The sequence below is a fragment of the Pseudomonas sp. XK-1 genome, from assembly GCF_038069885.1.
GTDB lineage: Bacteria > Pseudomonadota > Gammaproteobacteria > Pseudomonadales > Pseudomonadaceae > Aquipseudomonas.
The window spans coordinates 1-54,854 of record NZ_JBBPES010000006.1; the positions used below are offsets into that span (position 1 = coordinate 1).

Here is a 54,854-nt window from a genome sequence, read left to right on the forward strand (position 1 = left end):
CAAAGCCCGCCTGACGGCGGGGGTAATCAGGAAGGCGTGATGGTTTTCTTGTGGTTGTGGTGAGCAGCAGCACTGTCGAAACAGGCGAGTCCTGCAGCGGAATAAGGCCGATAACAATGATGATCTGTGTGATCGATTGATGATCTGTGTGATCGATTGAACGCTTGGCCCCCGCTGCGCGAACTACAGAATGGCCAGGGCGGTAGCGCCCACTACAGGCCGGATATACGAATGCAACCGCGCTGACGACAGATGCAAAAGCAAAGCTTTGCTCACTACTTGTGGGGAGAGTCCATATACGTCTTGTTAGCCGGCTTATACACCCTAGAAACCGCTAAACCAAGGAAGTGTAGCCCTACCTTTATGACCTTCATACTCCGCTTCCCTTCTAAGCTGATTCCGGGAATAAAGCCAGCTGATCATCGCTGGGATTAATAATAAACTGAGCAGTAGTTGACGTGCATCTGCCGACTTTAATGCGATGACTGCAAATAAGTTAGCTAATGACACGGCAATTATTATGAAATTGTACTTGATATGTTTTCGCTTGGTTAAGGCAAAGCTTTCCCAGTCATAAATCAGCCAGTCATGGGAGAAAGCCTCGCATTTAGGGCACTTATGTGTCGGAGGAAGGCTGTCTGCAATATAACCACAACTAGGGCATCTAACTTTCATGGCTCTATCCTGATGCTATCGCTGTAGGCTAACGATTAAGCTAAGGGGCGGGCTTTAGCCCGTCCCAGTGAGCGCAGCGAGCGGTTTGAATGCTGTAATGGACTCTCCCCGCGCCACATTTCTATACCAAGAGCGGTGGTGACTGAAATTGGGAGTGTCGTGATGAAGCGAATAGCAGTTGATCTGGCCAAATCCGTTTACCAAGTTGCCGAGAGTGTCCGTTCTGGCCATGTGGTGCAGCGCAAGCGGCTGAACCGAGAGGCGTTTAGGCGACATATACAGGAGCAGGCCGAGCCGGTCGAGTGGGTGATGGAGGCCTGTTGGTCGGCGCGCCGACCTGATGTAACAGGGCCGGCAGCCGACGAGCACGGCAATCAGGCGCGCAGGGCGATTGGCGGAATCAGTAGCAGATGTTTCATCTCTATTTATGGACGCAGTACCAACTGGCTGCGGCTATTGGCTTTGATCGCCTCGGCATCCAGATGCATGGGCATATACGCGCCACGCATATAGCGTTCGGCCTGGTCCTTGTAGTGGTTGTCGAACAGCACACCGCTCTGGCCGACCGGGTTGATGCCCAGGGCTGTGCCGGCGTCGGCCAGGTCGATCAGGCGGCGAGTCGAGGGGCCGTAGACTACCGACCAGGGCGCGGGGCCGATCGGTTGCGACAGGTTGTTCGGCGTTTCGCGGCTGCCCGGCGCGGCGAAGGGGCCGACGTTGAACAGCTTATCCAGGGGCTTCTGCTGGCCCAGCGGGTGGCTGTGGGTGAGGGTGTGGGCGCTGCCCCAGGTCCATTGGGTCACGTCGTCACCCAGGGTGCTGCGCAGGTGGGCGAGGCTGGCTTGCCAGGCAGCCTTGACGGTATCGGCGCGGCTCTCCACGGCAGCGCTGCCGCGCTTGTCCCACCAGGGTGAGCTGGCATCGGCGGCCAGGCGCGGTAGGGCGCTGTCGAGTACGCGGGTTTGCAGCAGGTTGGCGAAGAAGGCCTCGCCAAGCTCGTCGGCCATGGCCTCAAAGGTCAGTTGATAGGCCAGCTGGTTGAACAGGGTGGCGGCCGTGGCGTCGAGGGTATGTTGGCCATCCCAGCTCAGCAGTTGCTCGATCAGGGCTTGCTCCTCTGGGTCAGCGCTTGCTGCGCGCAGGTCGGCGGCCAGCGGTGCAAGCAGGCGCTGCGGGTAGCCGGTGCCGGGCTCCAGTTGCAGCGCCTGGCTGTTGCTCAGATCCCATTTCACACTGTTGTCGCGCAGGCGCTGGTCCAGGCGCTGGCCGCGGTCGGCCAGGTTGTAGTAGCCGGGAATCGCCATGCCGGTCGGCGATACAGGCTGGTAGTTAGCCGAGACGATATAGCCGCGCGCCGGGTTTTCTTCTTGCGGGTTGGCACTGAAGGGGAAGTAGCCGTCCTTCTCCGCCTCGCCACTGGCACCGTCGAGGATAAAGCTCGGGTTGACCCCTGCCGGACGGCGCGGCAGTTTCGCCGCCGCCCACCAGCCGATATCGCCCGTGGCATTGGCCCACACCACGTTCAGCCCCGGTGCCTCGATATGCTCGGCGGCGGCGCGGGCCTGTTCCAGGCTGGCGGCGCGGTTGAGCTGGTAGAAGCCATCGAGGATCGGATTGTCGGTTTCCAGAAACGCCCACCACATGGCGATCGGCGTGCTGCCGACAGTCTCGCCCAAGGCGCTGTTGATGATCGGGCCATGGGGCGAGCTGCGAATGGTCAGGCTGACCGGTTCGGCATCCTTGACCCTGATCTGTTCTTCACGGCTTTGCAGCTCGACCCACTGGCCGCGGTACCAGACCTGGTTGGGGTTGGCCGGGTTGGTTGTCTCGGCGATCAGGTCCAGATCGTCGTTCTGGAACATGGTAATGCTCCAGGCGAACGCCTTGTTATGCCCCAGCGATGCCACCGGGTTGAGCGCCTGGTGATGGCCGTACAGGCTGAAACCGGGGTAGCTGAGGTTGGCTTCGTACCACACCGACGGCACGGCGAAGCGAATATGCGGGTCGCCGGCCAGCAGCGGTTTGCCGCTGGCGGTGCGGCTGCCAGCCACTGCCCAGGCGTTGCTGCCTTCGAACTGCGGCAGGCCGGCGTTGAGCAGCGCGGCGTGGCTCAACTCGGCGATGGTATTGAGGTCCTGCCAGTCGCCGGCGGCGAGGTGCTGGCCGACCACGCCCTGGGGGTGCCAGTCGAGGTCGAAGGCCTTGAGGTAGTCGGCCCCCAGCTGGTCGCGGATATGCGTCAGCACCGGCTCGGTACGAAACGCCGCGGCAAAGCTGTAAGCCATATAGCCGGCAATGCTGATGGTGTCGGCCGCGGTGAAGGGGCGCTTTTCGATACCCAGTACATCGAACTCCAGCGGTGCCGGGCGGCTGGCCTGGTACTGGTTGATGCCGTCCAGGTAGGCCTGCAGCGCCTGGCTCGCCGGAGTGGTCATGTCCATCTTCGCGGCGTAGCGATCGGCATGCTCGCGAAGGCCCAGGGTGCGGAACAGGCGGTCGGTGTCGACCAGCTTGCTGCCGAGAATCTCCGCCAGCTCGCCACGGGCCAGACGCCGCAGAATTTCCATCTGGAACAGCCGGTCCTGCGCGTGCACATAACCCAGCGCACGGTACATATCGGCTTCATTTTGCGCCTGAATATGCGGCACGCCGCGCTCGTCGTAATCCACCGTGACCGGCGCTTGCAGTGAACTCAGGCTCAGCTCGCCCGCCCGCTGCGGCTGCTTGCTGTCGAGGTACCAGTAAGCACCGGCGGCAGAGGCGGCAACTATTACGGCAAGGGCGGTCAGGGTGCGTTTCATGGGTGTTCCTTGTTATAGGTTTTAGCAGCGCGGCCATTGTGCGGACGGATTGCGGCGTCGGCATTGACCAGATACAGCAAGGATGAAAGTCTTTGGTCAATCAAAGAGGGCTGTATGAATAACGACCCGCATAACAGCATCGCCAGTGCGTTGACCCATTCCTCCACTCTGCGCCGCCTACTCTACGAGGCACTGGCAGAACTAGGGCTCGACCCGACGGACACCTATCGCCAGGCTTACCAAGGCGTGCTGCTGGCACCGCCGCTGCTCAATGCCCGCGAGGACCACGACAACGCCCCGCGCTTCTGGCAGGCGCTGGAAGGTATCAGTGGTGATGCTGATATTGGCTTGCACCTGGGCGAAACCATGCAGCCACGACCGATGGATGTGGTCGGTTACCTGCTGCTGGCCAGCCGTGATATGGGTCAGGCGTTGGAGTGCTTCGTGCGCTTTCAGCACATCCTGTCCGGCGGCTTTGCGGCGCGCCTGGAGCTGGAGGGCGAACAGGCACGGCTGATTTTCGACCTTAATTACCGCGGTGTCGGTTCGTTGCGTCAGCAGATGGAGTGCCTGGCGCTGCTGTTGCAGAAGATGCTCGCAAGCATCAACAACGACGGCCGCTTTCACCTGTCAGGGCTTGAGTTCCGTCATCCCGCACCGCGCCGGCTGAGTGAGCATCGGCGGCTGTTCGGCCTGCTGCCGCGCTTTTCCCAGGCGCATGACGCGCTGCTTTTCCCCCGCGCCTGGCTGACCCGGCCCTCACGCAGCGCCAACCCGCGGCTGTTCGCGGTGCTGTGGGCGCAGGCGGAAGTGGAGCTGGCGGAGCTGGAGGAAAACCAGCTGCTCAACCGCGTGCGCTACTGGCTGGAGGTCAACCTGGGCGTACAGCTGTGTGATCTGCCGCGTTGCGCCAAGGCCCTGGGTTATAGCGTCGGCAGCCTGCAACGGGCGCTGGCCGAGCAGCAGCAGAGCTTTCGTCAACTCCACGATGAAGTGCGCCGCCTGCGCGCTCAGACCCTGCTCGACAGCGGCCTTGCCATTCGCGAGGTGGCGCGGGCCTGCGGCTTTGCCGAGTTGTCACCGTTCTACCGCGCCTTCAAACGCTGGCAGGGGGCGACGCCACTCGGTTACCGCGCTAGTTGCTGACGCGGAAGCGCTGACTCAGGCGGCTCAACCGCTCGGCCAGCTTGCTGAGTTGCTGGCCTTCGCTGCTGAGTTCCTGGGCGTCGTTGAGGTTCTGCTCCGCCACTTGCTGCACGCTGATCAGGTGCTGGCTGACTTCTGCGCTGACCGCTGCCTGTTGGTGGGTGGCGGCGGCAATCAGCTCATTCATTTGGGTAATAGCGCTGATGTCCTGCGCCACGGCGCTGAGCAGGTCGGCAGTGGCCTGGCTGTCCTGCACGCAACTGCGCACGCTGTTGCGGCTTTCCTGCATGGCCGAGGCCGCTTGGCGGCTGCCCTGCTGCAAGCTGCTGATGATCTGCTGAATCTCGGCGGTGGACTTGGCGGTCTTCTGCGCCAGGTTACGCACCTCATCAGCTACCACGGCAAAGCCGCGGCCCTGATCACCTGCGCGGGCGGCTTCAATGGCGGCATTGAGTGCCAACAGGTTGGTTTGCTCGGCGATAGAGCGGATCACTTCCAACACCTTGCCGATTTGTTCGGATTGAGTGGCCAGTGCTTGCACTTCGCTGTCGGTTACATCGATCTGCGTGGCCAACTTGCCGATTTCGCTGCGCACATGGTTGACCGAGCGGCTGCCTTCGGCGGCTTGCTGGTTGGCGGTTTGTGCTGCACTGGCTGCACCGTCGGCGTGCCCGGCAACTTCATCGATGGCACTGCTCATCTGCTGCATGGCAGAGCTCATGTAGACGATTTCCCCTTGCTGCTTGTCTGCGCCGGTACGCAGTTGGCCGGTGGCGTGCATCAGGCTGTCACCCATGCGTTGAAGGCCTTGGGTGTCTTTGATGACTTCACTGACCAGCTCGTCGAGGGTGCCGAGAAAGTGGTTAAAGCCTTGGCTAACTTTGCCCTGCGCGCTGCTGCGATAACTGAGGTCAACCTCATTATCGTTTTCAGTGAGTTTTTCGGCGGCTTGCATCAGCGCGGCGCTTTCGACGGCTTCGGAATGGGTCTGAATGGCCAGGTAGATCAGAATCGCGCTTTCCACCACGACATACAGCGCATGCAGGAAGACAATCGGCCAGCTGCCGTTCTGCAGTACCGTCACGTCAACACCGCGCGCTTGCAGCGCATAGAAACCCAGGTGATGCACGGCAATCACCAAGGCGGCCACCACAATCGGCAGCCAGTCGCGGTAATACACCAGGAATGCCAGCAGCACGAAGATGCCAAAGTGCATCTCCAGCATGCCGCCAGCCTGGTTGATATGCAGCGCCGACATCACCATAAATGCAGCGCCTATCGCACAACGCAGCAAGCGCGTGCCGGCAATCATCTGCTGCAGCAGGCTCATTACTGCCACTGTACCGCCACCCACCAGAAACGCTTGGCCCCAGTTGCCTTGCCAGGCGGCTAGGCCAAGTGAGTAGAGGAACATCAGCCAGAGCACTCCCAGCATGATGCGGTCTGCTTTACGGTAATGCTGTTCGAGGGGGGCGTGACTGCTAGGCATGACGGGAGACCCGAAGAATGATGTGTTAGTCCTGGTTGAGTATGGCAGTCATCCTTGGCAGTGCTGGGTAATACATGATCTATAAGTTATACAATTATTAAGGCTTGTACAATTTATGTTTAATATTTTTGGGTGGTGGTGAGGCGTGAGCAGGCCTCAGCTCAGTGACAGTATTGAACTGAAACAGCCGTTTTGCGCGGAATTGCCTTGGTACCGATGCTGGCTTCAGCATCGGCACTGGCTACGGATCAGTTGTTCTGCCAGTCGCAGAAACAGCCAATCGCCAAGGTGTTGCTGGCGTTGACCGGGCGGCCCTCTACCAGGGCGTCGAGAATGGGCTCGATAAAGCTGTTGCTGGAGGTGCAGGTGGCACCTTCGCTGTAGGGGCCGAAATAGGCCAGCTGGCCATTGTGGTCCCAGATCGCCACCGCAGGGCTGGCCGGGATCTGCGTGCTACCTGGCAGTGCCGTAAGTGCCTGCAAGCCGCTCAGGGTGCTGGGCAGCTGTCCTGTACTGCCGGGCTTTTGTACCGCATGGAAGGTCACACCCTGCGGGGCGAAGCGTTTGATCACTTCGGCCAGGTGTTGCTGGTTGCCAACATTGCACGGGCAGGCGGGGTCCCAGAAATGCACCAGACGGATCGGCCCGGGGCCGGCCAGCTCGTCAGGCAGGCGCAGTTGTTCACCGTAAAACAGCGCGGTTTGTTCGCTGAAGCTGCGTACGTAGCGCGCCTCATACCACCAATAGGCGGCGAGCATGGCGGCGGCCCAGAGCAGAATCAGCAGGCTGGCGAGTAGGGTCTTGCGCGTGGGTCGAGTCATGGGCAGCCTTTGGTAAACAGGTGCGCAGCTTGCCACGGCTGGCGCGACAGCTGAATATCCGTATCTTGATTGCATCGGCCTGGATGGCCTGTGATCGCCCCGCATGATTGATGGAAACCCTATGTCAGAGCCCTTTCAGCCGGATAACCTGATCGCCAGTCTGCGACCCTTGGCCGCAGCGGCGTCGCTTACCCCGGCCGAGCAGAGTTACCGGCGCTTCTATGGTTTTGCCGGCAATGGCGCAGCACACAGCCGCCTGGGCACTATCCAGGTGGGCGCATACCGGATTGCCCTGCAGGCCTGGTGGCCCGAGCAGCCGCGCGCCACCCTGGTGCTGCTGCACGGCTATTACGACCACAGCGCGCTGTACCGCCATGTGATCGACTGGGCCCTGGCGATGGGCTTCGCCGTGCTGACCTTCGATCTGCCCGGGCATGGTCTGTCCAGTGGCGCGCGGGCCAGTATCGACGACTTTGCCGAGTATCAGCTGGTGTTGCAGGCGGTGTTGGCCGAAGCGGCCGCCCTGGCGCTGCCGCAACCCTGGCATCTCTGTGGGCAGAGCACCGGCGGGGCGATCCTGATCGATTACCTGCTCAGCGGTCAGCCCGGCCCCGAGGTGGGCCAGACCATTCTGCTTGCGCCGCTGATCCGGCCGCGGGCCTGGGGCTGGTCGCGGCTCAGCTATCGGATGATGAAGCACTTCGTGCGGGAGATTCCGCGGCGGTTCAGCGCCAACTCCAATGACGCCGACTTTATCGACTTTATCCATAACCAGGACCCGCTGCAGCCGCGTTGCCTGCCGACTGCCTGGGTCGGGGCGTTGAGCCAGTGGGTGCCGCGTATCGAGTCGGCCGCGCGCAGCAGCCACAGCCCGCTGATTATCCAGGGCGAGGCGGATATGACGGTGGCCTGGCAGCACAACCTCGAGGTGTTGCAGGACAAGTTCGCCACGCCACAGATTCTGCGCCTGGACCAGGCGCGCCATCATCTGGCCAATGAGCTACCTGCCTTGCGCCAGCGCTATTTCGACTTTCTCACCGAGCGCCTGACCTGACCTAGGTTGGCGCTGAGCGCAGTAAAGCCCAACAGGGCGTGAGTGGCACAGCGCTCGACGATTGGCCGCCGCGCCTTGGTGTTTGTCTGTTCAGATCCCCTGCGGTGCCGGGGTCAGGCTGGCGCTGCTCTGGCCAACCGCCAGACCGCTGCGGATCGCGGCCAGGGCGGCCTGGTAGTAGCGCTTGCCGGCCTCTGACTGGGCAAAGCCGACAAACTCTTCCAGCTCCGGGTCGCTCAGTTCGCGGTAGACGTGCAGCAGGGTGTTATCCAGATCCGCACCTATCTGTTCCATCAGGCGCTGGCGCTGGCCATTGAGCATGGCCTGGGCGCTGTCGCCTCCGAGCAGGCCGGGGAGCATCTGGCTGAGGCTGTCGGCGGCCACTCCGGCCAGGGCCAGGCTGACTTCCGCGCCGGCTTCCCGGGCTGGCAGCGCCTGGGCCAGATGACGGATCAGCAGGCGGCGGGTGGCGCTGGCTTCACTGCGCGGCAAGCCGTTGGCATAGCGCGCCAGTTGGTCACTGCGGGTGGCGAGCAGTTCGGCATCGATGATCTTGCGGCCCAGGGGCGACTGGAAGAACTGCAGCGCCGTTGCGGGCTCGCCGATGTTGTCGCGCAGGCCCTGCTGGGCGCGCTGGTCGATGGCCTGGGGGGCGAAGCGCTGGTTGCTGTTGTTGACCAGGGCCTGGTACACCGCCGGCGGCAGGCTGCTGCGATAACGTTCCTGGGCGGCCTGCAGGGCGTCGCTGAAATGCATGCGCTGCTGCGGCCAGCCAGCGGCCTGGTACAGCTGCAGGTAATCGTCGGCGAGGGCGGGCAGGCTGAGTAGCAGGGTCAACAGCAATGAGGTGACGCGCATAAGGACTCCGTTCGGGAAGGCGGCTATTTTCGGTGGGCGGTGGGCGCTTGTCGAGGCACTGTCGGCGGCCTGCTAGAATCGCCGGCCTGCATAGGTGCAGGTACTCATTTCCTGGGGCAATAATTGACAACCCTGTCTGGCGACAACCTGAGTGCGTGCCTGGCACGCATCATCGACGACCTGGCCGCGCACGGCTGGTCGCTGCAACCCCTGTTCACACCCCCTACTCTGACCCTCGATCTGGCCGAAGAGTGCCGTAGACGCGCGGCCGCCGGTGCGCTGGTGCCGGCCAGTGTCGGCCGCGGCACGCTGGTGGTGGTCAGTGAAGGGGTGCGCGGCGATCGTATCCAGTGGCTGGAGGCCGGCCAGGACGCGGCCTGCGACCAATATCTGGCGATCATGGATGGGCTGCGTCAGGCGCTGAATCAGGACCTGTACCTGGGGCTGGAGGATTTCGAAAGCCACTTTGCCCTGTATCCGCCAGGGGCGTTCTACCTCAAGCACCTGGATCGCTTTCGCGATAACGACCGCCGCACGGTGTCGGCGGTGCTCTACCTCAATCAGGACTGGCAGACCGAACAGGGCGGTGCCCTGCGCCTGTATCTGGCGGATGGCGAGACCCGTGACGTATTGCCCCAGGCGGGCACTCTGCTGGTGTTTCTCTCAGCCGACATGCCCCATGAGGTGTTGCCGGCAACCCGCGAACGCCTGTCGCTGACCGGCTGGTTTCGCCGGCGCGGGGATGGCCTGTTCTAGGACGGTTGGCGTGGGCGATCAATGGCCCCAGATGCGCAGCTGCCCCTGCAGGTTGCTGATGTCGCGGATTTCCACCCGGCCCAGGGTGCTGGAGCCGGGCGCGCCGGCATCGCCGACGCCGATGTCGGCGGCGATGCGCATGCGGATGGTCAGTGGCGTGGTGATCAGGCCGTCGGCCAGTAGCTGATCGCTGGTGGTTTTCAAGTCGGGCAGGGCCATTTGCAGCTTCTGCGTGCCGCCCTGGTCGACCACGTCGACCTTCAGGGTTGGGGCGTTGACCAGGGTGCTGTTGAAGTAAAGCTTGGCGGGGCCGTAGGCGACGCTGACCGGGCAGTCGCCAGGGGCGGCGCAGCCGTTGTCGATCTGCAGGTTGCGCAACTGCAGGCTGCCACCGTCGTCTTCCCAGCTGATTTTCGTCGCCTCGGTTTTCAGGTCCAGGGTCAGGGTGATGCCGGCCTGACCGGCAATGGCGCTCAGTGACGAGTTGTCCAGGGCCTGCATTTCCCCGTGGGCCTGGCCGAGTGGCAGCAGACAGGTCAGCAGGGCCGGCAGCAGGGGCCGAGAAGTGACGGTGGGCATGATGCGTATCCCTCGCTGGATCAGTGATGGCACGCAGTCTGGTCGCGCGCGAGCTATGGCACCATTGGCCGGCGCGGCTTCCCGCCTTAGGATAGGTCGGTGGCTGGTGTGGGCCTGGACTGCGGTGTGAACGGCTTGGCAGTTTGGCCGCAGCTCCGGCCCTTTGGTTGGCCGGTAATGGCGCGGCAAGGGGCTGGGTGTTACCTGGGGTGACCCTGTCAGGAGAAGGTGTGATGCAGAAAATACTGGTAAGCCGCTGTCTGCTGGGCCAGCGCGTGCGCTATGACGGCGGTGCCCATGGCCCGTTTACTGTGCTGGAGCGCTGGCAGCAGGAAGGGCGCATTGTGCCGCTGTGCCCGGAAGTCGCCGGTGGCCTGCCGACCCCGCGCGCCCCGGCGGAAATTGCCGGCGGCCAGGGTGCGCAGGTGCTCGATGGGCATTTGCCGGTGCTGACCGTGGAGGGCGAGGATGTCACGGCGGCTTTTGTTGACGGCGCACAGCAGGCGCTGGCCCTGGTGGCGCAGCACGGCATTCGCCTGGCACTGCTCAAGGCACGTAGCCCCTCGTGTGGTAACCGGGAAAACTACGATGGCAGTTTCAGCGGCACCAGGGTCGCCGGTGAAGGGGTGACGGCTGCGGCTTTGCGCCGCGCCGGGGTACAGGTGTTTAGCGAGGAGGAGCTGCCGGCTGCGCAAGCGGCGTTGTGTGAGCTAGAAGAGCGGCCGCTGGCGTAGGATGGGGCGGGCGCGCAGCGATACCCACGCTGTTGGCTTACGCGGCGCGGAAGATTCGCGTCGTCTTTAGATAACCGCCAGGTGCCGCTAGCCCAGTCTACGTGTTGAGCAGGCCATATAAAAAAGGGAGGCCGAGGCCTCCCTTTTGCGTTGTCGCTGTACTTAGAACAGTACGCGGCTACGGATGGTCCCACGTACGTGTTGCAGCTTCTCCAGTGCCAGATCGGAGTAATCGGCGTCGACGTCGATCACCACGTAGCCCACTTTTTCGTTGGTCTGCAGGAACTGGCCGGAGATGTTGATGCCGTTTTCGGCAAACACGTTGTTGATCTCGCTCATCACCCCCGGGATGTTCTCGTGGATGTGCAGCAGACGGTGCTTGCCCGGGTGCGCCGGCAGGGCCACTTCAGGGAAGTTGACCGAGGACACGGAGGTGCCGTTGTCGCTGTACTTGACCAGTTTCTCGGCCACTTCCAGGCCGATGTTGGCCTGGGCTTCGGCGGTCGAACCACCGATGTGCGGCGTCAGGATCACGCGATCCAGGCCACGCAGCGGGCTTTCGAACTCTTCGTCGTTGGATTTCGGCTCGACCGGGAACACGTCGATGGCCGCGCCGATCAGGTGCTCGTCCTTGATCGCCTGGGCCAGGTGGTCCAGCTCGACCACGGTGCCGCGTGCGGCGTTGATCAGGATGCCGCCCTTCTTCATGGCGCGGATTTCTTTCTCGCCGATCATCCACTGGGTGGATGGCAGCTCAGGCACGTGCAGCGACACGATGTCGCACATGCCCAGCAGGTCGTGCAGCTTGGCGACTTGGGTAGCGTTGCCCAGCGGCAGTTTGGTCACGGTGTCGTAGAAGAACACCTGCATGCCCATGGCTTCGGCGAGTACCGAGAGCTGAGTGCCGATCGAACCGTAGCCGACAATACCCAGCTTCTTACCCCGGATTTCGAAGGAGTTGGCCGCCGATTTGATCCAGCCACCACGGTGGCAGGAGGCGTTCTTCTCGGGGATGCCGCGCAGTAGCAGGATGGCCTGAGCCAGTACCAGTTCGGCCACCGAGCGGGTATTCGAATAGGGGGCGTTGAACACGGCGATACCGCGCTCGCGGGCGGCGTCGAGGTCAACCTGGTTGGTGCCGATGCAGAAGCAACCGACGGCGACCAGGCGCTTGGCGCAGTCGAAGACTTCGGCGGTCAGCTGGGTGCGCGAGCGGATACCGATAAAGTGCGCGTCGGCGATCTTTTCTTTCAGCTCGTCGTCGGAGAGTGCGCCCTTGAGGTACTCGATGTTGGTGTAACCGGCCGCCTTCAGGGTATCCACTGCATTCTGGTGGACGCCTTCAAGAAGAAGGAACTTGATCTTGCTCTTGTCGAGAGAGGTCTTGCTCATCGGAGTACCTGTTGTCCCACAAATAGTGTCAGGGAAGGGTCAGCGGCGAGGGCTGACTGCGCCCGCAGATCGGCGCGGGGGCACGATTCACGGGGGGCGTATGCTAGCATACGAGCCCCGCGAAGCACCTACCCTGGCAGATGAAGCGTGCTCAGGGTGACCATGAATCGTTTGAGAGTTCCGTAGATGACCAATCCTGCGCTGATCGAAGAGCTGAAGACCCTGGTTGAGCCCGGCAAGGTGCTGACCGATGCCGATTCCCTCAACGCCTATGGCAAGGACTGGACCAAGCATTTCGCCCCGGCCCCCCTGGCGATCGTCTTCCCCAAGAGCATCGAGCAGGTGCAGGCCATTGTTCGTTGGGCCAATCAGCACAAGGTCGCGCTGGTGCCCTCCGGTGGCCGTACCGGCCTGTCCGCCGGCGCGGTGGCGGCCAATGGCGAAGTGGTCGTGGCCTTCGACTATATGAACCAGATTCTCGAGTTCAACGAATTTGACCGCACCGCCCGGTGTCAGCCGGGCGTGGTGACCAAGCAGCTGCAGATGTTCGCCGAGGACAAGGGCCTGTACTACCCGGTGGACTTCGCCTCGGCCGGTTCCAGCCAGATTGGTGGCAATATCGGCACCAATGCCGGCGGCATCAAGGTGATTCGCTACGGCATGACCCGCAACTGGGTGGCCGGGCTGAAGGTTGTAACTGGCACCGGCGAGCTGCTGGATCTGAACAAGGACCTGATCAAGAACGCCACCGGTTATGACATGCGTCAGCTGTTTATCGGTGCCGAAGGCACCCTGGGCTTCGTCGTTGAGGCCACCATGCGCCTGGACCGTGCGCCGAAGAACCTCACCGCGATGGTGCTCGGCACCCCGGACTTCGACTCGATCATGCCGGTGCTGCACGCCTTCCAGAACAAGCTGGACCTGACCGCCTTCGAGTTCTTCTCCGACAAGGCCCTGGCCAAGATCATGGCCCGTGGCGACGTGCCGGCGGCCTTCGAAACCGACTGCCCGTTCTATGCGCTGCTGGAATTCGAAGCCACCACCGAGGAAGTCGCCGAAGCGGCACTGGCCACCTTTGAGCATTGCGTCGAGCAGGGCTGGGTGCTCGATGGCGTGATGAGCCAGAGCGAGCAGCAGCTGCAGAACCTGTGGAAGCTGCGCGAGTACATCTCGGAGACCATCAGCCACTGGACGCCGTACAAGAACGATATCTCGGTCACCGTCTCGAAAGTGCCGGCGTTTCTGCACGACATCGACCGCATCGTCGGCGAACACTACCCGGATTTCGAAATCGTCTGGTTCGGCCATATCGGCGACGGCAACCTGCACCTGAATATCTTGAAGCCCGAGAACCTGTCCAAGGACGAGTTCTTCGCCAAGTGCGCCACCGTCAACAAGTGGGTGTTCGAGACCGTGCAGAAGTACAACGGCTCGATCAGTGCCGAACACGGCGTGGGCATGACCAAACGCGATTATCTGACCTACAGCCGCTCGGAAGCCGAGATTGGCTATATGAAGGCGATCAAGGCGGTATTCGACCCGAACGGCATCATGAACCCGGGCAAGATCTTCCCGCTCTGATTGATACCGACCCGATGTAGCCCGGATAAGCCCTGGCGCAATCCGGGGCAGCGCTTACCCGGATTGCGCTGCGCTTATCCAGGCTACGAGATTGTGTCTTGTGCCCCTTTGGTCGCAACGACTGCCTGCGCTGAAGCAGGCATGATCGCAGGGCGGGTGCAACCCGCCAGCTGACACACCGCAGCCTCCCACAAAGAGCCGCGCATCGCATTCCCATAAGGAGTTGCCCATGAGTTACCAGCATCAGTATGTCGATGGCACCCATATCCACTTCCCCATGGGCAAGGTGGTGTGCATCGGCCGTAATTACGCCGAGCATGCCAAGGAACTGAACAACCCGGTGCCGACCGAGCCGTTGCTGTTTATCAAGGCGGGCAGCTGTGTGGTGCCGCTGGACGACGGCTTTACTCTGGTCGAGGGTAAGGGGGACGTGCATTACGAGGCGGAAATCGCCGTGTTGATCGGCAAGCCGCTGTCGCGCACGCCGAATGCCGAGGAAGTACGCGACGCCATCTCCGGCTTCGCTCCCGCCCTGGACCTGACCCTGCGTGACCTGCAGGCCACGCTTAAAGCCAAGGGTTATCCCTGGGAAACGGCTAAATCCTTCGACGGTGCCTGTGTGCTGGCACCGTTCGTGCCCGGCGATGCAGTCGAAGACCTCACCGATATCGGCATTCGCCTGAGCATCAACGGCGAGCTGCGTCAGGACGGCAACAGCCGCGACATGCTCAACCCGATTCTGCCGATGATCCAGCACATCTGCGGCCACTTCAGCCTGCAGCCTGGCGATGTGATCCTCACCGGTACGCCGGTCGGTGTCGGCCCACTGCACAAGGGCGATGAGCTGGTGCTGGAGCTGGTTGGCCACAGCCGCTTCGCCAGTCGCGCGCTCTAACCACGCGCCTGAGTCGCCAGCGGGGTAAAGGGCACCTGGAGGTGTCCGCTGGCTGGCGGCTTAACAGAACCATAAGCGTTGCGCTCTAGTCTGATCGTCATCGTTCTATAGAGTAGTGTGCGATGCCTGGCCGGTTTTCTTCCTTGATGCGTCCGCGCTGGTGGGCGCTGTTGTTGCTGTTGGCTGTGATCCTGTTGGTGGGTTACCGGCACTGGGATGATCGACTGCATTTCTGGTTCAAACAGCAGCAGTCGAGCTCTGCCGAACAGCAGGCGAGTATCTGGCTGCCTGGCTATCGCGCGGTGCTGCAGGGTAAGCCGGTGCAGGGCCTGGAGGATGATGAGCTGTCCGGCCTGACCTACAGTGCCGCCAGCAATACCCTGTTCAGCGTGACGGGCAAGAACCCGCAGTTGGTCGAGCTGACGCTGGATGGTCAGGTGATCCGGCGCATCCATCTGCTTGGGTTTTCCAATCCAGAAGGGGTGGAAATGCTCAGCGATGGTCGCCTGGCGGTTATCGATGAGCGCAAGCGTACGTTGACCACCTTCAAGCTGGACGCTTTGACCCGCAGCCTAGAGTTTGCCGATCTGGCGTCTTTCGACCTGGGCTTTGCCACGGCCGGCAACAAGGGCTTCGAGGGCATCGCCTGGGATTCGCGCAACGAGCGCGTGCTGCTGGGCAAGGAGCGCGGCCCACTGGGGCTGTTCAGCCTGCCTTTCCCCGGTGAGGATGGCGCTGCGGGGGCATTGCAGCCGCTGCCAACCGGGCATCTGTTCCTGCGCGATATTTCCTCCCTTAGCTATGACGCCCGTACCGGTCACGCGCTGGTGCTGTCGGACGAATCGCGCCTGCTGCTGGAGGTGGATGCCCGCGGCGAGCCGGTCAGTTTTATCAGCCTGAGCGGCGGCTTCAACGGCTTGCACCGCGGGATCAAGCAGGCGGAAGGGGTGACCATGGATGCGGAGGGCAATATCTATATCGTCAGCGAACCCAACCTGTTTTATGTGCTTAGCAAGCTGCCCCCGGCGGACCTCCCCAAGGATGATTGATTTAAGTTTGGCTTAAGCGGCGATTAAGTCTGGATTCAGCTGTGCCCTCTACTCTGGCCCCATCACCTAACTGATTAGAGGGTTACCCCATGAAACGTTTAACTTTGGCTCTGCTGCTTGCTCCGCTGTTCTCCACTGCCGCCCTGGCGGCCGGCTATACCGGCCCCGGCGCTACGGCTCAGGTCACCAGTGTGGCGGCGGCGTTGAAAGCCAGTGACGACACCCCGGTGGCTTTGCAGGGGCAGATCGTCAAGCGTCTGCAGGACGAGCTCTATGAATTCAAGGACGCCAGCGGCACCATCAATGTAGAGATCGACGATGAAGATTGGCCGGCCCAGGCGATCTCCGAGAACGTTACGGTCAAGCTGGCCGGCGAAGTCGATCACGACCTGACCAGCCGCGAGATCGATGTGGACTCCCTCGAACTGGTCAAATAAGCCACGGCCCTGGTTACCCACGCCAGCCCGAAGCCCTGCTTCGGGCTGGCGTCGTTGTGTCACCTGTTACTGTTTGAGAGTGAGTCACCATGCGAGACCATTTGACCCTGAAGCGCCTGTTGTTGAGCCTTGCCGGGCTGGCGTTGCTGCTGCTTGGCCTGCTGGGCCAGGAGTACCGCCTGTTCGAGCGGGCCTGGTTCAATGTGCAGCAGTGGCAACAGGCCGCTAAGGGTCAGCAGGTCGCCATGCTGTTGTCGAATTACCAGGTGGACATCGAAGCCAAGGTGATCGAGGGGCTGGATGATGATGTCTCGGCGCTGACCTACGACCCGGATCGCAACAGCCTGTTTACCGTGACCAACCAGAAACCGCAGTTGATCGAATTGTCGCTCGGTGGTGAGCTGCTGCGGCGTATCGACCTGCATGGCTTTGGCGATGCCGAAGCGGTCGAGTACATCAGCCAGGGCCTGTATGTGATCACCGATGAACGCCAGCAGCGCCTGATCAAGGTGCGGGTGGATGACACCACCACTGAACTGCATGCCGATCAGGCGCAGCAGTTCTCCCTGGGCATCGGCCTGAATGGCAACAAGGGCTTCGAGGGCCTGGCCTACGACTCGGCTGGCCAGCGCCTGTTTGTCGCCAAGGAACGCGACCCGATCCGCATCTATGAGATTCACGGCTTCCCTCAGCGTGATCCGCAGCGTCCTTTCGCCGTGCATGTGGTGGATGACCAGAAGCGTGACGCCGGATTGTTTGTGCGCGATCTTTCCAGCCTGCAGTTCGATGAGCGCAGCGGCCATCTGCTGGCGCTGTCCGACGAGTCGCGCCTGGTGCTGGAGCTGAATGTCGAGGGCAAGCCGATCAGTAGCCTGTCGCTGCTCCGCGGGCGCAACGGCCTGACCCGCAGCGTGCCCCAGGGCGAGGGCATCGCCATGGATAACCAGGGCGTGCTCTATCTGGTCAGCGAGCCCAACCTGTTCTATCGCTTCAAGAAACCTGAGGGCTAGGTTTTCGGCTGAGCGCGTTGACCCCCGGTTGCAGCAGGCGCGCGGTTTTCCATTCGAAACCCAGGGTCAGGCCGATGGCTGCGCAAGCCAGGCCGCCGGCTAATCCCCACCAAACGCCCTGGGCACCCCAGCCTAGGGGAAATGCCAGCAGCCAGGCCAGCGGCGCGCCCACCGCCCAGTAGCAGAACAGGCCGACCCAGAAGGTGGTCTTGGCGTCTTTGAGGCCGCGAATCGCGCCCATGGCGATGGTCTGGATGCCATCGAAGAACTCGAACCAGGCGGCAATTGCCAGCAGCGCCACGGCCAGGGCCACTACCTCGGCGTAGGCCGGGTCGCGGCGGTCGAGAAACAAGCCCACCACCCACTGCGGGGCCAGCCAGAACAGGCAGGCAAAACCCAGCATGCACAGCGCGCCCAGGCCGATGCCCAGGCGGCCGGCTTGACGCGCCTGGAGCAGGCGGCCGGCACCGAAGTGCTGACCGATACGGAAGGTCACCGCGTAGGAAATGCCCACCGGCACCATAAAGGCCACATACACCGACATGATCGCGATCTGGTGCGCCGCCAGCTGGCTGCTGCCCAGGGCCCCCATGCTTAGCGCGGCGAAGGCGAACAGTCCGGACTCCACCGCATAGGTGCCGCCAATCGGCAGGCCCAGGCGCAGCAGCTCTTTCAGCTCGTCCCACACCGGCCGCAGCAGCCCGCGCCACAGTGGGTAAGGGCTGTAGGCGCTGTGCTGCAGCACATGCCAGGCCAGCAGCAGAGCCATGACATTCATCACCACTGCGGTGACCAGGCCGATCCCGGCCAGGCCCAGGTGCGGCAAGCCGAACCAGCCCTTGATCAGGGCATAGTTGAGGACGAAGTTGGCCAGCGCCCCGCCAATGCTGATGGCCATCACCGGGCCAGGCCGGCCGATGGCGCTGGTAAAGCCGCGCAGGGCCATAAAACTCATATAGCCGGGCAGGGCAAACACCAGGGTTGAAAGAAACTGCATGCCGCCGCTGACGTTCTCCGGCTGCTGGCCGAAGTACAGCAGCGCCGGGCCCAGGTTCCACAATGCCAGGCCGGCCAGCAGCGCCAGGCCCCAGCCCAGCCACAGGCCGTTCTGGGTCAGCCGGGTCACTCCGGCGGCGTCCTGCGCGCCGTGGCGGATCGCCACCAGATTGCCGACCGAGGCAATCACCCCGACACAGAAGATCGAAACAAAAGAATAGCTGGCCGCGCCCAGGCCGCCGGCGGCCAGTTCTGCCGGGCCAAGCAGGCCCATCATCACCGTGTCGGTAAACACCATCAGCACATGGGCCAGTTGCGCGGCAATCAGCGGCCCGGCGAGTTTCAGGATGGCGCGCAGTTCGCCGCGGAGCGGATGCAGCATGATGAGTTCTACTCAGTCAGAAGGCTTGCCCGGGTGATCCGCGCAGGCAGAGAATGCGCCTATTCTCATGAGCCATCCGCAACAGCACAAAAGGATAATAGCGATGAAAGGCATGACTATTACTCATGGATTGCGGTCATGAGCCAACGCCTGCCGCCGCTCTATGCCCTGCGCGCCTTCGAGGCGGCGGCGCGGCACTGCTCCTTTACCCGTGCGGCCGAAGAACTGGCGATTACCCAGAGTGCGGTCAGCCGGCATGTGCGCACCCTGGAAGAGCACTTTGCCTGCCGCCTGTTCGAGCGCCGGGGCCGCAGCCTGCAGCTCACCGAGACGGCGCGCATGCTGCTGCCGGGGCTGCGCGATGGCTTTGAGGCGTTGGAGCGCGCCTGCAACACCTTGCGCGTCGACGACACGGTGCTGCGCCTGAAGGCCCCATCGACGCTGACCATGCGCTGGTTGCTGGCGCGCCTGTCGCGCTATCGCCTGCTCAGCGCCAGTGAGGTGCAGCTGACTAGCGCCTGGATGGATGTGGACAAGGTGGACTTCCTGCATGAGCCCTTCGACTGCGCCGTGCTGCTGAGCCAGGGCGACTTTCCGGATGAATGGGAGAGCACCGAGCTGTTCGCCGAGTGGCTGATTCCGGTGTGCGCGCCTGAGGCCTTGAATGAACAACCCTGGGATCTGCCGCGTTTGCAGACCGCCGAACTGCTGCACCCCACCCCGGATCGCCGTGACTGGCGGCAGTGGTTACAGGCCATGGGCCTGGCCGACCGGGTACCGCTCAAGGGTGGGCAGGTGTTCGATACCCTGGAGCTGGGCATGGTCGCTGCGGCGCGCGGCTATGGCGTATCGATCGGCGATCTGGTGATGGTTGCCGAGGATGTCGCCCAGGGGCGGCTGGGTCTGCCCTGGCCCTGCGCGGTGCCCAGTGGTTGCAGCTACTACCTGGTCTGGCCCAAGGCGCGCCGAGGCCAGGAGCGTTTTCGCCGTTTGCGTGATTATCTGGTGGCCGATGTGGCGGCGATGCAGTTGCCAGTGGTGGAGCGGGTGATGGAAAGCGTCCGTTAGGGCGTTTTTGCCCTGGGCGTAAAAAATATTGGACTGCCTCTTCTTGGCTTTATCAGGTAAATCTTTATAAAACAGCAGTTTATGGCATTTTTTAGAGTGGGTTGCCTGCTGCTCTCGGTCTGATTTCTTAACATGTCGCGCTTATTTGTTTGACATATTTTACGGCTTTGGCAGACTGGCCCCAGGGTTGGGACTGCCAGATGGGCGTTGTACGCGTATCTGTGGCCGCTTTGGCAGACACGACCAGCCGTAAACAGAAGGTGCGCGACAACCGTCAGCCCTTCTGCACAACAACGGCAGCCAATCCCGGCTGCCCCAAGGTGATGTATGTCCAACAACAATACGAAACAGCGCCCAGGCGCGCGTAAACCGGTTGTCCTGATGTCCATGGGCGCTCAAGAGCGCAAAGGGCATGCCTATCAAGTCATGACCCACAAATACATAACTCCCCTGGTCGAACTGTCTGGCTGCGTGCCGCTGCTGGCACCCAGCTGCTGCGGCACCGATGACATCGAGCAGTACCTGTCGATGGTCGACGGTGTCTACCTGACCGGTGCCGGCAGCAATATCGATCCGGCCCTCTACGGCCAGGAAAACCTGACCCCGAGCAAGGGCCAGGATCAGGAGCGTGACCTTTTCGATATCCCTCTGATTCGCGCAGCCCTGGCCCGTGGCCTGCCGCTGTTCGGTATCTGCCGCGGCATGCAGGAAATCAACGTGGCCCTGGGTGGCAGCATCCACCAGAAGGCTTATGAAGTGCCGGGCATCAGCGACCATCGCGAAGATCCGAGCACCTCGGTTGCCGAACAATATGCCGACCGCCACAGCGTGCGCGCGCTGCCGGGCAGCTGGTTTGCCGAGCTGATGGGGCATGCCGAGTTCCCGGTGAATTCTCTCCACGGTCAGGCCGTGGACCGCCTGGGTGCAGGCATCGAGGCCCTGGCCCATGCCGACGATGGCCTGATTGAAGCCATCCATGTGCCGGACGCGGCGCAGTTCACCCTGGCCGTGCAATGGCACCCGGAGTGGCAGGCCGCAGAGAACCCGCATTCGGTAAAGATCTTCCAGGCCTTTGGCGACGCCTGCCGTGAACAGGCCGCGCGACGCGACCAGTAAGCACGCAACCGAAATAAAGAAGCCCCGCCAATGCGGGGCTTCTTTATGGGCGCGATTCAGGCGTTGCTATTGCTGGGGCGATATTGCAGGGCTTCGGCCAGGTGAGTGCGGTTGATACTGGCTGCGCCATCCAGATCGGCCAGGGTGCGCGCCACCTTCATCACCCGGTGCGCGGCACGCAGGCTCAGGCCCAGGCGTTCGCAGGCGTTTTCCAGCCAGTGCCGGTCTTCGCTGTCGAGGCTGCAGTGTTGTTGCACGCCGGCGAGGTCCAGGTGGGCGTTGGCGCAGCCCTGGCGTACCAGTTGCTGCTGGCGCGCGCGCACCACCAGGGCGGCCAGTTCGGTGCTGCTGGGTCCGTGGTTGCTGCTGGTTTCCAGGCGGGTGGTTTCCCGCGGCACGCTCAGGTGCAGGTCGATGCGGTCGAGCAGCGGGCCGGAGAGTTTGCCGCGGTAGCGCTGGATCTGTTCGGCCGAGCAGCGGCAGCGCCCGGAAGGGTCGCCTAAATGCCCACAGGGGCAGGGATTCATCGCTGCCACCAGTTGGAAGCGCGCTGGGAAACGTACTTTGTCGCGAGCCCGGGCGATGACGATATGCCCGCTTTCCAGGGGTTCGCGTAAGACTTCCAAAACCTTGCGATCGAATTCGGGTAGCTCGTCTAAAAAAAGTACACCCTGGTGCGCCAAGGTAATTTCGCCAGGTTGCGGGCGACTGCCACCACCGACCAGTGCTGGTCCTGATGCACTGTGATGAGGTGTTCTAAAAGGTCTTTGTGGCCAGGCACTTAGCGGTGTATGGCTGGCCACGGAGTGAATGGCCGCCACTTCCAGTGCTTCCTGTTCGTCCAGCGGTGGCAGCAGGCCGGGCAAGCGGCTGGCCAGCAGGGTCTTGCCGGTGCCGGGCGGCCCGCTGAACAGTATTTCGTGCACCATTAGACCCAAAGCTTTAGAAGCGGCACAATGCCGAAAAGGGGGGACAGCTATGCCCAAGATATGGCCATACATTCGGTTCAGCAGTGAAGAGCAACGTAAAGGCGACAGCCTGCGGCGTCAGCAAGAATTAATAAACAGTTTTGCAGCTCGACCCGAAATCGTGGCGGAGGGGGCTGTAATTGATACCAGCCTAGACCTTAACGACTTGGGCGTGTCGGGGTATACCGGCAAAAACATATTGAAAGGACGATTTAAGGACTTCTTGGATGCCGTTGATAGGGGTGTAGTTAAGAGGGGGGATTACTTAGCAGTTGAGGCAATTAATCGCATTACCCGACTAGACCCAATGGAGAGCTTGCCGATTATTCTCGATTTGATGAATAAGGGCATAAAAATCGCCATTACTTCGAGTTCTCAAGTTTACAAGCAGGGTGAAGATATAACTCAGTTGTATCTAGCGTTGGGCGAGCTACAAAGAGGGTTCACTGAAAGCAAGGAAAAAGGTCGGCGAGTTCGAGAGGCTTGGAATAGTAAAAAGTTAAGAGCCTCCCAGACCGGGGAAGTAACAACGTCCCGGCTTCCTTTATGGCTTCGTGTCGTTAAGTCCACTGAGAATGGCTTTACTATCAGAACAATTGAGGAAATTCCTGAGCGGGTTGAGGTGGTTAGAGAGATATATAGGCTCTCCGATAATAATGTTGGTGCAATTGCAACAACTCGAATTCTAACAGAGAAAGGAATTCCGACATTTACCAGGGAGAATGCCAGGAAGAATCCGAACTATGGCGATTTTTGGCAGCCGTCTTACGTTAAGAAAATCCTAGAAAATAGGGCTGTTATGGGATTTTACCAGCCTATGACTTGGGAGAAACTGGAAGATAATCGTAGGCGACGTATAAACCACGGGCCAGAAATTGCTAACTACTTTCCTCAAATTATCAGCCCAGAACTCTTTCGGCGTGTCCAAGAGAAAAGGAAAGGAAGAGGTCAGGCAGGTCAGGGTAATAAGGGCAGAACATTTAGCAATCTCTTTACCAAGTTGGCCCATTGCTCAAAGTGTGGTGCTGCTGCAAACCACGTTAATAAAGGTCCTGACAAAAGGAAAGGCGGTAAATATTTGGTTTGTTATCGGGCTAAGCACGGGAGCTGTGATTATCGGTCTTGGCCTTATGAGCAAGCCGAGACAATGCTTCTAAAGTTTTTAGCTGAAGCAGATATTAAGGGTATTTTGAAAGAGCGGGATACCGTCAGTGACTTGGTTAACTCAAAGTATGAGGTCGATTCGGAAATTAGCGAGATACAAGAAATGCTCGATAATTTCAAGTCCGACTTTAAGCGGTTGCGTGGCAAGGTCAGCGACTTAGAACGGTCAATGGCTATTGAGAATGAGGGAAAGCTTGAGGAGTTAAATGAGAAGAAGAAAAAAACTGAATCGGCAATTTATCAGGCATTAGAGCAGCAGAAGGCAGACATAGATAAGGATATCGAGAGCTTGCGAGAGTTAAGTGCTACCGAAAGCGAGCAAATAGTTTTTGAGGTTCGCTCAAAGATCAATGAGCGTCTTCGGTTGATTATTGAGGATATTGTTCTAGATTTTCAAGATAGGACCGCTGAGATACACTTTAAAAATGGTGTTCGTCGGTTCCTCCACGAAGGAGGAATGTATGGGAATATCCCTCCCAAAGCCGAAGGCATTCAGAGAGAGAATGACCTTGCGGAGATATATGAATGGCAAAATCTTACAGATGAAGAGCGGGCAGAAAGGTATAAAAATGCGGGTCTTAATATAGTGCCCCTAGGTGTCGATATCTAAGGCTTTGGCCAGGGTTTGTGCTTGCGTTTGACCGTTATCGGCCTTCCTGCTTTCTTTTCCACTGAAGAAACGAGTGCCTCGATTAACTCGGCTGTCTCAGGAGAAATGCTCAATTCATTAAGATTCGTAATGGATTTGTCAATTCTATTGGCTTGCCTAGTTTCCTGCTCAATATCATTATCCTGCACTGCAAGCAGCCATTTTTGAATTTGGTTGTTGAGCATTGCTGTATATTTCCCTAGCAATTTTGCCCTTTCAATTTCCTCCTCCAATTTTTTAGTGGTATCTGTTGCTGCTTTAATCTGTCTTTGTGCCTCCTCTTGCTGTCTCTGCCAATTCTTCTGGCGTCTCCCCTGATTAGTATTTTCAGGATTGTAGTTGCCAACGTTGAGGTCGCAATATTTGAGTGTGGCACTAGTAAATGCCATTTTAAGTGTGTTTATTGTGCCTTTTTGGTCGAGGGGTCTTTGATACTTCCCATTAATTACTCGGGATACGACGAGATTTAAATGGGGATTGTTTTGCTCGTGTATATTCGCAAAGGCCTTACCCTTCAGGCTCTCGGGGGAAATACAAAGCTTTTGTGCTAGAGACAGTGCTACGTCTTTAAATATTAGCCTCCATTGCTCTACAGTAGGCTTCTTTACCGTTCCCGGAAGCACAAATGTGAAAGACTGTGCGTAGGAGTGTACAGGCCTGCCGCCTTTGGTCTTGCTGTTCTTAAGGTCAAGTTGAATGGCCTCGCTAGAACAGGCCTGAATTATTGCCTCCACATTGCCATAGAGGGGCTGTATCGTAGTCCTCCCTTTATGATTTGGGTGCTCGCTGGCAGTAAGGTATTTTAGGTAGCTAATTAGCCCGTTGTGCTTGTCCTTTACTCTCTCACTACGAACAAACCAATTTTTAATCCTGCTCACATATCCTCAAAGCGAGATAAATTTTTAAGTCTTTCTTGGAATGCTTCCCCAATACAGTGCGGGTAATTTACATGGCACTGTAAAAGGTATAAGACGTATTTTTGAAGCTTTAGGTCAAGGCAAACAAATCCAAAAACATCAACTTTCCTGTTGTTGTGAAATGCCAATAGAAACTCTCTTGTTCTAACGCCCTGATTGCTGTGGGTGTAGGCAACTTTCTCGAGGCCCAAAAAAGCCTCTATAAAGTAATCTTTGCTAAATTCTGTATTCATATATATTCTCCTTATTGTATGAATACAAATATCATGGATATTTTGTTTGTCAAGCTTGGTAAGTTATAAATTTGGAATCTTTTCAAGATAGCATAACTCTTCGAGTTATCGACTTCGTCTTGCTTCTTGGTCAGGACTTTGTCCCGACACCCTACTGATTTGACAATGAGTTTTTTTGTGGCAAATTTAATTATAGGAGGTTTAATCCGACAAGATTCGGAAACTCATAACCAAGGTGGGAAAAGTGTCGCGGGGGTTATGGGAGAGGTGCCGCTACCGTGGACTTACATAGGCGGCGAGATTTGGAGGTGGCTTTGGTTCTAATATGCTAGGGAGTATTAGATTGTTGTTCGGTGAGTGAAATCCGTAGCCTTAATACGTGTATTTGTGTCGTGGTGGCATAGATTAAAATGACAAACAAAGTTGTGGCGATATCTGTAAGGCTTTTTAAGAGGAAAACGCCAAAGTCCGAGGACTTAAATCTTGAGGACTGCCAATTGCAGGAGAGTTAAACTCTTTGAATTCCCAGATATGCATAGGCCCAACCTGAAAGCTAAACTCTCTAGCTTAAGGGAGAGTTTTGCCTTCAGGCAGGGGGTTACAAAGGGGTTAGTTGAAAATACGGGTGACTTTTTTGACGTAATAGCCCACAGAGTTAAAGTAATTTTTATAACGCCCAATGCCGTAGGTGAGAATAGCGATAAGCAAAATTAGTGCGTGTTTGGTTTTGATGCTGAAGTTGAATTCGCCGTAACATTCAACGTTGTATGGTGGAGTGCCCTCACAAAAAGGATATCCGCTATACAAATACATACTATTCGTCAAGCTCCAAAAGAATCCGCCGCGTGGGTCATAGCCACTCGATATCAATAGTAGAACGAATGTTAATGCTATGGAAATTGATATGTATATGGCTCCTTCGTGTTTATAGCTATTCTTCGTGTTCGGCTCAGGAGATTTAGATATTACTTCGGCGGTTTTCACTGTGGGGGTTGTTGTGGGGGGCGTTGAGTCAATTGCTATTATGCACTCAACCCCAGCCTGTTCCATTCTGGATTTGATTTTATTTGCAAGATTTAAATCTACAGCCCTTTTTATTGTGGCTTTGCTTCTAATTAGGCTTTCGATTTCGGTGGGCTGTTTATCAAGAAATATCGACGATAGGCTCTCAATAGTTTCCTCCATTGAGTCCCGTAAGATATTCCCGGATAGGGAGACAATATATTTTTGCTCCATTGGTTGCCTGCTCCCTGCCCGATTAATAATCTGAGTTGTAAATATCGTTATTCTCGTACGGTTGCATAGTGTCGGTGTTTAGGCCCCTAGTTCTATCTCTATCCAGAGCCTGGCCTCCACCAGGCGCAATGGATTGACCACCGCCGGGGGCAATTGACTGGCCACCACCTGGGCCTATAGATAGGCCGCCGCCAGGCCCAATGGATAATCCGCCGCCAGGTGCAATCGACTTTCCGCCACCAGGGGCAATCGAATCACAGCCACCGGGGCCAATCGAGTTAGGGACGCAGTCACGCCACGCTTCTGCATTGGCGACACCTGAACAAGCGAGCAGCGTTATTAGTAACCCTGAAAGTTTCATTTTGTTATCTCCGTCTTAGTGTTGAGACGCTACCCCTAACGACACGTCCTGTCCAACCGCCATACGCACGGATAGCAAGTCTCCGCACGTCTGACGGTTCCAACAGTAATGGGGTCTAATGGTTGACTAAAAGAAGTAGATTGTGCGAGCCGGCCGCGGCCACCAGCAGGGCGCGCTTGGCGGCGATCTGGCCCTGCACTTCGGCAAGGTCCGGGTAGGGCAGCACCTGGCGCAGCAGGCCCTGGGCCTGATAGGGCGCGATGGGCGTCTGGCCATTGAGATGGGCGGCGACTTCGAGCAGGTGCTCCACCGCGATCACGTCCAGCCCCGAGGCCAGGCTGGCTTCTTCGGCGTTGGCCTTGGGCACCATTAAGGTGCGGCCGGCGGCGCGGGCGGCCAGTGCGGCGGGCAGCACGCCCTGTACTGGGCGAATCGCCCCGGACAGCGCCAGCTCGCCAAGGCATTCGAGCTGCTCCAATGCGCTGGCCGGCACCTGGCCGCTGGCGGCGAGAATGCCCAAGGCAATCGCCAGGTCGAAACGCCCGCCGTCCTTGGGTAGATCCGCCGGGGCCAGATTGAGGGTGATGCGTCTGGGCGGGAACTCGAAGGCGCAGTTGAGGATGGCGCTGCGCACCCGGTCCTTGCTTTCCTTGACCGCTGTTTCCGGCAGGCCGACCAGGGCCAGGGAAGGCAGGCCGTTGGCCAGATGGGCCTCGACCGTCACTGCCGGAGCTTCGACGCCGACTTGGGCGCGGCTGTGGACTATGGCCAGGGACATCGATCACTCCTTGATCGGCTGAGGCATCCGCTGCGGGTGTTACTCGTGGGTGGCGGCGGCTTCTGGGCTGCGGGCTTCCATCTCGGCGACTTTGGCTTCTAGGGCTTCCAGGCGGGCACGGGTGCGGGCCAGTACGACCATCTGGCTGTCGAATTCGTCGCGGCTGACCAGGTCGAGCTTGCTGAAGCCGCTTTGCAGCAACAGCTTGAACTGGGCTTCCAGCTCGCTGCGTGGCAGCGGGCTGTCGCTGTTGAACAGGCGGGAGGCCTGATGGCTAAGGGCGTCGAGCAAGGCTTTGGGTGGCAGCATGGTGAGGTTCCGGTAACAGATGGTCGCCAGTGTAGCACGCAGTGCCGGACGGCTTGCCTGGGCGAGACTGGCGCACTGGGCGGGCGCGCTGCACGCTTTTCGCGCGTGGGGTGGCAGGGTGTCGCACCATTGTTGTGCGTTGATTGCGTCCAAATGTCCGCGATAAGCCCCTGTTTGGTGGCTAACTACATGAAATAAGTGGCTTTTACGGGAGTTGGCAGGCTTTCTGCTTTGTCTCTTGCGACGCATGCTCCGATGCAGTTCCGGTGCGTCAGGCGAAGCGGGGAAGTGCTTCGCCGGGATCTGTTGGTGAGCATCGGTGCCGCTGGGTCAGGGCCGCGATGCATTACAAAAGCCAGACACTGCGCTTAGACTTGAGTCGGGTTCGTAATTCCTGGGGCAAGTCCACCTTACACGGGAGAAAGTTACATGAAGCTAGTCACTGCCATCATCAAGCCGTTCAAGCTGGACGACGTCCGTGAGTCACTGTCGGAGATCGGCGTGCAGGGCATCACTGTCACTGAAGTCAAAGGCTTCGGTCGTCAGAAAGGCCATACCGAGTTGTACCGCGGTGCCGAATACGTGGTCGATTTTTTGCCGAAGGTGAAAATCGACGTGGCCATCGCTGACGATCAGCTCGATCGTGTGATCGAGGCCATTACCAAGGCCGCCAACACCGGCAAGATCGGTGACGGCAAGATTTTCGTTGTAAACCTGGAACAGGCGATCCGCATCCGTACCGGCGAAACCGATACCGACGCGATCTAAACGCCCTTCGAACCCCACACGCCCCAGGAGTTAAACCATGACTCTGCGAAAAATCGCAGGGCTAGGAGCCCTTTTGTCTCTCGTTCCTGGCTTTGCCATGGCCGAAGAGGCAAGCCTGAGCAGCGGCGACACAGCCTGGATGCTGGTGGCCACTGTGCTGGTGCTGTTTATGACCATTCCCGGTCTGGCACTGTTCTATGCCGGCATGGTGCGTTCCAAGAACGTGCTGTCGGTGTTGATGCAGTGCTTTGCCGTGACCGGTCTGATCAGCATCCTGTGGGTCGTTTACGGCTACAGCCTGGCATTTGACACCACCGGCATGGAGCAGGGTGTGGTCAATCTCAACTCCTTTGTCGGCGGTTTCTCCAAAGCCTTCCTCAGTGGTCTGACCCTGGACAGCCTGGTGGCCACGGTGCCGGAGTCGGTGTTCATCACCTTCCAGATGACCTTTGCCATTATCACTCCCGCCCTGATCGTCGGAGCCTTTGCCGAGCGCATGAAGTTCTCGGCCATGCTGATCTTCATGGCGGTGTGGTTCACCCTGGTCTATGCGCCCATCGCGCATATGGTCTGGGCCGGCGACGGCGCACTGATGTGGGACTGGGGTGTGCTGGACTTCGCGGGTGGCACCGTGGTGCACATCAACGCGGGTATTGCCGGGCTGGTGGCCTGTCTGGTGTTGGGCAAGCGCAAGGGCTTCCCGACTACCGCCATGCCGCCGCACAACCTCGGCTACACCCTGATCGGCGCAAGCATGCTCTGGGTCGGCTGGTTCGGCTTCAACGCCGGCTCGGCTCTGGCCGCCAACGGCAGCGCTGGTATGGCCATGCTGGTGACCCAGATTGCCACTGCCACCGCGGCGCTGAGCTGGATGTTCGCCGAGTGGATCACCCATCGCAAACCCAGCGTGCTGGGCATTGCTTCGGGTGCGGTGGCGGGCCTGGTGGCCATCACTCCGGCGTCCGGTACGGCCGGTCCCATGGGGGCCCTGGCGATCGGCCTGGCCAGCGGGGTGATCTGCTTCTTCTGTGCCACCAGCCTGAAACGCAAACTGGGTTATGACGACTCTCTGGACGTTTTCGGCGTGCATGCCGTGGGCGGTATCGTCGGGGCTATTCTCACCGGGGCGTTCGCCGCGCCGGCGCTGGGTGGCTTTGGCGAAGTGGAGAACATTCCTGCGCAGTTGTGGGTGCAGTTCGAGGGGGTGGCCTTCACGGTGGTGTACACCGCGCTGGTGACCTTCGTGATCCTGAAAGTGATCGACCTAGTAATGGGCCTGCGTGTCAGTGACGAGGAAGAGACCATCGGCCTCGATCTCGCCCTGCATAACGAGCGCGGCTACAACCTGTAAGCACACGGAGCGCGTCCGGAGCCAACCCCGGACGCCTTAACCGAATAGCGCTATAAAGCGCACGGCAAGAGGTGAACCATGGACAACACAGCATTGACTGCACTGCAGTACGGTTTTGATACCTTCTACTTTTTGGTTTGCGGCGCCCTGGTGATGTGGATGGCAGCGGGTTTTGCCATGCTCGAATCCGGGTTGGTGCGGGCCAAGAACACCACCGAGATTCTCACCAAGAACATCGCCCTGTACGCAGTGGCCAGCGTGATGTACCTGGTGATCGGCTACCACATCATGTACTCCAGCCCGGAAGGCGGCATTCTGCCAAGCCTGGGCTTCCTGCTGGGTGAAGAGAACAGCGTCGAGTCGGTTCTGGCCGGCGGTGATGACGCGCCCTACTACTCGGCCCGTTCCGACTTCTTCTTCCAGGTGGTGTTTGCCGCGACCTGCATGTCGATTGTCTCCGGTGCCGTGGCCGAGCGCATGAAGCTGTGGGCCTTCCTGGCTTTCGCCGTGGTCATGACCGGTTTCATCTACCCGGTACAGGGCTTCTGGAAATGGGGTTCGGGCTTCCTCAACGAAGCGGGCTTCCTCGACTTCGCCGGTTCCGGTGTGGTGCATATGGCCGGTGCTGCCGCTGCTCTGGCTGGCGTGCTGCTGCTGGGTGCGCGTAAGGGCAAGTACGGTGCCAATGGCCAGGTCAACGCCATTCCGGGTGCCAACCTGCCGATGGCAGCCCTGGGTACCTTTATCCTGTGGATGGGCTGGTTCGGTTTCAACGGCGGCTCGCAGCTGAAGATGAGCACCATCGAAGACGCCAACGCCGTGGCCAACGTGTTCGTTAACACCAACATGTCCGCTGCCGGCGGTCTGATTGCGGCGCTGATCGTGGCGCGTATCCTGTTCGGCAAGGCTGACCTGACCATGGCCCTCAACGGTGCCCTGGCTGGCCTGGTGGCCATCACCGCCGAGCCGCTGACCCCGACTGCCCTGCAAGCAACCCTGATCGGTGGCGTGGGTGGCGTGCTGGTGGTGTTCTCCATCCTCGGCCTGGACAAGCTCAAGCTCGACGATCCAGTCGGTGCCATCTCCGTCCACGGTGTGGTCGGTATCTGGGGCCTGCTGGCTGTCTGCCTGACCAACAGCGACTCCAGCCTGGGTGCCCAGCTGCTGGGTATCGGTGCGATCTTCGCCTGGGTGTTTATCGCCAGCCTGATCGTCTGGTCCATCATCAAGCTGGTGATCGGCCTGCGCGTTACCGAGGAAGAAGAATACGAAGGCGTGGACATCGCCGAGTGCGGTATGGAAGCCTATCCGGAGTTCACCAAGAACTGATTGTCCGGAGTTTCGACGAGGGCGCCTTTATGGCGCCCTTTGTTTTTTCTGCGGGCCGTCAGAGCCTGCCGGAGTTTGCGCACGCTGCTGTTGTGATGCACCGGCAACAGACCCTAGAATGCGCGCCGTTGAGCGCAGATCGCCGATGCGTAGCGCTCAATCCGGGCAAGGCCACAGGATTTTTTTCCAGCGACGTTAGAAAGCTGACGCAGCTGGGCTATAACTACTCTGCTTTTCGCAAGTCATGAGGTTGAACATGAGCGACGAAGATCTGGAACACGACGAACTGGAAGGCGCTGACGAGGACGACGGCGAGGAACTGGCCGCCGCCGACGATGGCGACAGTGTGGATGATGACGGTGACGACGAAGTCGTACCCGCCAGCAAAAGCAAGAAGGTCAAGGCTGCCGTTGACGTCGAGGAGCTGCCCAGCATCGAAGCCAAGCAGAAAGAGCGCGATGCCCTGGCCCGCGCCATGGAAGAGTTTCTTTCCCGCGGCGGCAAGGTGCAGGAAGTCGAGCCGAATGTGGTCTCCGATCCGCCCAAGAAGCCGGATAGCAAATATGGCAGCCGCCCCATTTAAGCGGTTGGCATAGCGCAAAAAGCCCGCATGGCAGACGCCGTGCGGGCTTTTTTGTGGCTTTTCCTCGTCCACTGCTGCGTTCAGGTGCCGGCACCTAAGTGTGAAGGGATCTGATTTCGTAGGGTGCGCTGTGCGCACCAGTTCTAGCTGTCGACTCTTGGTGCACGCGGCGCACCCTCTCCTGGGTGGCTCCTGCAAGCAGTGTCACCCTCTTCGGGCCGTCGCTGCGCGACGTAGGGCTTGTGGGCGCGGCTCTATCGGTTTACGCCCAGCTATGCAGCAGCGCGGGCAATTCGGCGAGGCTGCGAATCTGCCCGTCCGGGGTGTTGTCGGCCTCCCAGGCCTTGCCCTGGGGGTTGAACCAGATGGCGCGCAGGCCGGCGGCCTGGGCCCCGGCGATATCGTCGCTGGGGTGGTCGCCGATATGCACCGCATGCTCGGCGGCGATTCCTGCGCGTCTGAGGGCTTCCTGGAAGGGCTTGGGATCGGGCTTGCCGACCCCCAGCTCCTCGGCGCACAGGGCGAACTGGAAGTAATCGGCCAGGCCCAGGCGGCGCACATCGGCATTGCCGTTGGTGATCACTCCGAGCTGGAAGCGGTTGGCCAGGGTTTCCAGGGTCGGATGCACTTCGGCGAACAGCTCGACCTGATGGCGCGCCGCGAGGAACACCTGGAAGCCGGCCTCGGCCAGCACCTGGGCATCGCTGTGCGGGTAACCGGCGTTCTCCAGGGCCTGGAACAGAATGCGCCGGCGCAGCTCACTGAGGCGGTGCTTGAGCATCGGCTCGGCCTGCAGCAGGCCGGCACGGATGGTCCACAGATGCTCCACCGGCACCGCACCCAGGCGTGGCGCATGCATGGCCAGCCAGTTGCGCAGCGCCGCCTCGGCGTCCTGCATCACTGGAGTGACATCCCACAGGGTGTCGTCGAGGTCGAAGGTAATCAGCTGGATGCTCATTCTGTGCTGCCTTTGCGTTTGGCTCGGGGGTGGGCCTTGTCATAGACCGTGGCCAGGTGCTGGAAATCCAGGTGGGTGTAGACCTGGGTGGTGGCGATATCGGCGTGGCCGAGCAGTTCCTGCACCGCGCGCAGGTCCTGGGATGATTCCAGCATATGGCTGGCGAAACTGTGGCGCAGCATATGCGGGTGCAGGTGCTGACCGAGTTCGCGCACGCCGGCCTGGCGTACCCGCAGCTGCACCGCGCGCGGGCCGATGCGGCGGCCTTGCTGGCTGATAAAGACCGCGCCGTCGCTCGGGTTGGCCAGCGCGCGCAGCGGTAGCCACTGTTCCATGGCCTGGCGCGCCATGCGTCCGAGCGGCAGTTCGCGGGTCTTGTTGCCCTTGCCGAGCACCCGCACCAGACCGGCGGGCAGATCCAGGCCGTCGAGGTTGAGGCTGACCAGCTCCGACAGGCGCAGGCCCGAGGAGTAGAACAGCTCAAGCATGGCCTGGTCGCGGCGGGCGATAAAGTCGTCCTCCAGCGCGCCGTCGAGCAGTTGCGCGGCGCGGTCGGTGTCCAGGGTTCTGGGTAGGCGGCGTTCGCCCTTGGGCGGGCTCAGGCCGCTGGCCGGGTCGCTCTGGCAGTGGCCTTCGCGGATCAGGTAGCGGTACAGGCCGCGGGTCGCCGAGAGCAGGCGCGCCAGGCTGCGGCTGGATTGCCCCTGCATATTCAGGCGGCCGACCATACGCCGTAGGCGCGCGGTATCGAGCGCGGCCCAGCTGTCGATCTGCTCCTGGGTGCAGAACGCCAACAGCGTGCTCAGGTCGTGGCGATAACCGGTGAGGGTGTGTGGCGACAGCTGGCGCTCGCTGCGCAGGTGTTCGAGGTAGGCGTCAAGAGCAGCTTCAAGCTTCAAGCGGCAAGCTCCGTAGGATGGGTTAGCGGCGCGTGGCGCAAGATTCATGTGCCAGATATTAATCGTGCGCCGCGTAACCCATCGCGGCGATTTTGATGGGTGTCATGAGGTGCATCCATGCACCTCACCCTGCGGGCCGCTAAAGCGGTGCAAAACGGCATCCTGCCGTTTTGTCGCTTTGCTCAACCTGGGCGGTCCCACCCATCCTACGGGTCAGCGTACCGAACGCAGCGGCGTGGCGAAACCCGGTACGACGCGGGCCAGTACTTCGGCGATATAGCCGAGGAACAGGGTGCCCAGGGAGCTCTTGTAGTGTTGCGGGTCAGTGCTGCCGATCGCCAGTACGCCGTGCAGGCCCTGAAAGGACAGTGCCACCACCGCGGCGGAGCCGACCTGGGTACCTTCCGCGCCGAACAGGAAACTCAGTTCATGTTCGCGCAGCACGCCGCAGATGGTCTTGCCACCGGCCAGCAGGCCGCCGATGGCCTGGTGCGCTTCGGCGCTGCTGACCGAACGGCCCACCGGCAAGGCGGCGTCGCTGAACAGGATCAGGCTGACGAAGGGCACCTGGAATTCGCTGCGCAGGCTGTCTTCGACACAGCTGACCACTTCTTCCAGGCTGCTGGCGTCGAGCAGATCGAGCACCAGGCGACGGGTCTTGTCGAACAGGCGGTCGTTGTCGCGGGCCACGTCCATCAGTTGCGAGAGGCGATGGCGCATCTCGATATTGCGCTCGCGCAGCAGTTTGACCTGACGCTCGACCAGCGACACGGTGTCGCCGCGCTGGTGCGGAATACGCAGCTCGGGGATCAGCTCGTCGTGGTCGATAAAGAATTCCGGATGCAGGCGCAGGTAGGCGGCGACTGTTTCCGAATCCAGTGGTTTGGGTGAATCCTGCTTGTCGGTCATAGGCGAACCTGTCCTTCGTACACGCGTACCGCGGGTCCGGTCATCATAACGGGCTGACCTGGGCCTGCCCACTCGATGGACAGCTTGCCGCCCGGCAGTTCGATCTGCACCGGCGAATCCATCCAGCCCTGGCTGATCGCCGCTACGGCCGCGGCGCAGGCACCGGTACCGCAGGCCTGGGTTTCCCCGGCACCGCGTTCCCAGACGCGCAGCTTGGCGCGCTGGCGATCCAGCACCTGGAGGAAACCGACATTGACCCGCTGCGGAAAGCGCGGATGGTGTTCGAGTTTCGCGCCCAGGCTGTGTACCGGCGCAGTGTCGACGCTGTCGACGCGCAGCACGGCATGGGGGTTGCCCATGGACACGGCGGCCAGTTCGACGTTCAACCCGTCGACCTCGACCACATAGCTCAGCGCCTGCTGCTCGGCCTGGAACGGGATATCGGCCGGCACCAGTCGCGGCGGGCCCATGTTGACGCTGATCTGGCCGTCGCTGCGTACGTCCAGCTCGATGATGCCGCCCTTGGTTTCCACGCGCATCTGCCGCTTTACCGTCAGGCGCTTGTCCAGCACGAAGCGGGCGAAGCAGCGCGCACCGTTGCCGCACTGCTCCACTTCCGAGCCGTCGGCATTGAAGATGCGGTAGCGGAAGTCGACGTCCGGGTTGCTCGGCGGCTCGACGATCAGCAGCTGATCGAAGCCCACGCCGGTGTGGCGGTCGCCCCACTGCTTGGCGTTCTTCGGCTGGATATGTGCGTGCTGGCTGACCAGGTCGAGGACCATAAAGTCGTTGCCGAGGCCGTGCATCTTGGTAAAGCGCAATAACATGAGCTTGTCCTTAGCGGGCGGGCGGCAGGCAGCTTTCGCCGGCAAACAGCTCGCTGAGCGTCTCGCGGCGACGCACTTCGAAGGCCTGGTCACCCTCTACCATCACCTCGGCGGCGCGGCCGCGGGTGTTGTAGTTGGAGCTCATGACAAAACCATAAGCACCGGCCGAGCGCACGGCCAGCAGATCGCCTTCGGCCAGGACCAGGTCGCGGTCCTTGGCGAGGAAGTCGCCGGTTTCGCAGATCGGCCCGACTATGTCGTAGTTGCGGCTGCTGCCGTCGCGCGGCTGCACCGCCTGCACGTCCATCCAGGCCTGGTACAGGGCCGGGCGGATCAGGTCGTTCATCGCCGCATCGACGATGGCGAAGTCCTTGTGTTCGGTGTGCTTGAGGTACTCGACCCGGGTCAGCAGCACGCCGGCGTTGGCCACGATCGAGCGGCCCGGCTCGAACACCAGGGCCAGGTCGCGGCCGGCAATGCGCTCACGCACCGCCTTGATATAGTCGCCGGCCAGCGGTGGCTGCTCGTCGCGGTACTGCACGCCGAGGCCGCCGCCCAGGTCCAGATGCTTGATCTGGATGCCGCGTGCGGCCAGACGGTCGATCAGCGTCAGCAGGCGATCGAGGGCATCGAGAAAGGGCGGCAGGGTGGTCAGCTGCGAGCCGATATGGCAATCGACGCCGATGATCTGCAGGTTCGCCAATTCGGCGGCGCGGGCGTAGACCGCTTCGGCCTGCTCGATATCGATGCCGAACTTGTTCTCTTTCAGCCCCGTGGAGATATAGGGGTGGGTGCCGGCGTCGACGTCCGGGTTGACCCGCAGGGAAATCGCCGCGGTCTTGCCCAGTTCGGCGGCAACCAGCTGCAGGCGTTCCAGCTCTTCGGTGGATTCGACGTTAAAGCAGTGCACGCCCACTTCCAGGGCGCGGCGCATATCGTCGCGGCTCTTGCCGACGCCGGAGAAGACGATCTTGCTCGCCTCGCCACCGGCGGCCAGCACCCGCTCCAGTTCGCCACGGGAGACGATATCGAAGCCCGCGCCGAGGCGTGCCAAGACATTCAGCACGCCGAGGTTGGAGTTGGCCTTGACCGCAAAACAGACCAGATGGGGCATGCCGGCCAGGGCATCGGCATAGGCGTGGTATTGCGCCTCGATATGGGCACGGGAGTAGACGTAGGTCGGCGTACCGAAGCGTTGGGCGATGGCGGACAAGGCCACGCCTTCCGCGAACAGCGCGCCGTCGCGGTAGTTGAAGGCGTTCATGGGGCTGTCCTTATTCGGTCTGCGCAGGGGCGGGCTGGCTTTCTTCCGGGAGGAACAGCGGGCCTTTCTGACCACAACCGGCGAGCAGTGTGGTGACGGCGACCAAGGCAATAAGGGCAGTAAACAACCGCTTCATGGTGGAATCCTTGTAATAAAGCATGATTGCGCAGGAGTATACCGACCCCCCGGACCCTTGCCTATGCGCCAGGATTCCCGTCTGGCGGGGCTTTGCTTGTATCTTGGCGGATATCTTTGCGCCCATGGCCAGTGATCAGGAGTCTGCATGGACAACCCCGTAGCGCTTGCTAGCTCGGTTTCGGTGGCCTACCTGCAGGGTTTGCTCGACTACCTGGAGCGCCATGGCGTGGCCAGCGCTGCCCTGCTTGAGCGGGCGCAACTGAGCCCGCAGCTGCTCGCCCAGCGCGATCAGCGCATCGCCGCCAGTACTTATCTGGAGCTGCTCGACCTGGGCGTGCAGCTGAGTGGCGACGACTGCCTCGGCCTGCACCTGGGCGAGGCGGTGCGCCCCGGTTATTACGGCGTGCTGGGTTACCTGGTCATGAGCTGCGCGACCCTGGCCGATGCCCTCCATCGCCAGGCCCGCTATGCCACCCTGGTGGGCAACCTGGGTCGGGTCGACCTGGCCGACGAGCCACCCCGGGAAGGCCTCGAACCCCAGGTGGCGCACAGCTGGCAGCCCTTGCTGGCGCAACAGCAGCGTCAGCTCAGTGAAGAAACCCTGGCCGCCTGGGTGACCTTCGGCCACTGGATCAGCGGCCTGGATGTACCGCCCAGCGAAGTGCGCTTCCAGCATGCGGCACCGGCGGATACGCGCGAGCATCAGCGCATCTTTCGTTGTCCGGTGCTGTTCGATCAGGCCGACAATGCTCTGGTTTTTCCCAAGCGCTTGCTGAGCACGCCGCTCGGCCAGGCCGACGCGCAGGTGCGGCTGATGCTCGATGCCTACGCCGATCGCCTGCTTGGTGAAATCCAGCAGGGCCAAAGCGTGCTCGACCGCGCAAGGCTGGAGCTGGCCCGGCAGCTACCCGAGGCCGGTGCCGACCTGGGCCTGATTGCCGCGCGCCTGGCCCTCAGCCCGCGCACCCTGCAGCGGCGTTTGCGCGAGGCCGGGCTGTCCTTCAACCAGTTGGTCGACGAGACGCGACAGCAGCTGGTGTTGCACTACCTGCGCGACCCGGCGCTGGAACTGGCGGAAATCGCCTTTCTGGTCGGCTTTAGCGAGCCGGGTTCGCTGGCCCGAGCCTTTCGCCGCTGGACCGGGCAGAGCCCCGGCGAGTATCGCCGCCACCTGGGATTATAAAAGCCACCGCGCCGGCGGATGCCATGCAGCGTCTTGCGCAGGAGCCTGATCGGGGCAATGCTCATGTACACTTTGCCGCTTGCGCCTGCCTTGTGGGTTCCCGGCTGGCGCGTTGATAACGCCTATTCTGTGCAGTCGCTGAATCTTTTGAGGTAAGTCGCAATGAGTTTGACCGAAGCCCGCTTTCACGATCTGGTCGATGCCACCCAGCAGGCGGTGGAAGATATTTTCGATGACAGCGACCTGGACCTGGATCTGGAAAACTCTGCCGGGGTACTGACCGTGCGCTTCGAGAACGGCACCCAGCTGATCTTCAGCCGCCAGGAGCCGCTGCGCCAACTCTGGCTGGCGGCGCGCTCCGGCGGTTTCCATTTCGATTACGACCCGACCAGCGAGCGCTGGATCTGCGACAGCAGCGACGAGCAGCTGGGCGAGATGCTGGCACGCATCACTCTGGAACAATCCGGTGCCGACCTTGAGTTCGAAGAGCTCTGACAGCCCCGGCGCAAGCCCGCAGGTCGTCTCGCCCTGCCGCCGGCAGTGCTGCCTGGACGAGCGGGATATCTGCCTGGGCTGCGGTCGCACGCTGGCGGAGATTCTCGAGTGGGGCCAGGCCGACGGCCCGCGTCGCCGCGCCATCTGCGCCGCCGCCGAGACACGCGTGCAGCAGCGCCCCGGCATCCACTGACCAGGCGGCCTTGTTTATTTGAGTGGCTGTGATACGGTCGGGATCACTCTTGCAAAACCCCATCCCCGTGATGGGGTTTTGCTTTTTCCGCAACCGGCAAAGGCCGTCTGGAATGCAGCACCGTGTTCGCCCGGTGGTTTCCAGCGGTCAGACCAAGGAGATTTACCCGCACCATGACCAGCGCACCTTCGATCACCATTACCCGTCTGGACCTGCAGCGTCTGGAGCATCTGCTCGACAGCCTGGACGACTTCGGCCCCGGTGCCGTTGCCCTGCAGGCCGAGCTGGACCGCGCCGAAGTGGTCGGTCACGACGAGGTGCCGGCGGGTGTGGTGACCATGAATTCGCAGGTGCATTGCCGCGAAGAAAGCAGCGGCAAGGACTACCACCTGAAACTGGTGTACCCGCAGGATGCCGGCGGCGAAGGTACGGTATCGATCCTCGCGCCGGTTGGCAGCGCCCTGCTGGGCTTGTCCGTGGGCCAGCATATCGACTGGACCTCCCCCACCGGCAAGGTGCTCCAACTGACCTTGTTGGCGGTTGAATATCAGCCCGAGGCTGCGGGCGAATACAACCGCTGAGCCGTTCGGCTAGCCGCCTCGGGGGTTTGGGCTAGGCTGCATGAGGTGTACCACCCGGCAAGGAGGCCCCATGTCCAGTCTGCCCCTGTATTTCCCCCAGGGCTTTGCCCTGACCCGGGCGCTGCAATGCGCCCAACTGGTCGCTGCGGCCTATGCCCAGTACGACCAATGGCAAGCCCAGGACCGGCCGCGGCGGCCTCAGGACTTCGCCTGGCAACCGCCTGGGTTGCCCGGCTGGCGCTTCTCCGCGCCGATCTGGAGCGTGCTCAGCGAGCTGCACTTTCTCAACGAATCCGAACCCTTCGGCTTTGCCGCGCGCGATCCGGAGGGGGCGCTGTACCTGGTGTTTCGCGGCACTGACACGGTGCAGGACTGGCTGGACGATCTAGATGCCGAGCAGCGTGCCTACCCCTGGCAGCCAGGTGTAGGCCAGGTACATGCTGGTTTTCTCAAGCTCTACGCTTCGCTGCGCGACCTGGCCCTGCATGAGGTGGATGCCCTGCAGCCCAATGAACGTCTCTGGGTCTGCGGCCATAGCCTGGGTTGCAGTCTGTCGAGCCTGGCAGTGCTGGATCTGCGCGAGCGCTGGCCGGATCTGCCGCTGGAACATTACAACTTCGCCAGCCCGCGTCTGGCGGCGACGGACTTTGCCGCTCACTACAACGCCTTGCAGGTGCCGACCTTCCGCCTGGTCAACGACAGCGATCTGGTGCCGCAGGTACCGCCCGGTGCGGTGGATGGCTTGCTCTATCAGCACCTGGGGCAGGCCGTGACCTTCACCGCCAGCTATGCCGATGTAGCGGCCAATCACAGCCTGGCCGACTGCTACCTGTACGCGCTGCAAAACCCACAGGCACCGATGCGCTAGCGGTTTACCGCGCCGGGCTCAGGCCTGCTGCAGGGCGTTGTTCAGCGCCTCTTCCAGGCGCGTCTTGTAGCGCAGGTAATGCACCGTCTGCATATGCCCCTCGCCCAGCACCGCGGAGAGATCCAGGTCGGTGATATAGCAGGGGTAGCGGGCCCCGCCCGAACGCTGGGAGAGAATGTGCTGGGCCACGGCGGCGAACAGGTCGCCGGCGTACTCCAGTTCGGAAAACTCGCGGTGGTTGCAGTACAGGGTGACGTGGGAGCGCGTGGGGCCTGTCGCCCCTGCGGGTCGCCGCTGCACGACATTAAGAATCGCGCCCGAGGACTTCTTGCCGTCGGCCGGTTCGACAATCGCCTGTACGTCATAGAAGGGGTGGCTGATCGGTGTCTGCGGCGCGGGTCGGCGCTCCAGGCGCTGGGCCCGGTGCGGTGCATCCGGCTCGACCCGGTAGTAATGGATGTCCAGGTGCGCATTGTCCTGCAGGTTGTCCAGCGGCAGCAGGGCATTGCGCCGGTACAGCACCGATTGCAGGAAGCGTTGCAGGGGCGTCAGCAGGCTCAGTTCGTCACGGAAGGGCATCTGCTGTCGCCACAGCCCATTGTGCTCGTCGAGCACGGTGATTTCGGCCAGGCCGCTGGTTTCGTGGATGCGGTAGAACACCTGGATGCAGTGGGGCCGGCCGAACGGCAGGATCAGGGCCAGGTCGTCACCTTCCAGGGCGCTGCGATCCAGATGCAGTTCGCTGTAGTGCGGTTGCTCGCTGCCCAGGTGTTCGATCAGCGCGGGCAGGTCTTTCAGGGCGGTGTGGTGCACCTGGCCCGGGATCAGTTCGAGCAGGTGGTAGTGCTGCTTGATCTGCAGCAGGTAGCGCTTGCGCTGCGCGCTGCCGAAGTTGCCCAGGGCTTCGCGGAACAGTTCCTCGACCCGCTCGGCGATGGTGCCGGCGCGATTGCGGCAGAAACAGCGCACCCGCAGGTTCGGTGGCTTGCCCCCGGCCGGCAGGCTGTTGAGGAAGTCACGCAGGCAGTCGAGCAGCGCGTGGGGGCCGTCGTAGCGGCTCACCAGCAGCTCGTTCCAGCTGTTTAGGCTGACCTGGTCGATGGTCAGGATCAGGTTTTCGCGCACCCCGGAATAGCCCAGGGCATCGGTACGCTCGCTGGTCATATGCACATTCAGCTGGCTGAAGTGCTTGAGCGGATCGATGCCGACGTTCACCAGCAGCAGCACTTCGCTGGGGACGCTGGCGCTGAGCAGGGCGCTTTCATCGACCGCCGGCAGCGGCAGGGGCACCACCTGCTGCAGGCTGGCCAGCAGATTGGTCAGCTCGTACTCGTTCAGGTCGCTGCTGCCCGGGTACAGCGACAGTCGTGTGCTGTTGTCGATCACGCCGTTGCGCTGACACCAGGCGAGCAGCTCGATCAGTTCGCGGGTGCGCTTGAGCGGCGAGAAGTTTTCCAGCTCCTGAGCGTTGACGCTGCCGCTATAGAGCGCCCACTGGCTTTCGTTGGGCGCATCCGGGCTGGGGCTCTGGGACAGAGTCAGGGTATCTTCGGCCAGGTCCGGGGCGATCCCGGGGTTGATAAATTCGACCTTGCCGGCCTTGCGCTCGAAAGCCGCATACAGACGGCGGCCGAGTACCCCGAGGTCGCGGCTGTTGAGGGAGCTGCCGGCATGTTCGCTGCGGGCGAAGGCGGAGAGAAAGCGATAGCTGTAGGTCAGCTCGTTGACCAGCATGCGCCGCTCGGCCCCGACCTGGCGCACCTTCCACTGGCTGCGGCTGTCGAGCAGGGCCAGCTGGCGGGCGTCCCAGTTCCAGTCGTTGGTCAGGCGTTCGAGCAACTGGCGCTGCCAGCTCTTGTGCGGGTTGCGCGGCGGACGGCTGAGTTTCCTGTCCACTTTCAGGTACAGGCAGCGGCGGATCAGCTCCAGGCGCTCGTGCTCGCCGCGGGCCTTGAGGTATTCCTCCAGGCGGCGGTACACCACGATATAAGGGTCGAGTTCGTCGAGGTCCAGCTGGTTGGCGAACACCGCCTGCTTGAAGCGCAGCGACAGGCAGTGGACCTTCGGGTGCTCGCTGGCATAGACCTCGGTGAGCAGCAGCTTGAGTACCGACTTGTAGGGCGATTCGATGCCCTTGAACAGCTGCCACATGCCGGCCCCGATAAATTCATCGGCGGGGATGCGCGCCAGGTGACCGAGATCGAGCACCTCTTCGGCGCGGATAAAGCGCTTCGAGAGCAGGGTGTCGATGTAGTGCTGGTAGCGCTGTTCTTCGTAGACCGGCACCAGCCACCACAGCGGCGTACGCCCGCCGAGCCAGATCGCGGTGCGGTAGAACTCGTCAAGCAGCAGGTAATGCTGGGTGGTGCCGCAGTCATCCGAGGTTAGCTGGGTGGCGCGGTCGCCCAGGGTGAAACGAGCCGGGTCGATCAGAAAGAAATGCGCCTCGGCTCCCTGGGTCGCGGCCCAGGTTTCGAGCAGGCTGCACTTCTTGTGTAGCTCGTCGAGCTGCAGGGCGCTGAGATCGCTGGCATGGCACAGCCACAGGTCCATGTCGCTGTTCTCGGCCTGGGCCACGGTGCCCAGGCTGCCCATCAGAAACAGGCCGTGGATCGGCAGTGTCTGCTTGCCGCGGTAGGGCTTGTAGGCGAAGGAGCGGGTCAGGCGCTGAACTTCGCCGAGCAGCTCGTCACTCGGTTCGAAACCGCTGAGGCCGGCCGGGGTCAGCCCCGAGACATAGCCGGGGAGCAGCGGATGGTTGACGTGAAACAGCAGCGGCAGCAGCTTGAGCACCAGCTGCTGGCGCGTTGACAGGGCCTGCATGGCGCGCTGCAGGCGGCCCTGGTTGAGTTTGAGGAAACGCGCGCGCAGCTGGCTGAGGACCTTGCGGTCGATGCCTTCGTCGATATCCGGGCGAATTTCCTGGGTGCGACTCATGCTCGGGCTCTGCGGGAAGGTAGGCCAAGGGGATGAGGCCGCTGGTTGGTGTGGCGGCCTGCGTCGATACCCGCTCCAGGCGTTGCGGGGCGACGCAGGCGATGGTGGGTCAGACCACTTCCGGTACGTTGAGGATGGTCAGCAGTACCTGGGTGTGCTCGGCGGCATCCAGGCCCAGGCTGGTCAGGTAACCGCCGTCGGCCTGGCTGATCAGGCCTTTGTCGTGCAGCCGTTTGGCGGCGGCGATGGCAGCGGGGGTGGCCGTGTGGTGAACCTTGATGCCCTCCTGGGTGTTGCCCAGATTGAACAGCGCGAGAATTTCCAGTTCGGCAAGCAACTCGGGGGTAAAGGCCATAAGTACTCCTGCTTCTTGTTTTGGTAAGCCGCGGCCCAGTGGCCGGCGGCGGAAGCGGTATGCGGCATTCGACGAAGCTGCTGCATCCAGTCCAGGCAGTGTAGTGAAGCCCGGTCTAATCTGCCGCTACTCGATGCTGCCAGAAGTCGCGGGGCGCGGGTTAAAAATTTTTATGGCGGGCCATCCATGGCCGTCACCCTGCGGGCCGTTGTTGCGTGAGGTTAAAAACCGCGTCAGAGGATTTTTCTAATCCTGGCCGGGCAGCTCCGGTAGCGCGCGCAGGCCCTGCTCGTAGCGTGCGGCGTTGAAGGGGCGGTCGTCGCGCAACATGGCGTCGATCTCGTCGGCCAGAACCAGAGCCATCAGCGGGAGGATTTCCTCGCGTTCATAGCCAACCAGCAGCAGCTTGTTCAGCACCGCCTGGACAAAGGCCGGCTCGCCGGCCTCCAGCTGATTTTCCACGGCCTGGATCAGGGTCGCTTCGGCGAAGCGTTCTTCGCTGTCGTCATCTTCGTGCAAGGGGTTCTCCAGATAGCAGGCTGTTGAAAAACGTAGGCGAGGCAGGCAAGACAATACCGATGGCGGCCCCACAAAAACAGGCGAGGAAGCGGACTGGGCTCGCACGCGAGTTTACGTGCTGTAAATGAGCATTACTCGTTTCACTCGCCCTTCGGGTCGCGCTAAAGCGCGTTAGCCGCAAGCGGCTTTCCGAGCCTGTTTTTAACGCAGTATTGCCAACGTAGGTAGTTTTTCAACGGTCTGTTAGGGGGGCGGGGCCTGTTCGTAGAAGCGCTCGGTCAGGGCTTTGCCGTGTTGCTTGCTGAGCAGCGTGCGCAGCGTGCCGTCGGCAATCATGGCCTGCACATGCTGGCGCAGCCAGTCGATGCTGGTCTGGTCCAGGGTGCGCCGCGAGAGGTACAGGCCAACGCCGAAGGCGTCCGATTCCGGTACCTGGATAATGCGCAGCTGCTCGCCCAGGGCCAGTTCATCCAGTTCCTTCTGATAGACCCCGGCAGTCATCACCGTGGCCTGAATACGCCCGGCCTGCAGCTTGAGGAACAGGTTGTTCGGGGTGGGCGACAGCTGGATGCGCTGTTGGGCATAGAGCGGGGCCAGACGTTGGTCGAAGTATGGGCCGTTGGAGTGGCCGCGGATCAGGCCGATCTTGATGCTCGGGTCGGCCAGCAACTGGGCCAGCGAGTCGATCCCCGCGGCGTGCCTGCGGTCGATCAGGATATCGTTGCGGTTCTTGAAGTACTCGACGAACACGCCCTTTTGATCGCGCTCGTCGGTTCGGATGGTCGGCGAGATGATATCCAGATGCTCCAGGTCGGCCTCATGCCAGGCGCGTATGCGCGGCAGCGGCCAGAGCTGGAAGGTACAGCCGCTGCGTTGGCCGAGCTCCTTGTAGAAATCGAAGGCCGAACCGGCAGGCGTGCCGTCATCCAGCAGGTAGTAGCTGTAGCCGATCTGCGAGATGCCCACACGGTAGGTGTGCGAACAGTTGCTGGCGGCCTGGGCCGCGCCGCTGAGCAGCAGGCAGAACAGAAGCACGATGGCGGGCATGGCAACTCTTGGTTGAGTGCGGGGATTGGGCCGGTTGCATGGACCGGCCCTGTCTTTGATTCAGTCTAGGAGACTGTCGGACTTAACGCCGCCCTACTGCGGCAAAGCCCCGCTTTCTGGTGGTGGCCATTTATGCTGTTCTTTCTTGCTGAATAGCTCGCTATTCGCGGGGCGGCCCGCCGCTTCAAAAGACCAGCAAAACTTACTCAAGCCGGGCTTCCGCTCGCGAGGAACGGCCAAGCCCGGCAGTTTCCTAGCGGCTGGCCAGCAGTTCGCGGCCACGCTGTACCGCAGCGCGTACCTGATTCGGCGCGGTGCCGCCGATATGGTCGCGGGCGTTGACCGAGCCTTCCAGGGTCAGCACGGCGAACACGTCCTGCTCGATCTGCTCGCTGAACTGGCGCAGTTCGTCCAGGCTCATCTCGGCCAGGTCCTTGCCGCTGTCGACGCCGTATTTCACCGCGTGGCCGACGATCTCGTGGCAGTCACGGAACGGCAGGCCCTTGCGCACCAGGTAGTCGGCCAAATCGGTGGCGGTGGAGAAACCACGCAGCGCCGCTTCACGCATGATTGCGTGCTTAGGTCTAATGGCCGGGATCATGTCGGCAAAGGCGCGCAGCGAGTCACGCAGTGTGTCGGCGGCGTCGAACAGCGGTTCCTTGTCTTCCTGGTTGTCCTTGTTGTAGGCCAGCGGTTGGCCTTTCATCAGGGTCAGCAGGCCGGTCAGGGCACCGAATACCCGGCCGGTCTTGCCGCGCACCAGCTCGGGAACGTCAGGGTTTTTCTTTTGCGGCATGATCGAGCTGCCGGTGCAGAAGCGATCCGGCAGGTCGATAAACTGGAACTGCGCGCTGGTCCAGAGCACCAGCTCTTCGGAGAAGCGCGACAGGTGCATCATGGCAATCGAGGCGGCGGCGCAGAACTCGATGGCGAAGTCGCGATCCGACACGCCGTCCAGGGAGTTGCCGCCCACGGCGTCGAAGCCGAGCAGTTCGGCGGTGACTTCGCGCTGAATCGGGTAGGTGGTGCCGGCCAGCGCTGCCGAGCCCAGCGGCATGCGGTTGGTGCGCTTGCGGCAATCCACCAGGCGCTCATGGTCACGGCTGAGCATCTCGAACCAGGCCAGCAGATGGTGGCCGAAGGTTACCGGCTGAGCGGTTTGCAGGTGGGTAAAGCCCGGCATGATGGTCTCGGCTTCACGCTCGGCCTGCTCCAGCAGGCCCTGCTGCAGACGGGTGATTTCGCCGAGGATCAGGTCGATCTCGTCGCGCAGCCACAGGCGGATATCGGTGGCGACCTGGTCGTTGCGCGAACGGCCGGTGTGCAGCTTCTTACCGGTGACGCCGATGCGGTCGGTCAGACGCGCCTCGATGTTCATGTGCACGTCTTCCAGGTCGACGCGCCAGTCGAACTGGCCGGCTTCGATTTCCGTCTGGATCTGCTTGAGGCCTTCGATGATGCTGTCGCGCTCGGCATCGCTGAGTACGCCGACTTTGGCCAGCATGGTGGCGTGGGCGATGGAGCCCATGATGTCGTGGCGATACAGGCGCTTGTCGAATTCGACGGAAGCGGTAAAGCGGGCGACAAAGGCATCGACGGGTTCGCTGAAGCGGCCGCCCCAGGATTGATTGGTTTTTTCAGTGCTCATGGGCTTCACTCGGCTGGTGCGCTAAAGCGCGCTGGCTGCCCTGCAGCCAGCAAGGCGGAAAATTGTGCGGATAATAACAGGCTCAAGGGCAAAATCGCCGCGCTGCTTCGTCGGCGCGATCCGCGCCCGGGCTCTGTTGCCTGCGTCACAGTTTGAGCGGCCGCAGCGCATCCCGGCGCTTTATTTTGCCCGGCCGGGATTGTCTATCTTGCCGCTGGGCCGGGCTACGCGGAAACTGCGCCGATGAAAACAACAATACCTACTCCCGCCACACAGCCCCTCGATGACTTCTTCGTGCCCGAGCTATGCCGGCCCGATGCGCTGCTGAGCATGGTGCTGCTGGCCGAGCTGCTGGTGCTGGTGCTGGTGCTCTCGGAACCCATGCTGCCCGGCTTCGACTGGGTGCGCCTGGCCCTGACTTCGCTGTTCGTGCAATGGAACGTGCTGCTCTCGGCGGCCCTGCTGTGCCGGTTGCGGCCGTTGATGGCGCGCATGCGCGTGGCCGTGGCCGGGGTGCTGTGCTGCGCCATAGTGGTTGGCCTGACCCTGGCCTGTACCGCGGTGGCCGAGTACTACCAGCTGGGCGGGCCGTTGCCGCGCACTGGCGAGGTCAACCTGTATCTGCGCCACGCCCTGATCAGCCTGATCATGTCGGCATTGCTGCTACGCTATTTTTATCTGCAGAGCCAATGGCGCCGGCAGGAGCAGGCCGAGCTGCGTGCACGCATCGAGTCGTTGCAGGCGCGCATCCGCCCGCACTTTCTGTTCAACAGCCTGAACAGCATCGCCAGCCTGGTGGTGATCGATCCGCACAAGGCCGAGCAGGCGGTGCTGGACCTGTCCGATCTGTTCCGCGCCAGCCTGGCCAAACCCGGCAGCCTGGTGCCCTGGCGCGACGAGCTGGAGCTGGCGCAGCGATATTTGTCGATCGAGCGCTATCGGCTTGGCGAACGGCTACAGTTGCAGTGGGAGATAGTCGACGTGCCGGAGGATTTGCCCATTCCACAGCTGACCTTGCAGCCCTTGCTGGAGAACGCCCTGATCTATGGCATACAGCCGCGTGTCGAGGGTGGCTTGGTGCGCGTTGCAGCGAGCTATCAGGAGGGCATCTTCCAGCTGTGCGTGAGCAATCCCTACGATCAACCGGATGCGCCGCAGGTTTCGCGAGGGACCCAGCAGGCGCTGAATAATATTGATGCGCGGCTGGTGGCACTTTTCGGGCCGCAGGCCAGTCTCAGCGTAGAGCGCCGTGACGGCCGCCACTTCACTTGTCTACGCTATCCTTGTGCGAGACCCATGCAGGAAGCCAGTGCATTATGAATGTCCTGATTGTCGATGACGAACCCCTGGCCCGCGAGCGCCTGAGCCGAATGGTGGGCGAACTCGAGGGCTACCGTGTGCTTGAACCCGCGGCCAGCAACGGCGAAGAGGCACTGAGCCTGATCGATAGCCTGAAGCCCGATGTGGTGCTGCTGGATATCCGTATGCCGGGCCTGGATGGCCTGCAGGTTGCCGCCAAACTCTGCGAGCGCGAAGCGCCGCCGGCGGTGATCTTCTGTACCGCCCATGACGAGTTTGCCCTGGAGGCGTTCAGGGTCAGCGCGGTGGGTTATCTGGTCAAGCCGGTGCGCGCGGAAAGCCTCAGCGAAGCGCTGAAAAAAGCCGAGCGGCCCAATCGTGTGCAACTGGCGGCCCTGACCCGGCCCCCCGGCGAGAGCGGCGGCGGGCCGCGCAGTCATATCAGCGCGCGCACCCGCAAGGGCATCGAGCTGATTCCACTGGATCAGGTGATCTACTTTATCGCCGACCACAAATACGTGACCCTGCGCCACGCCGGCGGCGAAGTGCTGCTGGATGAGCCGCTGAAAGCCCTGGAAGACGAATTCGGCGATCGCTTCGTGCGTATTCACCGCAACGCCCTGGTCTCCCGCGAGCGCATCGAGCGTTTGCAACGCACGCCGCTGGGGCACTTCCAGCTGTACCTCAAGGGCATGGGCGAGGAGGCATTGATCGTCAGTCGTCGGCATGTGGCCGGGGTGCGCAAGTTGATGCATCACCTCTGAGGCTGAACGGGCAACCCGGATGACTCCGGGTCGCAGGCCTGATGTGAGCCAGCCTGTTATTATCCCCGGCAGTCCGTTTTATGGAATTGCCCATGTCCCGCGAAATTCGTATTGCCACCCGTAAAAGCGCCCTGGCCCTTTGGCAGGCCGAGCACGTCAAGGCACGCCTGGAGCAGGCCCATCCCGGTCTGGTCGTCAGCCTGGTACCCATGGTCAGTCGCGGCGACAAGCTGCTCGATGCGCCTCTGGCGAAAATCGGCGGCAAGGGTCTGTTCGTCAAGGAGCTGGAAACCGCCCTGCTTGAAGGCCAGGCCGATATCGCCGTGCATTCGATGAAGGATGTGCCCATGGATTTCCCCGAAGGCCTGGGCCTGTACTGCATCTGCGAACGCGAAGACCCGCGTGACGCCTTTGTTTCCAATACCTATGCCAGCCTCGATGCGTTGCCGCCCGGCAGCGTGGTCGGCACGTCCAGCCTGCGCCGTCAGGCCCAGCTGCTGGCGCGCCGTCCGGATCTGAAAATCCAGTTCCTGCGTGGCAACGTCAACACCCGCCTGGCCAAGCTGGATGCCGGCGAGTACGACGCCATCATCCTTGCCGCCGCCGGCCTGATTCGCCTCGGTTTCGAAGCGCGCATCCGCTCCTCGATCAGCGCCGAGGACAGCCTGCCGGCCGGTGGCCAGGGCGCGGTGGGTATCGAATGTCGCAGCGCCGATAGTGAAATCCATGCCCTGCTCGCGCCCTTGCATCACCGCGATACCGCGTTGCGGGTGACCGCCGAGCGTGCCTTGAACAAGCATCTGAATGGCGGCTGCCAGGTACCGATTGCCTGCTACGCCGTGCTGGAAGGCGAGCAGCTGTGGCTGCGCGGCCTGGTCGGGCAGCCGGATGGCGGTCTGCTGCTGCGGGCGGAAAACCGTGCGCCGGCGGCGCAGGCCGAGCAGCTGGGTGTGCAGGTGGCCGAGGCGTTGCTGGCCCAGGGCGCGGCGGCCATTCTGCAAGCGGTGTATGGCGAGGCCGCCGCCGAGTGAGCGCCTGGCGTCTGTTGCTGACCCGGCCGGCCGAGGAATCGGCGGAGCTGGCGGCGACCCTGGCGGCGCGCGGTATTTATAGCAGCAGCCTGCCGCTGCTGCGCATCGAAGCCCTGGCGCAAAGCCCTGAGCAGTGCGCGCTGCTGCTCGATCTGCAGCGTTACTGCGCGGTGATTGTGGTGAGCAAACCGGCGGCGCGGCTGGCCCTGGCCCTGCTGGATCGCTATCAGGTCCAGCCTGCGGCCGAACAGCCCTGGTTCAGTGTCGGTGCCGCCACGGCGCAGATTCTCCGTGAGCATGGTCTGAGTGTTTATTACCCCGGGCAGGGCGATGACAGCGAGGCCCTGCTTGCCCTGCCGCAGTTGCAGCAGGCGCTGGCCGCGACCGTTGCCCCGCAGGTATTGATCCTGCGCGGCGAGGGTGGCCGAGAGTTACTCGCCGACTGCTTGCGCGGCCAAGGTGTGCAGGTGGACTATCTGCCACTGTACCGCCGCCTGTTGCCGGAATACCCACCGGCGGCGCTGCCTGAGCGCATCGCCGGCGAACGACTGAATGGCCTGGTGGTCAGCAGTGGGCAGGGTTTTGCGCATTTGCGCGAACTGGCCGATCACGACTGGCCACAGCTGGCCCGTCTACCCTTGTTTGTACCCAGCCCGCGGGTGGCCGAAATGGCCCGCGCGGCCGGTGCGCAATTTGTTGTGGACTGCCGTGGCGCGAATGCCGCGGCCTTGCTGGCGGCGTTGCAGGCGCAACCTGCCCCCGACCTCTGATGCAAAGGATGGATACGTGAGCGAAGCGACTACCCCGAACGTGCAGGAACCAACTGTTGTGGACGCGTCCGCCGCGAAGCCAGTGCCGCCTCCGGCCAAGCCGCCATCCCGCGGCAACGCCCTGGCCGCTTTGGCTTTGCTGGTGGGGGCTGCCGGTGTGGGCGTAGGCGGGTGGAGTGTCTGGCAGCTGCGCGCGCTGGACGTGCGTGACCAGCAGCAGGTGGGCCAGCTGCAGCAGACCCGCGAGCAGACCGATGACCTGGTGGCCAAGACCCGGGCCCTGGACAGCCGCCTGCAGCAGTTGCCGCCGCCGGCCGAACTGGACGGCCAGCGCCGTCTGCTGAGCCAGCTGCAGGGCGACCAGCAACTGCTCAATCAGCGTCTGGAGGGCCTGCTGGGGGCTAGCCGTCAGGACTGGCGACTGGCCGAAGCCGAGCATCTGCTGCGCCTGGCCAGCCTGCGTCTGTCTGCGCTGCAGGACATCAACAGCGCCCTGGCGCTGGTCGAGGGCGCAGACGAGATCCTGCGCAGCCAGGATGACCCGGCGGCCTTTGCGGCCCGCGAGCAGCTGGCAAAGAGTCTCGAAGCCTTGCGTGGCAGCTTCGATCCGGATCGTACCGGGTTGTTTCTGCAGCTGGGCGCGCTGCGTGATCAGGCCGCCCAGCTCGAAGCCCTGCCGCCGACCTTTGCCGGCGACGGCGAAGGTGGCGCGCTGAGCGAGCTGGCCGCCAAGGGTGAGCCGCAGAGCTGGTGGGTGCGCGGCCTGGAAACCCTGGCGCAGTATGTGCGCCTGGATTTCAGTGCCGATCAGAATATTCGTCCCCTGCTGGCCGGGCAGGCGCTGTCGCAGGTGCGTCTGGCCCTGAGCATGAGCTTCGAGCAGGCGCAGTGGGCCGCCCTGCATGGCCATACCGCGGTCTACCAGCAGGCCCTGCGCCAGGCCCGGGATGTGCTGGCCAGCCACTTCAATGCGGAAAATCCGGACAGCCGTGCCCTGGCGGCGCGGATCGACGAGCTGCTGGCGCGGCCCATCGAGGTCAAGGTGCCTGACCTGAGCGCCAGCCTCAATGCGATCCAGGCCTATATCGCCAGCAAGCAGTCGGCCCGTGCCCAGTTCGAGACCGACAGTGCGGTCGAAGTCGAGTCGGCCGAGCAGGAGCCGCGCCCATGAAACGCCTTTATCTGCTTCTCCTGGTGCTGGCTGCGATAGTCGGTCTGACGCTGCTGGGACTGGCCATCGCGCAGCACCAGGGCTATGTGCTGCTGGCCTACAAGGGCTTTCGCTTCGAGTCCAGCCTGTGGGCCTTTGTCGGGCTGCTGCTGGTGCTCTGGATGCTGCTGTACGGCCTGCGCCTGTTGCTGCGGTTCGCCCTGACCTCGGCCGGCCTGGTCAATCCCTGGTCGGGCCTGCATGAGCGCCGGCGCACGCGCATGGCCGCCGAACTGGGTTTTGTCGACCTGGCCGAAGGGCACTGGGCGCGCGCCCTGCGCCATCTGCGTCGCGCTGCCGAGAGTGCGCCGCAGCCGCTGATGTATTACCTGGGCGCGGCACGAGCGGCGCAGCAACTGGGCCAGCATGAGGACAGCGATGCGCTGCTGGAACGGGCGCTGGAGCGTCAGCCGAAGGCCGAGCTGGCCGTGGCCCTGACCCATGCCGAGCTGCAACTGGCCCGCGGCCAGGCCGAGGCGGCCCAGGACACCCTGCAGGTCATGCGCGAGCGTTATCCGCAGCAGCATCAGGTGCTGTTGCGCTTGCAGCAGCTGTATCTGCAGCAGCAGGACTGGTCGGGTCTGTTGGGTCTGCTGCCGGAACTGCGCAAGCAGCGACTGCTCGGCGACGCCACCCTCAGCGAGCTGGAGCGGCAGGCCTGGCGCGGCCGCATGGCGAGTATCGGGCAGGCTGCCGAGGACGGTCGTGAAGAGCGCCTGGCGGCACTGGCCAAGATCTGGCAGCAGCTGTCCACGGCGCAGCGCCAGGAGCCGGATATGCTCGCGGCCTATGTCGAGCAGCTGCGCCACCTGGGTGCCGAGGCAGAGGCCGAAGCCCTGCTGCAGAGTGCCCTCAAGCGTCAGTACGACAGTCATCTGGTGCGCCTCTACGGCTTGCTGCATGGCAGCGATGCCGCCCGTCAACTGCAGGTGGCCGAAGGCCTGTTGCAGGCTCACCCGCAGGATGCCGGGCTATTGCTGACCCTGGGTCGTCTGTGCGTGCACAACCAGTTATGGGGCAAGGCGCGCGGCTATCTCGAGAGCAGCCTGACCTTCGAACGGCATCCAGAAACCTGCGCCGAGCTGGCGCGTCTGCTCGCCCAGCTGGGTGAGGTCGAGGCGAGCAATCAGCTGTTTCAGGACGGTCTGGGGTTGCTCGATCGTCGCCTGGCTGGCTAATCCTATTGATCCCGCGGCAGGGCGAATAAGGTTTCGATCATGCCGCGGGGAATGCTTTACAGTGGTGCTGCAGGTCGAGGAGTGGGGTGCTGTCGCGGGCCGGATGGTGTGGCTGGATAGGCCCATGATGCGGGGTGCGGGCCCGCATCAGCAGGTCAGGCATGGAGCCGGGGCCGGTTGCTCCGTGCTTTTACAGGCCGCTTGAGCCCTGCGCGGGAGACCATGAGCAAGTTAAACGCTTGTATGAAATTTTCTCCGGGGCTGTCTTGAAGGCTCAGGCCGGCGGGCATAATCTGGCTCGCAGGTACCGCCGGAAAGTCGCCGTTCCACGGTTTTCTTCCCAAGCCCCTGGGCTAATTGACAGAAAAATGTCTCGACCAGGCGAACAACACTAATAGCAATAGGGAAGTGAGGTCATCATGCTCGAGAGTTGTCAGAACGCCCAGGAACGTTGGGGTGGGGTTCACCTGCTGATCGACCGCTGGCTGCAGGAACGCCAGGAATTGGTACACGCCTATGCGGCCATCAACAGTTCGCCGCAAGCGCCGAGTGCCAACGCAGAGACCCTGCAGAAATTCTGCGAAATCCTCGTCGACTACGTGTCGGCCGGCCACTTCGAGGTCTACGAACAGCTGACCAACGAAGCCAAGGCATTTGGTGATGAGCGCGGGCTGGAACTGGCCAAGCAGATTTACCCACGGATCGAAGTGATCACCGAAGTGGCATTGGCCTTCAACGACCGTTGCGACAATGGCGACTGTCATGATTCGGTGTCGCTGATCGATGAGCTGGTGCGCCTCGGGCAGCTGCTGCATGAGCGCTTCGAGCTGGAAGACTGCTTGATCGAAGTCCTGCACAACGCCCATCAAGAGCAGGCTGCCCCCGCTCTCTGACGAGTGGAGGGGTTATTCCTTGGTGTCGAGCAGCTCCAGCTCGAACACCAGGGGCGAGTAGGGTGGAATCAGATCCCCCGCACCTTCTTCGCCATAGGCCTGCGCCGACGGAATGACCAGCCGCCACTGCGCCCCCACCGGCATCTGCTGCAATGCACTGCGCCAGCCGGCAATCACACTGGGCAGGCTAAACCACTGGGGCGTCTGGCTCTCGTCGAACTGGCTACCGTCCGCCAATTGGCCGCTATAGCGTACCTGCACGCGGCTTGTGGCCTGAGGTTTGGGCCCTCGGCCCGGGCGCAACTCCTGCACCAGCACACCATTGTCCAGCTCGCGCACACCGGCCTTGGCTTTTTCCCTGGCTAAAAAGTGCCGCTCTGCCGCCATGGCGCGCTCACGTAGCGCCGGAGCGCTGGCCAGCTGGGCTTCATGGGCGGCCAGTAGGCTGTCGATGCGTTCGCCATCCAGGGCCAGGGGTTCATTGCGATAGGCCTGGCGCAGGCCGTCGAGCAGGGCCTGCAGGTCCAGCTGCGGTACTTCCTCGCGCAGCCGTTCACCCAGGCGCACGCCCAGGCTGTAGGCCAGATCCTGTGAGTCTTCCTGGGCCTGCGCGAGTGGTGCGAGCAGGCACAGCAGTAGCAGCGAAATCCGCGGCATGGACGTTCTCCGACCAAAGTTGCACTGATTATGCCTGTTAGCTTTAGGGGCGAGGTAGCGACGCAGCCGCGAGGAGGACTAGTATGAATGGCATCTTCACCCGCCAGGAGGCGCGTTATGTCGGCTACAAAGAACGCAAAGAAAAAGTCTGTCAGTACCCCGTTGCATTTGCTCCAGCAGCTTTCCAGCAGCCTGCTCGAACATCTTGAAGATGCCTGCAGCCGGGCCTTGATCGATGCCGAGAAACTGCTCGCCAAACTGGAGAAGCAGCGCGGCAAAGCCCAGGAGAAACTGCACAAGGCGCGCAGCAAACTGCAGGATGCCGCCGTAGCCGGCAAGGCCAAGGCCCAGGGCAAGGCCAAGGACGCGGTGGCCGAGCTCGAAGAACTGCTCGATGCGCTCAAGGCGCGTCAAACCGAAACCCGCAGCTATATTGCCGGGCTCAAGCGCGATGCCCAGGAAAGCCTGAAGCTTGCTCAGGGCGTGGGCAAGGTCAAGGAGGCCGTGAGCAAGGCGCTGGACAGTCGTGCGGCCAAGGCGGCGATGGTTGCCCCAGCTGCCAAACCGGCAGTGGCCAAAGCCCCGGCCAAGCCAGCCGCGAGAAAAGTTGCCGCCAAACCGGCGAGCAAGCCTGCTCCAGCGACCAAGGCTGCAGCCGGTGCCCCGGCCAAACCTGCGGCCAAGGCTCCGGCCCGGGCAGCAGCCAAACCCGCGGCCAAGGCCCCGGCTGCTCCAGCCAAGAACAC

53 protein-coding genes and 3 pseudogenes (1 of these 56 running past the window's edge) are annotated in these 54,854 nt (G+C 61.8%); 30 read left to right on the forward strand and 26 right to left on the reverse strand.

The features are described 5' to 3' along the window. Positions 1-324: 324 nt before the first annotated feature. On the reverse strand, positions 325-675 hold the full coding sequence (locus WMW70_RS16075) for a hypothetical protein (protein WP_341438478.1): 351 nt from the start codon (positions 673-675) through the stop codon (positions 325-327). Between the two features lie 162 nt (positions 676-837). On the opposite strand from WMW70_RS16075, the pseudogene WMW70_RS16080 reads away from it, so the two are divergent. Continuing rightward, positions 838-1,005: pseudogene (locus WMW70_RS16080) on the forward strand (IS110 family transposase); the annotation flags it as partial. Positions 1,006-1,100: 95 nt separating this feature from the next. Here WMW70_RS16080 and WMW70_RS16085 read toward each other — a convergent pair. Further along, positions 1,101-3,476, reverse strand: coding sequence for a penicillin acylase family protein (locus WMW70_RS16085; RefSeq protein WP_341438479.1), 2,376 nt, complete (start codon positions 3,474-3,476; stop codon positions 1,101-1,103). A 114-nt stretch (positions 3,477-3,590) separates the two neighbouring features. Here WMW70_RS16085 and WMW70_RS16090 point away from each other — a divergent pair, with 114 nt between their 5' ends. Then, positions 3,591-4,622 carry an AraC family transcriptional regulator gene (locus WMW70_RS16090; RefSeq protein ID WP_341438480.1) on the forward strand — a complete coding sequence of 344 codons (1,032 nt, stop codon included), beginning with the start codon at positions 3,591-3,593 and terminating at the stop codon, positions 4,620-4,622. Here the strand turns inward: WMW70_RS16090 and WMW70_RS16095 are convergent. Next, the gene (locus WMW70_RS16095) at positions 4,612-6,111 is read right to left on the reverse strand and encodes a methyl-accepting chemotaxis protein (protein WP_341438481.1); all 1,500 of its coding nucleotides are present in this window, start codon (positions 6,109-6,111) and stop codon (positions 4,612-4,614) included. The two genes, WMW70_RS16090 and WMW70_RS16095, sit on opposite strands and share 11 nt — an antisense overlap. A gap of 248 nt (positions 6,112-6,359) precedes the next feature. Further along, complete coding sequence (locus tag WMW70_RS16100; protein WP_341438482.1) at positions 6,360-6,932, reverse strand: DUF6436 domain-containing protein; 573 nt, start codon at positions 6,930-6,932, stop codon at positions 6,360-6,362. Between the two features lie 121 nt (positions 6,933-7,053). Here WMW70_RS16100 and WMW70_RS16105 point away from each other — a divergent pair, with 121 nt between their 5' ends. Continuing rightward, positions 7,054-7,986, forward strand: coding sequence for an alpha/beta hydrolase (locus WMW70_RS16105; RefSeq protein WP_341438483.1), 933 nt, complete (start codon positions 7,054-7,056; stop codon positions 7,984-7,986). A 90-nt stretch (positions 7,987-8,076) separates the two neighbouring features. Here the strand turns inward: WMW70_RS16105 and WMW70_RS16110 are convergent, their stop codons facing one another. Further along, a complete protein-coding gene (locus WMW70_RS16110; protein WP_341438484.1) occupies positions 8,077-8,844 on the reverse strand; it encodes a hypothetical protein in 768 nt (255 codons plus the stop codon). Between the two features lie 123 nt (positions 8,845-8,967). Here WMW70_RS16110 and WMW70_RS16115 point away from each other — a divergent pair, with 123 nt between their 5' ends. Beyond that, the gene (locus tag WMW70_RS16115; RefSeq protein WP_341438485.1) at positions 8,968-9,600 is read left to right on the forward strand and encodes a 2OG-Fe(II) oxygenase; all 633 of its coding nucleotides are present in this window, start codon (positions 8,968-8,970) and stop codon (positions 9,598-9,600) included. An 18-nt stretch (positions 9,601-9,618) separates the two neighbouring features. On the opposite strand, the gene WMW70_RS16120 is transcribed toward WMW70_RS16115, so the two are convergent. Next, positions 9,619-10,179: a DUF6160 family protein gene (locus tag WMW70_RS16120; protein ID WP_341438486.1), complete on the reverse strand. Its 561-nt coding sequence runs from the start codon at positions 10,177-10,179 to the stop codon at positions 9,619-9,621. A gap of 233 nt (positions 10,180-10,412) precedes the next feature. On the opposite strand from WMW70_RS16120, the gene WMW70_RS16125 reads away from it, so the two are divergent. Then, a complete protein-coding gene (locus WMW70_RS16125) occupies positions 10,413-10,913 on the forward strand; it encodes a DUF523 domain-containing protein (RefSeq protein WP_341438487.1) in 501 nt (166 codons plus the stop codon). Between the two features lie 162 nt (positions 10,914-11,075). On the opposite strand, the gene serA is transcribed toward WMW70_RS16125, so the two are convergent. Further along, positions 11,076-12,305: a phosphoglycerate dehydrogenase gene (gene serA / locus WMW70_RS16130; RefSeq protein ID WP_341438488.1), complete on the reverse strand. Its 1,230-nt coding sequence runs from the start codon at positions 12,303-12,305 to the stop codon at positions 11,076-11,078. 186 nt (positions 12,306-12,491) lie between these two features. Between serA and WMW70_RS16135 the strand changes: the two genes are divergently transcribed. From WMW70_RS16135 to WMW70_RS16155, 5 genes are all read left to right on the forward strand, one after another. Then, complete coding sequence (locus tag WMW70_RS16135) at positions 12,492-13,886, forward strand: FAD-binding oxidoreductase (protein WP_341438489.1); 1,395 nt, start codon at positions 12,492-12,494, stop codon at positions 13,884-13,886. A 229-nt stretch (positions 13,887-14,115) separates the two neighbouring features. Next, positions 14,116-14,781: a fumarylacetoacetate hydrolase family protein gene (locus WMW70_RS16140; protein WP_341438490.1), complete on the forward strand. Its 666-nt coding sequence runs from the start codon at positions 14,116-14,118 to the stop codon at positions 14,779-14,781. A gap of 122 nt (positions 14,782-14,903) precedes the next feature. Continuing rightward, on the forward strand, positions 14,904-15,830 hold the full coding sequence (locus WMW70_RS16145; protein WP_445942155.1) for an SdiA-regulated domain-containing protein: 927 nt from the start codon (positions 14,904-14,906) through the stop codon (positions 15,828-15,830). 89 nt (positions 15,831-15,919) lie between these two features. Next, on the forward strand, positions 15,920-16,267 hold the full coding sequence (locus WMW70_RS16150; RefSeq protein ID WP_341438492.1) for a NirD/YgiW/YdeI family stress tolerance protein: 348 nt from the start codon (positions 15,920-15,922) through the stop codon (positions 16,265-16,267). Positions 16,268-16,356: 89 nt separating this feature from the next. Continuing rightward, a complete protein-coding gene (locus tag WMW70_RS16155; RefSeq protein WP_341438493.1) occupies positions 16,357-17,277 on the forward strand; it encodes an SdiA-regulated domain-containing protein in 921 nt (306 codons plus the stop codon). On the opposite strand, the gene WMW70_RS16160 is transcribed toward WMW70_RS16155, so the two are convergent. Further along, positions 17,258-18,655 (reverse strand): NorM family multidrug efflux MATE transporter, encoded by a 1,398-nt coding sequence (locus WMW70_RS16160; protein WP_341438494.1) that lies wholly within the window; start codon positions 18,653-18,655, stop codon positions 17,258-17,260. The genes WMW70_RS16155 and WMW70_RS16160 overlap by 20 nt on opposite strands. A gap of 138 nt (positions 18,656-18,793) precedes the next feature. Here WMW70_RS16160 and WMW70_RS16165 point away from each other — a divergent pair, with 138 nt between their 5' ends. Together WMW70_RS16165 and WMW70_RS16170 are read left to right on the forward strand one after the other, a co-directional pair. Beyond that, positions 18,794-19,723: a LysR substrate-binding domain-containing protein gene (locus WMW70_RS16165; RefSeq protein WP_341438495.1), complete on the forward strand. Its 930-nt coding sequence runs from the start codon at positions 18,794-18,796 to the stop codon at positions 19,721-19,723. A 327-nt stretch (positions 19,724-20,050) separates the two neighbouring features. Further along, the gene (locus WMW70_RS16170; RefSeq protein ID WP_341438496.1) at positions 20,051-20,839 is read left to right on the forward strand and encodes a gamma-glutamyl-gamma-aminobutyrate hydrolase family protein; all 789 of its coding nucleotides are present in this window, start codon (positions 20,051-20,053) and stop codon (positions 20,837-20,839) included. 56 nt (positions 20,840-20,895) lie between these two features. Here WMW70_RS16170 and WMW70_RS16175 read toward each other — a convergent pair. Then, positions 20,896-21,762, reverse strand: a pseudogene (locus WMW70_RS16175) (YifB family Mg chelatase-like AAA ATPase); the annotation flags it as partial. A gap of 55 nt (positions 21,763-21,817) precedes the next feature. On the opposite strand from WMW70_RS16175, the gene WMW70_RS16180 reads away from it, so the two are divergent. Beyond that, complete coding sequence (locus WMW70_RS16180; RefSeq protein ID WP_341438497.1) at positions 21,818-23,581, forward strand: recombinase family protein; 1,764 nt, start codon at positions 21,818-21,820, stop codon at positions 23,579-23,581. On the opposite strand, the gene WMW70_RS16185 is transcribed toward WMW70_RS16180, so the two are convergent. From WMW70_RS16185 to WMW70_RS16205, 5 genes and pseudogenes are all read right to left on the reverse strand, one after another. After that, complete coding sequence (locus WMW70_RS16185) at positions 23,578-24,498, reverse strand: hypothetical protein (protein WP_341438498.1); 921 nt, start codon at positions 24,496-24,498, stop codon at positions 23,578-23,580. The two genes, WMW70_RS16180 and WMW70_RS16185, sit on opposite strands and share 4 nt — an antisense overlap. Further along, positions 24,495-24,770, reverse strand: coding sequence for a hypothetical protein (locus WMW70_RS16190; protein WP_341438499.1), 276 nt, complete (start codon positions 24,768-24,770; stop codon positions 24,495-24,497). The genes WMW70_RS16185 and WMW70_RS16190 overlap by 4 nt, the downstream gene beginning before the upstream one ends. A 609-nt stretch (positions 24,771-25,379) precedes the next feature. Continuing rightward, entirely contained in the window at positions 25,380-26,006 is a 627-nt protein-coding gene (locus tag WMW70_RS16195; protein WP_341438500.1) for a hypothetical protein, read from the reverse strand. 491 nt (positions 26,007-26,497) lie between these two features. Continuing rightward, a pseudogene (locus WMW70_RS16200) lies at positions 26,498-27,145 on the reverse strand (magnesium chelatase domain-containing protein); the annotation flags it as partial. A gap of 39 nt (positions 27,146-27,184) precedes the next feature. After that, the gene (locus tag WMW70_RS16205) at positions 27,185-27,454 is read right to left on the reverse strand and encodes an accessory factor UbiK family protein (RefSeq protein WP_341438501.1); all 270 of its coding nucleotides are present in this window, start codon (positions 27,452-27,454) and stop codon (positions 27,185-27,187) included. Between the two features lie 429 nt (positions 27,455-27,883). Here WMW70_RS16205 and glnK point away from each other — a divergent pair, with 429 nt between their 5' ends. The 4 genes from glnK to sutA all read left to right on the forward strand — a co-directional run bounded on the left by glnK (position 27,884) and on the right by sutA (position 31,485). After that, positions 27,884-28,222: a P-II family nitrogen regulator gene (glnK, locus tag WMW70_RS16210; protein WP_003096476.1), complete on the forward strand. Its 339-nt coding sequence runs from the start codon at positions 27,884-27,886 to the stop codon at positions 28,220-28,222. 37 nt (positions 28,223-28,259) lie between these two features. After that, positions 28,260-29,573, forward strand: a complete 1,314-nt coding sequence (locus tag WMW70_RS16215) for an ammonium transporter (RefSeq protein WP_341438502.1) — start codon at positions 28,260-28,262, stop codon at positions 29,571-29,573. A gap of 78 nt (positions 29,574-29,651) precedes the next feature. Further along, positions 29,652-30,902 (forward strand): ammonium transporter, encoded by a 1,251-nt coding sequence (locus tag WMW70_RS16220; RefSeq protein WP_341438503.1) that lies wholly within the window; start codon positions 29,652-29,654, stop codon positions 30,900-30,902. Positions 30,903-31,158: 256 nt separating this feature from the next. Beyond that, entirely contained in the window at positions 31,159-31,485 is a 327-nt protein-coding gene (gene sutA, locus WMW70_RS16225; RefSeq protein ID WP_341438504.1) for a transcriptional regulator SutA, read from the forward strand. 262 nt (positions 31,486-31,747) lie between these two features. On the opposite strand, the gene WMW70_RS16230 is transcribed toward sutA, so the two are convergent. The 6 genes from WMW70_RS16230 to lptM all read right to left on the reverse strand — a co-directional run bounded on the left by WMW70_RS16230 (position 31,748) and on the right by lptM (position 36,478). Further along, positions 31,748-32,443 (reverse strand): HAD family hydrolase, encoded by a 696-nt coding sequence (locus tag WMW70_RS16230; protein ID WP_341438505.1) that lies wholly within the window; start codon positions 32,441-32,443, stop codon positions 31,748-31,750. Beyond that, complete coding sequence (xerC, locus tag WMW70_RS16235; protein ID WP_341438506.1) at positions 32,440-33,390, reverse strand: tyrosine recombinase XerC; 951 nt, start codon at positions 33,388-33,390, stop codon at positions 32,440-32,442. Before xerC ends, WMW70_RS16230 begins: the two co-directional genes overlap by 4 nt. Before the next feature lie 165 nt (positions 33,391-33,555). Continuing rightward, positions 33,556-34,251, reverse strand: coding sequence for a DUF484 family protein (locus WMW70_RS16240; RefSeq protein ID WP_341438507.1), 696 nt, complete (start codon positions 34,249-34,251; stop codon positions 33,556-33,558). Then, on the reverse strand, positions 34,248-35,078 hold the full coding sequence (gene dapF, locus WMW70_RS16245; protein ID WP_341438508.1) for a diaminopimelate epimerase: 831 nt from the start codon (positions 35,076-35,078) through the stop codon (positions 34,248-34,250). Before dapF ends, WMW70_RS16240 begins: the two co-directional genes overlap by 4 nt. Before the next feature lie 10 nt (positions 35,079-35,088). Beyond that, complete coding sequence (gene lysA, locus WMW70_RS16250; RefSeq protein WP_341438509.1) at positions 35,089-36,342, reverse strand: diaminopimelate decarboxylase; 1,254 nt, start codon at positions 36,340-36,342, stop codon at positions 35,089-35,091. A gap of 10 nt (positions 36,343-36,352) precedes the next feature. Then, the gene (gene lptM / locus WMW70_RS16255) at positions 36,353-36,478 is read right to left on the reverse strand and encodes an LPS translocon maturation chaperone LptM (RefSeq protein WP_325503902.1); all 126 of its coding nucleotides are present in this window, start codon (positions 36,476-36,478) and stop codon (positions 36,353-36,355) included. A 147-nt stretch (positions 36,479-36,625) separates the two neighbouring features. On the opposite strand from lptM, the gene WMW70_RS16260 reads away from it, so the two are divergent. The 5 genes from WMW70_RS16260 (at position 36,626) to WMW70_RS16280 (ending at position 39,800) form a co-directional block, all read left to right on the forward strand. After that, positions 36,626-37,663, forward strand: coding sequence for an AraC family transcriptional regulator (locus WMW70_RS16260; protein WP_341438510.1), 1,038 nt, complete (start codon positions 36,626-36,628; stop codon positions 37,661-37,663). 162 nt (positions 37,664-37,825) lie between these two features. Then, a complete protein-coding gene (gene cyaY, locus WMW70_RS16265) occupies positions 37,826-38,158 on the forward strand; it encodes an iron donor protein CyaY (protein ID WP_341438511.1) in 333 nt (110 codons plus the stop codon). Then, a complete protein-coding gene (locus WMW70_RS16270) occupies positions 38,139-38,351 on the forward strand; it encodes a DUF1289 domain-containing protein (protein ID WP_341438512.1) in 213 nt (70 codons plus the stop codon). Before cyaY ends, WMW70_RS16270 begins: the two co-directional genes overlap by 20 nt. A 173-nt stretch (positions 38,352-38,524) precedes the next feature. After that, positions 38,525-38,932: a nucleoside diphosphate kinase regulator gene (gene rnk / locus WMW70_RS16275; protein WP_341438513.1), complete on the forward strand. Its 408-nt coding sequence runs from the start codon at positions 38,525-38,527 to the stop codon at positions 38,930-38,932. Positions 38,933-39,002: 70 nt separating this feature from the next. Beyond that, positions 39,003-39,800 (forward strand): lipase family protein, encoded by a 798-nt coding sequence (locus WMW70_RS16280; protein WP_341438514.1) that lies wholly within the window; start codon positions 39,003-39,005, stop codon positions 39,798-39,800. Positions 39,801-39,818: 18 nt separating this feature from the next. On the opposite strand, the gene WMW70_RS16285 is transcribed toward WMW70_RS16280, so the two are convergent. The 5 genes from WMW70_RS16285 to argH form a co-directional block, all read right to left on the reverse strand. Then, complete coding sequence (locus WMW70_RS16285; RefSeq protein WP_341438515.1) at positions 39,819-42,737, reverse strand: class I adenylate cyclase; 2,919 nt, start codon at positions 42,735-42,737, stop codon at positions 39,819-39,821. Positions 42,738-42,846: 109 nt separating this feature from the next. Continuing rightward, the gene (locus WMW70_RS16290; RefSeq protein WP_339462395.1) at positions 42,847-43,092 is read right to left on the reverse strand and encodes a TIGR02647 family protein; all 246 of its coding nucleotides are present in this window, start codon (positions 43,090-43,092) and stop codon (positions 42,847-42,849) included. 246 nt (positions 43,093-43,338) lie between these two features. Beyond that, a complete protein-coding gene (locus tag WMW70_RS16295) occupies positions 43,339-43,611 on the reverse strand; it encodes a hypothetical protein (RefSeq protein WP_341438516.1) in 273 nt (90 codons plus the stop codon). Positions 43,612-43,854: 243 nt separating this feature from the next. After that, positions 43,855-44,658, reverse strand: coding sequence for a substrate-binding periplasmic protein (locus WMW70_RS16300; protein WP_341438517.1), 804 nt, complete (start codon positions 44,656-44,658; stop codon positions 43,855-43,857). Positions 44,659-44,911: 253 nt separating this feature from the next. Further along, positions 44,912-46,306: an argininosuccinate lyase gene (gene argH, locus WMW70_RS16305; RefSeq protein ID WP_341438518.1), complete on the reverse strand. Its 1,395-nt coding sequence runs from the start codon at positions 46,304-46,306 to the stop codon at positions 44,912-44,914. A gap of 243 nt (positions 46,307-46,549) precedes the next feature. On the opposite strand from argH, the gene WMW70_RS16310 reads away from it, so the two are divergent. The 7 genes from WMW70_RS16310 to rsd all read left to right on the forward strand — a co-directional run bounded on the left by WMW70_RS16310 (position 46,550) and on the right by rsd (position 53,451). Further along, a complete protein-coding gene (locus WMW70_RS16310; protein WP_341438519.1) occupies positions 46,550-47,626 on the forward strand; it encodes a sensor histidine kinase in 1,077 nt (358 codons plus the stop codon). Further along, entirely contained in the window at positions 47,623-48,369 is a 747-nt protein-coding gene (locus WMW70_RS16315) for a LytR/AlgR family response regulator transcription factor (protein ID WP_341438520.1), read from the forward strand. The genes WMW70_RS16310 and WMW70_RS16315 overlap by 4 nt, the downstream gene beginning before the upstream one ends. Before the next feature lie 92 nt (positions 48,370-48,461). Next, positions 48,462-49,400 carry a hydroxymethylbilane synthase gene (gene hemC / locus WMW70_RS16320; RefSeq protein WP_341438521.1) on the forward strand — a complete coding sequence of 313 codons (939 nt, stop codon included), beginning with the start codon at positions 48,462-48,464 and terminating at the stop codon, positions 49,398-49,400. Next, complete coding sequence (locus WMW70_RS16325) at positions 49,397-50,170, forward strand: uroporphyrinogen-III synthase (RefSeq protein ID WP_341438522.1); 774 nt, start codon at positions 49,397-49,399, stop codon at positions 50,168-50,170. The genes hemC and WMW70_RS16325 overlap by 4 nt, the downstream gene beginning before the upstream one ends. A 16-nt stretch (positions 50,171-50,186) precedes the next feature. After that, positions 50,187-51,341: a uroporphyrinogen-III C-methyltransferase gene (locus tag WMW70_RS16330; protein ID WP_341438523.1), complete on the forward strand. Its 1,155-nt coding sequence runs from the start codon at positions 50,187-50,189 to the stop codon at positions 51,339-51,341. Continuing rightward, the gene (locus tag WMW70_RS16335; RefSeq protein ID WP_341438524.1) at positions 51,338-52,558 is read left to right on the forward strand and encodes a heme biosynthesis HemY N-terminal domain-containing protein; all 1,221 of its coding nucleotides are present in this window, start codon (positions 51,338-51,340) and stop codon (positions 52,556-52,558) included. The genes WMW70_RS16330 and WMW70_RS16335 overlap by 4 nt, the downstream gene beginning before the upstream one ends. Before the next feature lie 419 nt (positions 52,559-52,977). Next, a complete protein-coding gene (gene rsd, locus WMW70_RS16340) occupies positions 52,978-53,451 on the forward strand; it encodes a sigma D regulator (RefSeq protein ID WP_341438525.1) in 474 nt (157 codons plus the stop codon). 12 nt (positions 53,452-53,463) lie between these two features. Here rsd and WMW70_RS16345 read toward each other — a convergent pair whose 3' ends face one another. Further along, entirely contained in the window at positions 53,464-54,108 is a 645-nt protein-coding gene (locus WMW70_RS16345) for an FKBP-type peptidyl-prolyl cis-trans isomerase (RefSeq protein ID WP_341438526.1), read from the reverse strand. 117 nt (positions 54,109-54,225) lie between these two features. Here WMW70_RS16345 and WMW70_RS16350 point away from each other — a divergent pair, with 117 nt between their 5' ends. Continuing rightward, positions 54,226-54,854, forward strand: partial view of an AlgP family protein gene (locus tag WMW70_RS16350; RefSeq protein ID WP_341438527.1) — the 5' portion only. 250 nt of this gene lie beyond the right edge of the window; 629 of the gene's 879 nt are visible here — the first part of the coding sequence; its start codon is at positions 54,226-54,228; the stop codon falls past the right edge of the window.

What these genes read in the sequence shown, in the direction of transcription:
- WMW70_RS16075 (WP_341438478.1), bottom strand. Translation starts at nt 675, where the DNA reads ATGAAAGTTAGATGCCCTAGTTGTGGTTATATTGCAGACAGCCTTCCT.
- WMW70_RS16085 (WP_341438479.1), bottom strand. Translation starts at nt 3,476, where the DNA reads ATGAAACGCACCCTGACCGCCCTTGCCGTAATAGTTGCCGCCTCTGCC.
- WMW70_RS16090 (WP_341438480.1), top strand. Translation starts at nt 3,591, where the DNA reads ATGAATAACGACCCGCATAACAGCATCGCCAGTGCGTTGACCCATTCC.
- WMW70_RS16095 (WP_341438481.1), bottom strand. Translation starts at nt 6,111, where the DNA reads ATGCCTAGCAGTCACGCCCCCCTCGAACAGCATTACCGTAAAGCAGAC.
- WMW70_RS16100 (WP_341438482.1), bottom strand. Translation starts at nt 6,932, where the DNA reads ATGACTCGACCCACGCGCAAGACCCTACTCGCCAGCCTGCTGATTCTG.
- WMW70_RS16105 (WP_341438483.1), top strand. Translation starts at nt 7,054, where the DNA reads ATGTCAGAGCCCTTTCAGCCGGATAACCTGATCGCCAGTCTGCGACCC.
- WMW70_RS16110 (WP_341438484.1), bottom strand. Translation starts at nt 8,844, where the DNA reads ATGCGCGTCACCTCATTGCTGTTGACCCTGCTACTCAGCCTGCCCGCC.
- WMW70_RS16120 (WP_341438486.1), bottom strand. Translation starts at nt 10,179, where the DNA reads ATGCCCACCGTCACTTCTCGGCCCCTGCTGCCGGCCCTGCTGACCTGT.
- WMW70_RS16125 (WP_341438487.1), top strand. Translation starts at nt 10,413, where the DNA reads ATGCAGAAAATACTGGTAAGCCGCTGTCTGCTGGGCCAGCGCGTGCGC.
- serA (WP_341438488.1), bottom strand. Translation starts at nt 12,305, where the DNA reads ATGAGCAAGACCTCTCTCGACAAGAGCAAGATCAAGTTCCTTCTTCTT.
- WMW70_RS16135 (WP_341438489.1), top strand. Translation starts at nt 12,492, where the DNA reads ATGACCAATCCTGCGCTGATCGAAGAGCTGAAGACCCTGGTTGAGCCC.
- WMW70_RS16140 (WP_341438490.1), top strand. Translation starts at nt 14,116, where the DNA reads ATGAGTTACCAGCATCAGTATGTCGATGGCACCCATATCCACTTCCCC.
- WMW70_RS16145 (WP_445942155.1), top strand. Translation starts at nt 14,904, where the DNA reads ATGCCTGGCCGGTTTTCTTCCTTGATGCGTCCGCGCTGGTGGGCGCTG.
- WMW70_RS16150 (WP_341438492.1), top strand. Translation starts at nt 15,920, where the DNA reads ATGAAACGTTTAACTTTGGCTCTGCTGCTTGCTCCGCTGTTCTCCACT.
- WMW70_RS16155 (WP_341438493.1), top strand. Translation starts at nt 16,357, where the DNA reads ATGCGAGACCATTTGACCCTGAAGCGCCTGTTGTTGAGCCTTGCCGGG.
- WMW70_RS16160 (WP_341438494.1), bottom strand. Translation starts at nt 18,655, where the DNA reads ATGCTGCATCCGCTCCGCGGCGAACTGCGCGCCATCCTGAAACTCGCC.
- WMW70_RS16165 (WP_341438495.1), top strand. Translation starts at nt 18,794, where the DNA reads ATGAGCCAACGCCTGCCGCCGCTCTATGCCCTGCGCGCCTTCGAGGCG.
- WMW70_RS16170 (WP_341438496.1), top strand. Translation starts at nt 20,051, where the DNA reads ATGTCCAACAACAATACGAAACAGCGCCCAGGCGCGCGTAAACCGGTT.
- WMW70_RS16180 (WP_341438497.1), top strand. Translation starts at nt 21,818, where the DNA reads ATGCCCAAGATATGGCCATACATTCGGTTCAGCAGTGAAGAGCAACGT.
- WMW70_RS16190 (WP_341438499.1), bottom strand. Translation starts at nt 24,770, where the DNA reads ATGAATACAGAATTTAGCAAAGATTACTTTATAGAGGCTTTTTTGGGC.
- WMW70_RS16195 (WP_341438500.1), bottom strand. Translation starts at nt 26,006, where the DNA reads ATGGAGCAAAAATATATTGTCTCCCTATCCGGGAATATCTTACGGGAC.
- WMW70_RS16205 (WP_341438501.1), bottom strand. Translation starts at nt 27,454, where the DNA reads ATGCTGCCACCCAAAGCCTTGCTCGACGCCCTTAGCCATCAGGCCTCC.
- glnK (WP_003096476.1), top strand. Translation starts at nt 27,884, where the DNA reads ATGAAGCTAGTCACTGCCATCATCAAGCCGTTCAAGCTGGACGACGTC.
- WMW70_RS16215 (WP_341438502.1), top strand. Translation starts at nt 28,260, where the DNA reads ATGACTCTGCGAAAAATCGCAGGGCTAGGAGCCCTTTTGTCTCTCGTT.
- WMW70_RS16220 (WP_341438503.1), top strand. Translation starts at nt 29,652, where the DNA reads ATGGACAACACAGCATTGACTGCACTGCAGTACGGTTTTGATACCTTC.
- sutA (WP_341438504.1), top strand. Translation starts at nt 31,159, where the DNA reads ATGAGCGACGAAGATCTGGAACACGACGAACTGGAAGGCGCTGACGAG.
- WMW70_RS16230 (WP_341438505.1), bottom strand. Translation starts at nt 32,443, where the DNA reads ATGAGCATCCAGCTGATTACCTTCGACCTCGACGACACCCTGTGGGAT.
- xerC (WP_341438506.1), bottom strand. Translation starts at nt 33,390, where the DNA reads ATGAATCTTGCGCCACGCGCCGCTAACCCATCCTACGGAGCTTGCCGC.
- WMW70_RS16240 (WP_341438507.1), bottom strand. Translation starts at nt 34,251, where the DNA reads ATGACCGACAAGCAGGATTCACCCAAACCACTGGATTCGGAAACAGTC.
- dapF (WP_341438508.1), bottom strand. Translation starts at nt 35,078, where the DNA reads ATGTTATTGCGCTTTACCAAGATGCACGGCCTCGGCAACGACTTTATG.
- lysA (WP_341438509.1), bottom strand. Translation starts at nt 36,342, where the DNA reads ATGAACGCCTTCAACTACCGCGACGGCGCGCTGTTCGCGGAAGGCGTG.
- lptM (WP_325503902.1), bottom strand. Translation starts at nt 36,478, where the DNA reads ATGAAGCGGTTGTTTACTGCCCTTATTGCCTTGGTCGCCGTCACCACA.
- WMW70_RS16260 (WP_341438510.1), top strand. Translation starts at nt 36,626, where the DNA reads ATGGACAACCCCGTAGCGCTTGCTAGCTCGGTTTCGGTGGCCTACCTG.
- cyaY (WP_341438511.1), top strand. Translation starts at nt 37,826, where the DNA reads ATGAGTTTGACCGAAGCCCGCTTTCACGATCTGGTCGATGCCACCCAG.
- rnk (WP_341438513.1), top strand. Translation starts at nt 38,525, where the DNA reads ATGACCAGCGCACCTTCGATCACCATTACCCGTCTGGACCTGCAGCGT.
- WMW70_RS16280 (WP_341438514.1), top strand. Translation starts at nt 39,003, where the DNA reads ATGTCCAGTCTGCCCCTGTATTTCCCCCAGGGCTTTGCCCTGACCCGG.
- WMW70_RS16285 (WP_341438515.1), bottom strand. Translation starts at nt 42,737, where the DNA reads ATGAGTCGCACCCAGGAAATTCGCCCGGATATCGACGAAGGCATCGAC.
- WMW70_RS16290 (WP_339462395.1), bottom strand. Translation starts at nt 43,092, where the DNA reads ATGGCCTTTACCCCCGAGTTGCTTGCCGAACTGGAAATTCTCGCGCTG.
- WMW70_RS16300 (WP_341438517.1), bottom strand. Translation starts at nt 44,658, where the DNA reads ATGCCCGCCATCGTGCTTCTGTTCTGCCTGCTGCTCAGCGGCGCGGCC.
- argH (WP_341438518.1), bottom strand. Translation starts at nt 46,306, where the DNA reads ATGAGCACTGAAAAAACCAATCAATCCTGGGGCGGCCGCTTCAGCGAA.
- WMW70_RS16310 (WP_341438519.1), top strand. Translation starts at nt 46,550, where the DNA reads ATGAAAACAACAATACCTACTCCCGCCACACAGCCCCTCGATGACTTC.
- WMW70_RS16315 (WP_341438520.1), top strand. Translation starts at nt 47,623, where the DNA reads ATGAATGTCCTGATTGTCGATGACGAACCCCTGGCCCGCGAGCGCCTG.
- hemC (WP_341438521.1), top strand. Translation starts at nt 48,462, where the DNA reads ATGTCCCGCGAAATTCGTATTGCCACCCGTAAAAGCGCCCTGGCCCTT.
- WMW70_RS16335 (WP_341438524.1), top strand. Translation starts at nt 51,338, where the DNA reads ATGAAACGCCTTTATCTGCTTCTCCTGGTGCTGGCTGCGATAGTCGGT.
- rsd (WP_341438525.1), top strand. Translation starts at nt 52,978, where the DNA reads ATGCTCGAGAGTTGTCAGAACGCCCAGGAACGTTGGGGTGGGGTTCAC.
- WMW70_RS16345 (WP_341438526.1), bottom strand. Translation starts at nt 54,108, where the DNA reads ATGCCGCGGATTTCGCTGCTACTGCTGTGCCTGCTCGCACCACTCGCG.